Raw genomic sequence first — 45,603 nt, forward strand, 5'->3', positions numbered from 1 at the left:
TAGTGCGTCAGGCACTGCTCTCCCGCGGCACAGTCATTGTTACCACGGCAGTTGGTGGCATCCACGGACTCGTTGACTGCATCGACAATCTGCGCCACAAAAACCTCTTTGGCATCCCTTGCGAGCCGGTAACCGCCACCGGGACCACGCACGCTGGACACCAGCCCGGATTGGCGCAGGCGGGAAAACAACTGTTCCAGATAAGACAGGGAAATACCCTGGCGCTTGGAAATATCCGCCAGGCTGATAGGCCCCCGATCCATGTGCAGCGCCAGGTCCAGCATCGCCGTGACCGCGTAGCGGCCTTTGGTTGTCAAACGCATTCGCACTCCCAACTGATTGACGGCCCCTTTGAATTGGATGCGAGTATGGAATAACCCACTACCGCAGTCAAGTATATAACCGGGCAAATCAGTCAAGTATTGACTGCAGTGTTTCCGCGACTGGTGGCGGCCTATCCGTCGACAGCATCCCCCCCGGGCCTGCCCCGCCCGCCGCTGCGATGGATATGGTTCTGGATGGCCGTCAGCATCCCGCGCAGTATGCCCAGCTCCATATCGTCGGGACGCACGCGACTGAACAGTCGACGCAAGCGGGCCATTGTCTGGCGTGGATTGTCCGGATCGATAAAACCCAGTTCCGTCAAAGCCCGCTGCAAATGGTCGAAATAGAGCTCCATGTCGCTGGATTTGGCCGGCGGCCTGTCCCATTCCGCGTAGCTGGGCTGACCACCCTGCTCTTTCTCCAGCGCGGCCATGCGCACCTCGTAGGCCAGCACCTGTACCGCCGCGGCGAGATTCAGGGAGCTGTAATCCGGATTCGAAGGAATATGCACGTGGAAATTACACAGCTGCAGTTCCTCATTGGTGAGCCCCCGGTCCTCGCGGCCGAACACCACTGCCACCGGGTGCACCACCGCCTCCGCCACCGCCCGGGCGCCGCATTCCCGCGGCGTCAGCATAGGCCAGGGGATACGTCGCTCGCGCGCGCTGGTGGCCACCACCAGGCCACAGTCGGCCACCGCCTCCTCCAGTGTCTCCACAACCACCGCGGTATCCAGAAGATCCGCGGCACCGGCGGCGCGCCAGATCGCATTCGCGGCGGGAAACTCCCGCGGCGCAACCAGATACAGCTGCTTCAGGCCCATATTCTTGAGCGCGCGGGCGGCGCCACCTATGTTGCCGGGGTGAGCGCTGTTGACCAACACGAAGCGAATACTATCGGGAGCGGACTTAACCATAAGGCGTGGACGGGGTACAGAGACCAATTAATGGGGTTTGCGGGCGCGCGAGTGTAGCAAATATACACGAGAATCCCTACAATCCACGCACCCCGGCTGGCCCGGGGCCGGAGGCCACCCCTGGCAATCTCCCGCTTTTTAACCCCATCAACCACTGAGTGCGGAAGAGTTATGGAACCCATGCTGAATATCGCCCTGCGCGCGGCACGCAAAGCCGGAGAATTGATTGAACGGGCCTGGGAGCGCAGCGACCTGACCCAGTTGGAGGAGAAGGGTCGCAACGATTTCGTCACCGATGTGGACCGGGCCAGTGAGCGGGAGATTATCTACCACCTGCGTAAGGCCTACCCCAAACACAGCATACGCGCGGAGGAAAGCGGCCTGCACGAGGGCGCCGAACCCGAATACGAGTGGATCATTGATCCCCTGGACGGGACCACCAACTTTATCCACGGCGTGCCGCAATTCTGCGTATCTATCGCCTGCCGCTACCGCGGCAGAATCGAACACGCGGTCGTGCTCGACCCGATAAAGCGCGAGGAATTCACCGCCAGCCGCGGTCGGGGGGCGGCACTGAATGGCCGCCGTATCCGCGTTTCCGGCCGCCAGGGTTTGCGCGGTGGTCTGATCGGCACCGGAATTCCGTTTAGCGGCCCGGCGCTGGAAAACGTCGACCCCTATTTGACCGCCCTGAAGGAAATTGCCCGGCAGACCGCCGGCATCCGCAGGCCCGGTGCAGCGGCACTGGATCTGGCCTATGTGGCGGCCGGACGCTTCGACGGTTTTTGGGAGATGCACCTGAACACCTGGGATATCGCCGCCGGCGCGCTGCTGGTGAAAGAAGCGGGCGGACTGATCAGTGATTTCCACGGTGGTGAGAGTTACCTGGACTCGGGCCACCTGGTGTGCGGTACGCCCAGGGTATTCAAGCCGCTGCTGCAGATCGTCGGCAAACACCTGAACGGGGTTCGCTAACCGGGCGAGTTGCCGGACCAGTGAAACCCGTAAAATTGATAACCGTCCACCGCTCCGGACCTCCGCAGCCCATTGGAGACCTCGCGGTGGACCTTGCGGTGCTGGCCCAAATCAACATTCCCCGGAGGCGATACTGGTCTCCAGCACTTTGCACAGCTGCGCCAGGGGAAAGTTCTGGGGCAGCCAGGCGAAACAGTCCCCACCTGAATAGTCCCCGACGGCGACGCAACGAATATCGGTTGTGGCCGGATCATTGCTGAGAATGCGCGCTATCTCCTGCGCCGACAGTCCCGGCATCGCCATGTCCAACAGCACCACATCGGGCCGGCGGGTGCGCGCCACAAATATTGCCTCCACGGCATCCCCGGCCACCAAATGCTGGACATGGGAAAAGCCCGCCAGCATTTTTTGCAAACGCTCGGTTTCCCGCGGGCGGTTCTCCACCTGCAGGATGCGACAGGAGGGCGGCACTTCCACCGGCGTCGGGGGCATTTTGATTGTTTCCGCCGGAGCGCCGATCAGTGGGAACTCTATCCAAAAAATGGAACCCTGGTCTTCGAGGCTTTCGAAGTCGATACGCCCACCCATGGCCTCAGTAAGGCGCTTGGCAATCGCCAGTCCGACGCCAGTGCCCTCGATATGACCTTTCTCGGCCCCCAACCGGTTGAAAGGCTCAAATACCTCGCTGCGCTTATGCTTGGGGATACCGCGGCCGGTGTCCAGGATGCTCAGTCTCAACCAACCCTCCGCTTGGGGGACGAAGTTGATCACCACCCGGCCATTTTCGCGATTGTATTTCACCGCATTGCCGGCGAGATTCAGGACCACCTGCTTGAAGCGAACCGGATCGGCACAAATGTGGGCCCGCTCCCAACCGAGGGGCTCAAAAATCAGATTCACCCGGCGCGTTTCCGCCAGTGGTTCCAACAGCCGCATACAGTCGGCCACCAGGGGCACCGGCTGGATAGGCTCCATAGACGGCGCCAGGCGCTGACTGTCGATCCGCGCCAACTCCATAACGTCCCCCACCAGATGCAGCAGATGTTGGCCGGCGCGGCGGATTTCTGTCAGCCGCTGGCGCTGATCCGGGTTGAGGCTCTGGTCCTGCTCGACCACCTTGCTGTAGCCGAGAATCGCGTTGAGGGGCGTGCGCAGTTCGTGCCCCAGGCTGACCATCAGCTCAGAGGTATTTTTGCTCAATTCCCGCTGGCGCTGCAGGTCCCGTTCAGCGCGCTCCAGTGCCACACGCTTCGCCGTAACATCCTGCACTAGGCCCACCACACGCTCTGGCCCCTCATCTCCATCCCCCTGCACCCGGCCCCGGCATCGCACCCAGACAATACTTCCGTCCCGGTGCCACATGCGGAACTCCAGGTCCAGCGGCGCTTTCTCCTGCAGGTGACTGAGCAACCCCTGTTCCACCAAGGGAAGATCGTCGGGCAATATACTGCGCTTCCATAGACCGGACTGGGAACAAGCATCCGTGGCCAGGTTGGCACTGTCATAACCCACTATGGCCCAGCCGCGGGCATCCAGCAGGATCTGGTCGGCGCTCAGATCCCACTCCCAGATTCCGTCGCCAACACCGGCGAGTGTCTGCAGCGCAGATTCCTGCGCCACAGCGGGGCCACGGCACTGGGACCAAACCGCGGTGAGATCGCTGAAACCACCCACTACATAGGCGCCGTCACTCCCGAGGCTGGTCCCCCAGATACGCAGCCAATGCTCGCCATTCCGCGGGTCACCGGCGCAAAACGATAAAGCCGCGACGTTCCCCCCCGCGCCCAGACGGCGGAAAAATGTCTGCAGTTTCTGGCGGTATTCGACCCCGACCCAGCGGGGAGGCGTTTCGCTCCACATACTCTCGATACCCGCCAGTCCCCTCTCCGCCAAACTGGACCACAGATGCCCACTGGTGTTGACCTGCCCGGTTTCGGGTATCCATTCCCAAACCCCACAATTGCCATCGTCCAACAGCCGGCACAGTCGATCCAGTTGTAGGGCGGGCGAATCAGGTGCCTCATTACCTGAAGCCAGCGCAAAGAGGTCGCGAGCTTGTGTTGGGGGAGCTTGTCTGGACACAGTGGAGGGTGCGCTTTTTTTGCTTTTTGTGCCTCCAAGTGAAGCACTATTCGCATTAAAACAAAAGTCCCAGTCAGCAGTAGAAGCCGCCATCAAGGCCACCAATAGACTTTCCGGTCAGTATTTGCAGGCGCTGGCGGCTCACTTGGGATTTGGCGCCAACTTATGGGCATTGAGCCGACGACTGAATAGGGTGGATATTTTCACAACTATACGCGGGTACTTTACCTGCAAATTTCGGTGCACAAACCCGACCAAATAGTCATGCCCATTTCAGCTCTGCCCAGGCATGGGAGCAGGTGGTACTCAAGTTCAAATTTCCGCAGCGCGGGGATGTGCTGGCTTCGGGGATGGGTTAGGATTCCGCCCAGGGGTCAACTGTCTCCACAAGCGAAATATTTCCGACCCGTCGTCCACGCACAACAGTGCTTTGAAATATCAGTGGCGCAACCGGAATACGGGACGACAGGTGTTACCAGAGTATTAAAAACAAGGTTACTGCATGAACGCTTTCACTGAGGCACCCCGCATCTGGGTCACAACCATTCTTTTTGCCGGCACCGCTCTGGCGGCGCTGATCCTGGTGCCCCTGTATGGCGTAATGGTGGGCTACCACTGGTATCAGTGGCTGGCTTTTGCGGTTTACGGGGCACTGTGCGGATTTAGCATTACCGCTGGCTACCATCGCCTCTGGTCACACCGCACCTATGATGCCCACTGGTCTCTGCGCCTGCTGTACGCCCTGTTTGGAGCCGCCGCACTGCAGAACAGCGTCCTGATCTGGAGCTCCGACCACCGCCGCCATCACCGCCACGTAGATGACGATGGTCTCGACCCCTACTCCGCCAGTCGCGGCTTCTGGTTCTCTCATATCGGCTGGATGTTGCGGCAATATCCCAGCGGTAAAGTGGATTTTGACAACGTCAAGGACCTGCAACGGGATAAGATTGTTATGTGGCAACACAATCACTATATCCCCATCACCCTGGTTATGAATGTGGGTCTCACACTGCTGTTGGGCTGGGCCACCGGTGATATTGTCGGCATGATGCTGCTGGCGGGTGTATTGCGCATTGTTGTGAACCATCACACCACTTTCTTTATCAATTCCCTGGCCCATATGTGGGGACGGCGCCCTTACACCGATGAAAACAGTGCGCGGGATAACGGTGTTCTGGCTTTTTTTACCTTTGGTGAGGGCTACCACAACTACCACCATATTTTTCAAACCGATTACCGCAACGGTGTGCGCTGGTATCAGTGGGACCCCACCAAGTGGCTGATCAAGACCGCCAGCTGGCTGGGACTGGCACGCAATCTTAAGACCATACCGGCGATGCGCGTCCAGCGCGCCATGCTGTCCATGCAGTTCAAGCGGGCGGAACGAAAACTGCAGCAATCGAACCATAAAGAGAGCTGGCGCGAGCTGTTGGAAAAAGAGGCTCAGCAGTTTTCAGCCGCACTGTCCGAGTGGAAACAGCTACAGTCCCGCCGCTACGAAAACGCCCGCGAACGCCTGCTGGCCAAGTGGGAAACTGCCGCGATTCGTACCCGGGTCAAAGAACTTGAATACAGCCTGAAAATGCAGCGCAAGCGCCTCAATATCATGATTGAGCAGTTCCACCTGTGTCCCTCAGCCCTGTCCGGAAGCTGACCCTTTAATCCGTGCCAGCAGGCGGGCCCGCTCTTGGCCCCGTGCTTTCTTGTCCCTCGATCATACTCCCGTGCGGCGGCCAATGCCGCCGGGGTTACTGGAGAAAGCGACACAGGCACTGCGCACAACCGCCGCAACTTTCACAGTGCCAGGCTCAAGTCCACATAGACGCTGCGTGGCTCGCCAATAAAGTAGCGCTCCCCACCCCCCAGGCGCGAAAAGTCTGCCCTTTCCGCGTAATCCACATTCGCCAGATTGCGCACCCGCACACCGACGGTTGCGCGCTCGGACAACTGTTGGCGCAAGCGCAAAGTGAGCAGCTCGTGACCATCGTAGCGGTACCGATTCTCAATATCGGTAAAATAGGCACCCGTATGATCCCAAGCCAACTCCGCCTGTGTCGACTGTGACGGCTCCCAACCCAGGCGGACGGCAAACAGCCGCCGCGGCGCGGTATCTATGTCGTTGCCCGCAGTTTCGATCAGGTCGTTACTGCCGGGCGCCGTCACATCGGCCGTGTACCGGTGGCGGGCGAGAGTTCCGGTGAAAGCGAGCCGCCAGTTGCGCGGCAGCTGCCAGCGCAGATCGTATTCGAATCCATAGTGCCGGGTGGCGCCATCACTGAGATTCAACCGGTCCGACGACTGGAAAACCACATCTTTCTTCTCCTGGTAAAAAGTCACCAGATCGAACTGCAGTGTGCCGCCGCCCCCTCTCAGCCCAAACTCCACACTATCGATGGACTCCGCATCCAGGTCCGCGCGCCTCTGCCCATTTTGCAACCGGTACAGTTCCGTCGCCTGGGGTGCCCGGTAACCCCGCGCCATCTTGGCAACACCCAATAGCACGGGGCTGAACTCATGCACCAGACCAAACTCCACGGAGGTATTTTCAAACAGATCCCGCCGGTCTGCGGGCCGCGAGTAGCGACAACCTTCCGCACCGGTAAAACTGCTGATGCAAACGGATCCGTCTTCGCCGGTATCGCCGTCCCGCATACGGTTGTCATAGCGGTAGCGCAATATCTGGTGGCGAGCCCCGAATGTCGCGCGGGAAACATCGGACAACTCATAGTCGAAGCTGCCGAACAGGGCGGCAACCAAAGCATTGACCCGATAATCATACTGCCTGCCCGCGGGAAAGACGGAAAACCCCTCTTCCTGGGACTGCCGCAACCAGGCATCGGTAGCCTCGAGATCAAAACCGAGGGTGGCTGTCAGCGCATTTGAGAGATCGCCCACATAAGCGCTCTGCAATCCCAAGCTTCGCTGTCCGTTCTCTTCCAGTGGCGTACCGGGCAGAAAGTGCATCAGAAAAGCCATATCGGTGTAGCGGGCGTAGGGCGTCAGCACCCAAAGGTCACCGCCCTCCCCGGACAATTCGAACCGGCTTTGCAGCCGCACCGAACGACTGTCGCGAAAGGCTTCCGGGTTGGGGTTTTCCCGTTTGCGGGCCGCATCTTTATAGGCGCCCCGTCCGTAGACATAGCCAGCTGTCTCCTGGTTGAGGTTATTGACGCTCAACAAAGTGCGCACGCTGATATCCGCACCCAGATAGTCATGGCGGCCGGTCATTTTCTGCTGGTCGAAACCGGAGTCCCGCTTAAAACCACCATCACCTGTCCCATTGACTGCAATGCCAAAGGCGTGGCTACCATTAACAGCCCCCTGGTTCAGTTTGACCCTGCGATAGTCACTGGGGCCCAATTCAAAGGTCAGATTGCCAGTGTTAGCCAGTGGATCCCCACTCAGCACATTGATCACACCATGCTGGGCATCGGAACCGTAAAGAACGGGGGCCGGCCCCTTCAGTACTTCAATGCGCGCCGCCTGCTCGGTATTGACATCGAACAGTTGATTAACGTTACAGAAACCCGTCGCCCGTACCGGCACACCGTCCTTCACCACCGCGAAGGCTCCACAACTGCCCGCGCCGGTCAAAACGGGGGAACGGATGGCCGTCAGGTGTTCCTGGCCATTGCCGCGATTGATCCAAACCCCGGCCTGCCCAGCCAGTGCCTCACTGACATGCACCGCCGCGGACTGCAGCAGCTCTTCCCCGGAGACCACCGAGAGGCTGGCAGCAAGCTCACCCAGCGGGCGCGGCTCGCGGCTGGCAGTCACTGTAACCAGCTCCGGGGCCGGATAATCGGCACACACCGGTCCCGCCAGGGGCAGCAACAGCAGGGCAAGAGGACGGCGGGCCAGCAGTGAAAGTTTTAACCCCATATCAGAATCCAGAAGACGGCGTTACTTTATTTGTGTGGCTATTGGCGAGCGCGACCGCAAACCGGGTGATCAGCTCTCTCCGGCGCCCGCGAATTGGTGCATGGCATAGATGACGCGCTCGTCCACATTTTTTTCCAGCTGCTCCAGCTCCATGGCCTCGATCAGGCCCAGGCGGGTGCGCAGTCCGGCGCCATTGGCGATTTGAATGGCGAGGCCCGGTCGCGCATTCGCCTCCAGCAACAGAGGCCCGCGTTTGCGATCCAGCACAATGTCGCAACCCAGATAGCCGAGCCCTGTCATTTCGTAACAACTGGCGGCAAGGCGCACCAGATCGCGCCAGCCGGGTACCTGCAGTGCATCGAACCGCATTTCCGTATCCGGATGTTTGCTGATGCGCAAACCGCGCTGCACCGCGTGGCAGCTCCGCCCGGTGGCGAGGTCAATTCCCACCCCCACCGCACCCTGGTGGAGGTTGGCCTTGCCATCGGAATCGTGTGTGGAGCAGCGCAGCATCGCCATGACGGGAAAGCCCCGGAAGACAATCACACGGATATCCGGGACGCCTTCAACGGAATAATTGTCGAACACCGGGTCGAAATCCACCAGTGCCTCAATCATAACCCGGTCCGGCTTTCCGCCCAGGCTGTAGAGTCCGCTGTGGATATTGCTGACGTGTCGGAGAATATCCAGAGCGCTGACCTGGGCCCCGGACGGTTTGAGGTACTTGTCTCCCTCGCGGCCGACGATCACCAGAATTCCCTTGCCGCCGGAGCCCCGCGCCGGTTTGATCACAAACTGCCATAGGGGCTCTATCACCGCTATTACCCGCGAGCGGCTCGGCTGCACTTCAAATGCATCAATCAGCTCCGGTACCGGAATCCCCGCCCTTTTGGCGGCGCGCTTGGTATTGAGCTTATCGTCGACGATAGGATACTTGTCCCGGTCGTTATAGCGGGCGATATAGTCCACATTGCGCGCATTCATGCCGAGCACGCCTCTGCGCTGCAGCGCCTGGGGCGAAACCATGCCACCGCGGGCCTTGACCAGCAGGTGCCTGAGGGAGAAGCCGCGCATTTACCGCACCAGCTGGCGAAAACGCACCAACTCGCCGAGGCGGAACCCGGTGTAGTTGCCAATCACCAGAATCATCGCCAGCAGCACCAGGAGCAGCTCGGGAAAATTGAAAGTCAGGTGTTCCACCAGCCGGTTGGTCATTACCCAGTAAGCCAAAACCGCCACCAGCAGACTACCACCCGCCTGCACCACCACTTCGTAGGGACCGTCTTCCTCCCAGACGATCGACATGCGTTCGATTGTCCACGCCAGAATAATCATCGGGAAGAAGGTGACTGTCAGCGCCTGTTCTATACCCAGCTTGTAGCTCACCACACTGATAGCCCCCATCAGTATCACTACCGTAACCACCACCGCGGCGATCCTCGCCACCAGCAATAGATTGAGGCGGCTGAGATAAAAACGGACCCACAGCCCCAACATCAGGATGAGAGTAAAAATACTAAGGCCGGTCACCAGGCGGGTTTCGATGAAAGCAATTGCCAACAGCACCGGCATAAAGGTCCCGGAAGTGCGCAAGCCGACAAACACCCGCAGCAACACCACCACCAGCGCCCCCACCGGAACCAGTAGTATCAGCTTGAAAATACTCTGCTGCTCGATCGGCAGGCTGTAAATGGAGAAGTCCACCAGCGCTTCCCGCTCCCGACTGGTACCCAGCATGGCTACATCGCGGGCCGGCACGTCGTTGGCGATTACCGAGAAAGTTACGCGGGAGTTCCGGCCGCCCTCGACATCCAGCAGGCTTTTGCCACCGCGTTGCCAGATAAAGAAATTTTTTGGCAAACCCGGTGAACCGGTGATGGGTTCGAACACCACCCAGCGCTCGCCGTCGTAAACCTCCAGCAAATCCTGCGGGTCGAGACGGCGACGATCATCTTCCAGATAAAGACCGCGAATTCGGTGCGCGGGAATGTCCGCTGCGGCCAGTACCAGCAGGGCCACATCCACCAGCGAGCGGTTTTTATAGAAACCGAAGATCATATTGCGATCCTGGTTGCCGGTATCAGCCAAATCGGTGAGCAGCTGGGTGGTAAAGGTCTCAGTATCCGCGGAACGCTCCCGCGCTGTGTCCACCAACGAATAAATTGCCTGGCGCACCGCCTCCTGTTCGCGCGCGCCGAGGAAAGGCCGGTCCACCTCGGTACTCAGGTCCAGGGGCTGATCCAGTGCTACTCCCGGGGTCTGGTACACGTCCAGCTGGTAGAACAGCGACTGGCTGCCGGAGGCCTGCCGGCGGGACCACACGGCCCGGTACTCATCGTTGTCGCGGATAACGTTAAAGCCGAAGCCGGAGGAGCTGAAGGTTTCCGCCAGCACCTCCATATTGCGCTGAGCCCGCGGCAGGGTCAGCGCCGCCTTTACCGGGCCACCCTCGGCGGTGAAACGCACCTTGGCCTCTATGGTCCATACGGTGCGGTACTCTCCCGGCAGTAACGGAAAACCCAGTTGGCGATTTTTGTAGATGGTGAGGCCGGCCCCCATGAGCGCCAGCAGAGCAGCGAGAACATATACTTGTGCGCGCGGCGACATTCGCCATTCCCCAACAGTGAGAGGACCCCGTCAAATTGCGGTCCTCTAAAACTCATTCAGTGTTATTTGCTCTCCGGCAATTGTGGCGTGCCCTGCACATGGCGCCGGCTGACGTCCACCACCGCAGAATCCTTGAGAAAATTGCGCCCCACCAGCAATGGGTAGTTGGCGTCGCTGCGGTCGGTCAGGTTCACCTCCACCATATGGGTCACCTGGCCGACATTCAGGCTCAAGTCCACTATGGGGCGGCGCTGGCGATCAAAGCCGGGGCGGGCCACGCGGACATAGCGTTTGACCGGCAACTCGATGGATACAACCCGATTTTCCCCACCGCCGCCGGGCGGCAGTAAAAACCTCACCCACTCCTTGCCATCCCGCTCGAAGTGGGTCAGCTCTTGGGCGTTCAGCGAAGAGGTCGCTGCCCCTGTGTCGATCAGGGAATCGAGAATCACCCCGCCGGGTTCGATTGCGAAGCGCTCAACCGCACCCAACACCAGTTTGTCTTTGGCGACGGGCACTTCGACTATTTTTTCGTGGGTTCGTTCGATCACCCGCTCGACCACTTTCACTTCCGGCTCGGCACAGACCACCGGCTCCTGGGCCGGGCACTGCACACCCGGGGCAGGAGTCCGGCCGGGCTCACCCGCTACCGCGCTGGCAGAGGATGCGGGAGCGGGCTGCTGCCAGGGCATATGCAGCGATTCACAGCCAGCCAGCAACTGGGCAGCCAGCACCAACCACAGATGAGAAAAGTTTCGCATTCTTACCTACTACCTTAACGACCGATTATTGTGACCATCCTTGCGCTTGGATCGCAATCCGGCCTCTCCCTGTTGGTCATCTTGGGGGAATGCCCTGCTCCGATCTGGACAGGGGGCCGATGTTACCGCATCGGACCCTAAGCTGAACAGCCGCCCTCCATAGCCGGCGCTACGGACAACTGTGGATAACACTCCCACTTTGACGGGTTCTATGACGTTGATCACAAACCGCGGTTCAAACAGTCCCGGAGCCGCGCTCCAGGCGCCGGTCTATTTCCCGCAGCTGCTCGATCAGGGCGTGAAAATGACCGCTGTTTTCGAAAAACTCTTCCGCCACAGGTGCGATACCACACCGCCGCGGCAGCGGTTGTCCCGACTCCACCAGTTGGCGCATACGGGGCAGGAACACAAATTGCAGCCACTGTGGCAGCGTCAGAGTGTCCAGGCAAAAGGGTTCGGTGCTTGCGAGCGCCTCCGCCGTGGGCGTTTCCAATGACCACAGCTTCAGCCGTCGCAGCTCCGCCTCCAGCCGCAACAGCTGATCGGCCAGCTCCATATAGATTTCATCCATCAGGGTATTCCCGCAGCCTGTTCACAATCAATTCGACGATCCCTGCTAGGGTTAACGGTTCACAGCGCCCCCGGAGTGAGCCGTCCCGCTACTCGATATGACGGCTGAAAGGGGGCAGCGAATCGAGCATCGCGCGCCCGTAGCGCCGGCTGACAATGCGTCTGTCCAGCAGGGTCACCGTGCCGCTGTCCACCTCGGTGCGCAACAGGCGTCCACAGGCCTGGACCAGCTTTAACGCTGCATCCGGCACTGTAATCTGCATGAAAGGGTTGCCTCCACGGGTCTGGACCCACTCCGCCAATGCCGCCTCGATCGGATCATCAGGCACTGAAAATGGCAGCTTGGCCACCACCACATGCCGACAATAAGCGCCCGGCAGGTCCAGCCCCTCGGCGAAGCTGGCGAGCCCAAACAAGACACTGTGGCCGCCGCTGTCCACCACCTCCCGGTGCATTTCCAGCAGCTGCCGACGGGACTTTTGTCCCTGCATCAGTATTCGCTGACGCCAGTCATCGGGCAGAGCCTCGCACACCGTTTCCATCTGTCGCCGTGACGAAAACAGCACCAGTGCTCCCGCCGACGCCTCCAGAATTTGCGGCAGGGCCCGCACCACCGCATCCGTGTGGCGGTCACTGTCACCCGCATCCACGGCACTGGCCGGCACCTGTAAAGTCGCGCGGGAGAAATCGAATGGGCTGGGCACCACCAGATAGGTGGCGCTGTCGGGGGTGCCCGCACGCATTTTCAGGCGGTCGAAACGCCCCAGGGCAGTCAGTGTCGCGGAGGTGAGCACGGCGCCATAGCAGCGGCGCCAGAGGCTGTGGTTCAGTGTATCGCCCGCGAGAATCGGCGAGCAACACACCTCAAAGTCTATGCCGCCACCCCGTTCCACCAGCGTTACCCAGCGCGCCCGGGGCACGGACCCGGCTTCATCCGCCCGCGCGTAGCTGGCCCACAGTAGCAGGTTGGCCTCGGCCCGACCGTGCCAGCTGCCAAGCACTGGATACCATCGCTGTAAATCCACCTCCGGCACCGGGCTGTAGGGATCCTCCAGCAGTCGCTGGACAGTCTGCAGCATCTTGCCCAGCAGGTCGTGCAGCTGGTCAAACTCCTCGCGCAACTTCTCCGCCAGCTGCATCAACGGCTCCGGCACCAACCCGCCGTCAAAGCGATACCTCGCACTGGCAGCGGGACCCCGCCTGTCCTCGAATTCACAAATCTGCTCGATCAGCGGCCACATCTGCTCCAGGCCCTGCTTCGCGGACGCCATTGCCGCTGGCAGCTGCTCCCCGCACCGATCCAGATCGCCGCCATCGCCAATCTCAGCCAGCACTTGCGCGAGATTCTTGTTGGCCTGGTCCAGCCAGCCGCTGGAGGCGCCGATGCGACTGTGGTGGGAAAAGTGGCTCAGGGCCTTTTCTGGCAGGTGGTGCGCCTCGTCCAGCACATAGATGCTCTCTTCCGGGGGTGGCAGGATCGCTCCCCCCCCAAGGGCCAGATCCGCCATCAACAGATCGTGATTCGCCACTATCACCCGGGCCTTACCCAGGCTCTCCCGGGCGCGAAAGAAGCTGCACTTGCTCACATGCTGGCAGCGCCGGCCGCTGCACTGGCGATGGTCGGTAGTAATGTGGCTCCAGTCGGCAGCCGCAATGGTGTCGGGCCAGTTGTCCCTATCCCCGTCCCAGGCGCCGGAGGCCAGCTGGTCGGCCATGCTGCGATAGAGCTTGACGCCGGCCTCGTCCGGCTGCTGGGGCTGCTCGTCCGGGTAGAGGCCCATATTGAACGTCTGTGTATCCGGCGAGAAACTCGACAGCAACTGGTCCAGTTTGCTCAGGCAGAGATAGCGCCCCCGCCCCTTGGCGAGGCTGATATCGAACTGCAGGCCGCTGTACTGGGCCACCTCCGGCAGATCCTTGTGTACCAGTTGCTCCTGGAGCGCCACCGTCGCGGTGGACACCACCAGGGTTTTGTCACTGGCCTCCGCCAGCGGGATGGCGGCCAGCAAATAGGCTACCGTCTTGCCGGTGCCGGTGCCGCCCTCCACCACACAGATATGCTCGCCATCGGTTTTTTCTGCGTCCCGCGCTCCGCTGCTGTCCTGGGCGATACCGCCGAGCGTGCGGGCGATGGCCGCTACCATCAGCTTCTGGCCGTAGCGGGCTTTCAGCTCACGGCCGCTTAAAAACTGGCTGTAGGCGGCCTGAATGGCCTTCTTTTGCGGATCTTTCAGCACTTGGGAATAGTGGGCAAGAGGTTTGTCTGGATACTGGGCGGCATTATCCACGAACCACCCGGCACCCTCCAGTCATTACCGGTAAGCCAGTTTGGACACCACCGGGTTGGCGTAGGCCTGCAGGGCCTTGGGGCGCCAGCGCTGGTCGATATGCTGCATACGCTGCTCGAACTGCCTCCGGATATCCCCGTCTGCATCGGCACTCCAGGGCCTCTGTGGCCAGGACACCGGCAGGTCCGGGGTCTCCCCGTAGAGCATCTCGTAGGCGATCAGGTTGGTGGGGTGCAGCACATAGTTGCCGATAATCTGCCGGTCTATCTCCTCCGCCAGGCTGCTGACATCGACGCAATCCCCCTCAATGGGGGTGCCGAAAGCCGCGTGAACATGGCCCTTGTGGCCCACCACGCCCTTGGCGATAGCGCCCAAGTCCTCGTGTTCGGCCTTGCGATAGGCCTCCCGGTGTTCTTTGACATACAGCTCTTTGGCTTTCCGCCGGTCACAGGGATCCCACTCATAGGAGATCGCCAGGGGCACTATGTGCAGCTGGCGCCAAAAATCGGCGAAGGAGGTCTCCCGGTCCTTGGTCATCGCGAACATAGCCGCCAGCGCCGGATTGGTACGGTCCATTCCATCCTTGGCGCGCCCGGACATCTGGGCGATCCACACATGCTCATTGTCGTGCACGATTGAATGGTAAATATAATTTGACAGCTCAGTGGCCGCTTGCAGCTTCTCGCGGCGGTTGCTGGACTCGCGCCTCACGGTAAAACACTTGTTCAGCTTCATGATATCGGTGGCAAACTGCTTCGAAAGCAGATTGTCGCCAATGGCGATACGGGCTGTTTCGTGCCCCTCCTTGTACATGGCCAGAATCGACAGCGCCGGATCCATGGCGATGTCCCGGTGGTTGCTCACGAACAGACAGGCCCGGTCCCGCGGCAATGTGTCGAGCCCGGAGATGGTCAGGCCGCTGCTGGTGCGGTTCACCACCATGTCCAGGTACCGGGACACCACCCTCTGCACACCGCGCACATCCTTCACGCCGCGGAACTCAAAGCGCACAAACTGCCGTACCAACCAGGCAACAGGCCCCTCCAGCCTGGCCAGTTTCGGCACCAACAAGTGTGCTGCCGCGTGGGACATCTCCGGATCGGCGATCAGGCGATCCAGCACATCGCGCACCTCCTCGTCGCGATAGGGGCGGATTTCGTCAAACCGGGAGCTATCCCAATCACCTGCTCTCATGCAATCATCACCTAAACCTGCCTGTGGACGCCATGCCACCTTCCGTCACGCCCCAGACCCGAGACCGTGAACCCGGCGCACCATATTGCCGGGAAACCGCGGCACTATAAAGGTGCCGCCGGCCGTTCGCTGGGGCCGGGTGGCCCGGCCGTGCCGGCGCAGAACATACCGGAAGCACCGGCGAACTGCCAGCGCAAAAGCGACCGGCCCCTATGGACAGTTGGAGGTGCAGTCGCCAGAATAGCCCGCTGATCAAGGCTTGCGATGATCCACAACAACGATAAAACGACACCCAGTGGCTTCCCAAGAGCCTCGCAGCAAACCAGGAGTCCAGCTTGAACCAGCCAGATACCAGTTCCACCCCCCGCACCCCCAGCCTCGGGGACTCCCTGCTCCCGCTGGGTATCCTGATCGCCCTGCTGTCACTGTCGGTGTCCCTATACGGCTCCGACTCTTCCTTAGGCCCCAACCAAATAGCGCTGCTGTTGTGCGCCGGCGTCGCGGCGCTGATGGGCATGAAGAACGGTCGCAGCTGGCGCGATATGGAAGACGGCATGCTGAAAGGCATAGGGCTGGTGTTCGGCGCCATACTGATACTGCTGGCGGTGGGTGCCCTGATCGGCAGCTGGATTCTGGCGGGTACGGTCCCGTCGATGATTTACTACGGGGTACAGATACTGTCGCCGCAGTGGTTCTACGCCGCCAGCTGTGTCATCTGCGCCATAGTGGGCCTCAGCATCGGTTCCAGCTGGACCACCGCCGGCACCCTGGGTGTGGCACTGATGGGGATTGCCGCCGCCCTGGGCCTGTCCCCGGCAATAACCGCCGGGGCGGTAATTTCCGGCGCCTATTTCGGCGACAAGATGTCCCCCCTGTCCGACACCACCAATGTCGCCGCGGCGGTGACCTCCAACGACCTTTTCCTGCACATCCGCCACATGCTCTGGACCACCATGCCGGCGTTTGTCATCGCCCTGGTGATCTTCGCCGTGATCGGCCTGTCAGCGGAAACCGCCAGCACCTCCTCGGCGGATATCCAATTGCTGCTGGGTGCGCTGCAGGAGGAATTCAATATCTCCAGCGTCAGCCTGCTGCCACTGGCGCTGCTGCTGTTTATGGCCTGGCGCAAGATCCCCGCCTACCCCACCCTCATCATCGGCGCCCTGGTGGGCTGCGTCATCGCACTCATCTTCGAACCGGAGACGGCGCGCCGGCTGGGGGGTGGCGAGGGCTCCCTGGCGGGCCTCAAGGGCGCCTGGCACAGCCTTTTCGACGGCTACAAATCCTCCTCCAGCAATGAGAATGTTGCCGAGCTGCTGTCCAAGGGCGGCATGAGCAGCATGCTCAACACCATCTGGCTGATTATTTCCGCCATGGCATTTGGCGGCGCCATGGAGCGGGCCGGATTCCTCGAGCGGATAGTCCACTGGGCCCTGTCCCGGGTGCGCACCGTGGGCGGCCTTATCACCTCAACGGTGCTCACCTGCTTCGGCATGAACGCCGCCGCCGGCGACCAGTATATGGCCATCATCATCCCCGGCCGTATGTTTCGCGACGCCTTTGCGGAAAAGGGCCTGCACGGCCTAAACCTGTCGCGCACACTGGAAGACTCGGGCACCATCACCTCCGTGCTGATTCCCTGGAACACCTGCGGCGCCTATATGAGCGCCACCCTTGGCATCGCCACCTTTGCCTACGCGCCCTTTGCGCTGTTCAACATCCTCTGCCCGCTGATGGCAATCACCTACGGCTGGCTTCACTTCAAGCAAATGCCACTGCCATCGGAAGCTTCAGAGCCGGCACTGGAACCCGATAGCCAGATGGCATCGAAATCGTCTTAATGGTTTGTTGAAAAGCCTTCCCTGGCTTTTTTCAAAAGCCAGCGATGTTGATCCCTGGCTGATGCGCGCCCACTGCACACTTCTCACAGTTTGTGTAAAGGCGCCCGATGGAGCCACCCCTGCGGCGGCGCTTGTGAACCGGCCAGGTAACAGCACGGCGAAAGGCGCTGCGTTTTGGAAAAAAACAGTGGCGCGGCATTTCATCCCCGCAAAAAATATTTTCCCGGACCAGGGACCGTCGGCAGGGGCGGGTGACAGAAAAACCTTTAAATTAAGGTGTTTCCGTGCGCCAAACTGGCACCATAAACACCCCAACTTCATCGGTGGCAGCTATTTAAACAGTACGCCTATTACACTCCATTGGGCGGTTCCTTTGTAGAAAATATTTTTGCAAAGCCGGCCGAACGGATGACGTTTTATTGGCTATGCTAATGGCTAACATCAACGGAAAGGAGTTAGGGGATGAATTTCACTCCAGCCAAGTACTTACTGGGAATTATCGGTGCACTGATTCTAGCCGGCTGTTGCGCAGCGCCTCCCGCGCCCGTTGCTTGCCCTCCAGGCGCTGAACAGATTCCTATGTCCATGGCCTGTCCTGCGGACGCGGATTGTTGGATGGCTTCGGATCAGGTTCGGTGCATGAAAGTGGTCAAGTGAGATCACCGTCGAACAGGCCCAGTATGGTGATACATACCGGGTCCTGTTCACACCATTAACCCGGCAATCGAGTAGATGGCTTTTCATCTATCGGATTGTCGCCGTTGAAATCCTGCGCAAACACGCGTAACCGTCGCTATTTCAAATGGCCCCCAGCGGCGCTTCCCTGTGCCTCATCGAGCCGACAACCTTTGCGGTTGCCGCGTGAACGCAATGGATGGCCACTGCGGAGGCATTTTTTCAGCCAACGGTTTGCCCGAATTTCCACCGATGCCCTTCCGCGGCGAAGCCCGCTGCAGTTATTTTCAACTCCTTAGTCCTGGCTAGATTCGCGGTTTGCGGATAGCATTGTGCGTCCATTCGGCCAACCCGGGCGGTCCGCGATCCCGCCCCGGGTCCGGGGACAAAAATCCCGCACGGCCTCCCGTGAATCAAGAGCAACAACATAAATCGACATGACCAGCGAAAACTCGGCCAACAGTCGCTTTGCCGCTATCGCCCGACTCAAATCCCACCGACAGCAAAACCAATGGTCCCTGCGCGACCTGTTTGCCAGTGATGGGGGGCGGGCACAGCGTTATAGCGCAACGGCGAACGGACTCTACCTGGACTACAGCAAGAACCATCTGCGGGAAGAGACCCTGCAGCTTCTCCTCGACTATGCACAGCAAATCTCGCTGCGCAGCCAGATAGACGAACTGCTGTCCGGCGGCAACATCAATAACACCGAACACCGCCCGGCACTGCATACGGCGCTGCGGTTTCAGGGCGAGCCCCGCAACGAACACGAGCTTGCGGTGGCGGACTGCCGCGCGCAGATGCGCGACTTCGCAGAGCGGGTACACGAGGGCCAATGGCGGGGATTTTCCGGCAAACATATCCGCCATATCGTGAATATCGGCATCGGCGGTTCCGACCTGGGGCCACGCATGGTGGTCGAGGCGCTGCGGCCCTGGCACCGCACCGGTATTGCAGTGCACTTTGTCGCCAATATCGATGGTGCCGACTTGAGTGACACCCTGGAGACACTGTGCCCCGAGGAAACCCTGTTTATCATCGCCTCCAAATCTTTTTCCACGCTGGAAACCCGGCACAATGGGCTGTCCGCCCGCGCCTGGATGCTAGGGGCCGGCTGCGCCGAGACACAGCTGGCGCAACACTTCGTGGCAGTGAGCAGCAATATCGTCGCGGCGCAGGATTTCGGTATCTCCGCCGACAATATTTTCCCCATGTGGAGCTGGGTGGGGGGGCGCTACTCCCTCTGGTCCGCCATAGGACTTCCCATTGCCCTGGCCTGTGGTTTTGACGTCTATCAGCAGCTGCTCGCCGGTGCCCATGCAATGGACCGGCACTTCGCCGATACTCCAGCGAGTGAAAACCTGCCTATCCTGATGGCGCTGATCCACTTCTGGTACCGCCAGTGCTGGGGCGCCACCAGCCAGGTGGTACTGCCCTATGCACAGCGGCTGGCGAAATTCCCCGCTTGGTTACAACAACTGGATATGGAGAGTCTCGGCAAGAGTGTGGACCGGCAGGGGCAGCCGCTACACTACCCCAGTGGCAGTGTTATCTGGGGGACCGAGGGCAGCAACGGCCAGCACTCCTTCCACCAGCTGCTGCATCAGGGTACCGACCTGATTCCGGCGGATTTTATCGCCATCCGGGAATCCACCTCAGAGCTGCATGAACAACACAGGTGGCTGCTGTCATGCTGTCTCAGCCAGAGCCAGGCGCTGCTGCAGGGCAAAAGCCTGCGCGAGGCGCACCGGGAACTGGAGGATCAGGGCTATACCCACCGCGAGGCCCACGCCCTGGCGCCGCACAAGATGGTACCCGGCAACCGGCCCAGCAACACGCTGATCGTCGAGAAACTCGACCCTTTCAATCTCGGCGCACTGCTGGCCCTGTATGAGCACAAGGTATTTGTGGGCGGCTGCCTGCTGGGCATCAATCCCTTCGACCAGTGGGGAGTGGAATTGGGCAAAGAGCTGGGAGCCAAGGTCTATGCAGCCGCGGGTGCGGAGGCGCCGGAGGACTGGGATGGATCGACCCGCGAACTGCTCAAGCGCCTCTTCTGACCGGTACACCGGCACCCGCGGGATTAATCCCTAACCGGACTCCTGTCCCCGTTGAACTGCTTCAGCATCGGCTGGATCAAGTCCAGTGGCAGTGGGAATACGATGGTGGAATTCTTCTCACCGGCGATGTCGATCAGCGTCTGCATATAGCGCAGCGTCATGGCGTTGGTATTTTTCGACAGCTGGTCCGCCGCCTCGGTCAGTTTCAGCGCGGCCTGGGCCTCGCCCTCCGCGTGAATCACCTTGGCCCGGCGGGAACGCTCTGCCTCGGCCTGCCGGGCAATGGCGCGAATCATGCTTTCGTCCAGGTCGATGTGCTTGATTTCCACATTGGTGACCTTGACGCCCCAGGCATCCGTTTGCTCGTCGAGAATCTGCTGGATGTCAATATTGAGCTTGTCCCTTTCCGACAGCATCTCATCCAGTTCGTGCTTGCCGAGCACCGAACGCAGTGTCGTTTGCGACAGCTGACTCACCGCCTCGTGGTAATTTTCCACATTGATAATGGCCGATTGCGGATTCACAACCCGGTAATAGACCACCGCATTCACCTTGACCGATACGTTGTCGCGGCTGATAACGTCCTGGGTTGGCACATCCATCACCACCGTGCGCAAATCCACCCGCTCCATGGTCTGGATGATGGGGATGATGATGATCAGCCCCGGACCCTTCACCGCCTGGAAGCGGCCGAGAAAAAACACCACCGCCCGCTCGTACTCGCGCAGGATGCGGATGGCGTACATGACGATCAGCACGATCGCCGCGACTAGAAGCCCCAAAAAATAGCTGACCATATCGGTCCTCCTGTTTCAGTTCCTTCTCTCAGTGCTTTATTCGGGTTTTACGCTCAGGGTCAATCCGTGTTGCTTCACAATGGTCACCTGCTGCCCGGGCACCAGTGGCTGCTCGCAGCTGGCACTCCAGATTTCCCCCCCCACATGGACCAGAATGTCGCCGCCCTGTATTTCCATCACCACCGCCTGGCGCCCCACCAGAGCCTGCTCCACCACCGGGCGGGGCTTGCGCAGACTGCGCCCCGCCGCCGTCAACAACGCCAGCAGCAAGAGCCCACTGACGCCGGCAATAGCGCCGATCAGTTTTCGCGACACCTGCATACCCGGCACATCGCTGTCGATCAGCATCACCGACCCTATCACCAGCGCTATCACGCCGCCTATGCCGAGCGCGCCAAAACTCGGCATAAACACTTCCGCCACAATCAGCAGTGCACCGAGAATAATCAGCGCCAGCCCAGCGTAGTTGATCGGCAGCACCTGCAGTGCGTAAAAGGCCAGCAGCAGGCAGATAATACCGACGATGCCGGGCACCAGTGCGCCCGGGTTGTAGCCTTCGAAGATCAAGCCGTAGATACCGATCAGCAGCAGAATATAAGCCACCTGGGGATTGGTGATCAGCGCCAGCAGTTCATTGCGCCAGTCCGGCTCGTAGCGCTGCACCGGGAGTTCGGCGACATCCTCGGCGATCGTCACCTCTCCCGACTCCAGCGCCACTTTGCGACCGGCAATCTGCTGTAACAGGTCCGTGGGGTCCTTCGCCACTATGTCGATGACATTGTCCCGCAGCGCCTCTTTGGCGGTCAGTGTTGCCGCATCGCGCACAGCCTTTTCGGCCCACTCGGCGTTGCGGCCGTGGCGGTTGGCGAGCCCGCGGATAAACGCCACAGCATCGTTGGTAACCTTGCGCTCCATCGCCGTGCTGCCACCCGCTTTTGCGGTGGCCTCATCTCCGTTTTTTTTCTCCGCATCGGCATCTTCCTTACCGCCGGAGTCGCCCGAATCGTCACTGCCCGGTTGCGACCCGGGTTGCGGCTGCCCCGGCATACCCCCCATCTGCACGGGCGTGGCGGCTCCCAGCGTGGTGGCGGGCGCCATCGCTGCTATATGGCTGGCATAGAGAATATAAGTGCCCGCGCTGGCAGCGCGGGCGCCGGAAGGATAAACGTAAGTTACGACGGGAATCCGGGCCGCAAGGATATGCTTGATAATGTCCCGGGTGGCGGCGTCCAGACCGCCGGGAGTGTCCATTTCGATAACAAACAGCTGACCGCCATTGTCCTCGGACTCTTCCATAGCCCGGAGCAGGTAATCAGTGGTCGCCGGTCCTATGGCGCCCTTGATTGTGAACAGCGCCACATGAGCGCGCGCCTCCGTCTGCTCTGTTGCCTGCCCTGCGGCAAGCATCGCCACCCCGGAAAACAGCAGTGCGGCGCACAGAAACAACCCCCTTGAAACCCCTGCAAATCGGTTCAGCATGGCACCAATCCTGGATGCGAGTGTGGCGGTGAACCCAGAGTAACAGAAATCTCCAGTGATGGTAGCGCTTAGGGCCTGTAACTGATGTCAGTCGAAAAATATTACCCGTGAATCGCCGCGGCCACTGGATTGGGACGCGGCCTCAAGTTTTCCGCCCCGCTCCAGTATCACCTGCAGGTCCCCGAAGCCGCGGGGGTCCAGCTGATAACCCATGCCGCTGAGATCCCCCAGGACAGAGGCATCCATATGCCGGTGATGGCGAATCGTATCCCGCGGCCACAGTTGGTGGTGAAACCGCGGTGAATCGACCACCTGCTGGGCGCTCATGTCAAACGCCAGCGCATTCAGGATCGACTGGTAAACACTGGTGATAATGGTAGTACCGCCGGGTGACCCGGTTACCATCTCCACCTCCCCTTCCCTGAGCACAATGGTCGGACTCATCGAGGACAGCATACGCTTGTGGGGTTGTATTTCATTGGCCTTGCCGCCCAGGGCGCCGAACACATTCGCCACCCCCGGCTTGACGCTGAAATCATCCATTTCATCGTTGAGCAGAAACCCTGCCCCCCGGACCACCACACCGCTGCCAAAACTGAGATTGATGGTGGTGGTGTTGGACACCGCATTGCCCCATCGATCCAGGATGGAAAAGTGGGTCGTGTCCTCACTCTCCTTCAGGCCGGGTTGCACCGTCGGTGTTGGGGAGATTTCCGCCAGATTGAGTTCGGCGCTGCGTTTGCGGATATACCCTTCCGCCAGTAGGGCATTGACCGGCACAGCGTAGAAATCCGGATCCCCCAAGTATTCCGCCCGGTCGGCGAATACGCGTTTGCCGATCTCAGCCAGCAGGTGCGCGTATTCAGGGCTGTTATGTGCCGGAGACTCCCCGTCGCGGGTGGCCCGGTCATACATTTTCAGCCACTGTAACACCGCGATACCGCCGGAGCTGGGTGGCGGTGCCGCCACAATCTCCCGGCCCCACCATTGGGCAATAATCGGCTGGCGCCACTTGGCCTTGTAGGCGGCGAGATCCGCTTCGGTAATCAGGCCACCCTCCTCGCGCATAAAACGGGCGATCAGTGCCGCCGTCTCACCGCGGTAAAACCCGTCCATTCCCTCTTCGCGGATACGGCGCAGGGTCGCCGCAAGCTCCGGCTGGCGAAACACCTCGCCGGCCCTCATACGGCCAAAATACTGGGGGAAATTGACCGAAGGGTGGGTTTTGCCCACTGCCTGCGCGTAATCCGCCACCTCCCGCGCAAGCTGGTCCGGCACCACAAAGCCCTTTTCCGCGAGTTCCACTGCCGGCTGCACCAGGTCCGCCCAGCGCATGCTGCCGTGACGCCGGTGGGCCTGCCACATACCCGCCACAGTACCCGGCACACCGGAGGCCAGGACGCCGTAGAGGGACAGGTCTGGAACCACCGCACCATCCCGGTCCAGGAACATATCCCGGCTGGCGGCGCCCGGGGCCGTTTCCCGGTAGTCGAGAAAATACTGGCCGCCATCCTTGTGGATCAGCATAAATCCACCACCGCCGATATTGCCGGCTTCCGGCAAAGTTACCGCCAGCACAAACTGCGCGGCAATGGCGGCGTCGACGGCATTGCCGCCGCTAGCCAATACGTCGCTGGCCACTTGCGCACTGAAACTATCCGGCATGGCCACCGCCGCCCGGTCGCCCCGCTCCCCCGCAAGCGTGGCAGCGGCGAACCAAAACGACATAAAAAACAAGCAGATAAAGCGCACAGACTTCCCCTTCTTTATTGCTTTAATTTCGATCCAGGTTGCAAACCCCGGCGAAGAAGACAGCCGCCGTCACACCGGCGAGCGGCGACTGTGCCAGCGCACCGGACAGGCGTAGTCGTCCACCAGTTCTTCAACACCCAGCAGCATGGCGAACAGCGCCATGCGCACCAACAAGCCATTGTCGGTTTGCCTGAATATCGCCAGGCCGGGGTGCTCGTTGAGATCCGTATCCAGCTCATTGGCCTCGGCACGGGAGTCCCGCGGCAGCGGGTGCATGATAACGGTGTTGGGTTCACAGTGACGGGTGAAGATTTCCCGGTTGAGGCGAAAGCGCCCGCGGTACTGGTTGGCCTCCTCCGGAGAGGCAAAGCGCTCCTCCTGAATGCGTGTGGAGTAGACGATATCCACATGGGAAATCGATGCCTCCAACTGATCGGTGATGACCACCTTGTGCCCCGCTGCGCGGAGTTTTTCCACCACCGCTTCCGGCATCGCCAGCTCCGGTGGGGAGACGAAGGTCAGCTGCACCTTGTCGAACAGACACAGAAGCTTGCACAGGGAGTGCACGGTGCGCCCGTATTTGAGATCGCCGATTACAGCGATACGGAAATCATCCAAGGTGCGGCCATTGGCCAGGAGTTCCTTGCGGATGGTATAGAGATCCAGCAGCGCCTGTGTGGGATGCTCATTGGCGCCGTCACCGCCGTTGACCACCGGCACCCGGCTGGCGGCCGCGAACTCCGCCACCGAGCCCTCTTGCGGGTGGCGCATGCAGATAACGTCGCTGTAACCGGACAGCACCCGCGCCGTATCGTAGAGGGATTCCCCCTTGGCCATGGCGCTGGCGGTGATACCGACGGTTTCGCGCACCGTCCCCCCCAACAGGTTGAAGGCGACACCAAAACTCAGGCGGGTTCTGGTACTCGGCTCCAGAAACATATTGCTGAGAATGGCCCCCTCCAGCACCCGGGTAACCTTGCGCCGCTGCGCATAGGGCGCCATGGCATCCGCCACCCCGAACACGCGATCGATATCCGCGCGCTCAAACTGGCACACAGAGAGAATATTGGCTCCGACAAAATCCATCACTACTCCATCTGTAGACGCCACAGCGGCGCCCTTTCTCACTGATGCGCTATTCTACGCCTGCCCCGGCCGGGAGAATAGCGGCCGTGAACACTCTGTTCGGGGGTCAACAGGCCCTAGCAAACTATCACCCCAGGCCTCGAGTTGGTCCAGCAGCGCCGACCGGTCGGGAAACTGCTGGCGCAGCTGCGTCAGCAGCTCGAAATAGGGCTCCAGGGTGATACTGGCACCGGCGGCCGGGTCGGTCAGGCGCCGGTAGCGCCAGGCCTCCCAGCGCTCCCGCTCTGCGGCAGACAGAGTGGTGGGGAAATTGCGTGCCCTTAAACGAAACAACAGCTCTGGCAATCGCTGATCCGCGAAGGGCACCGCCCCCGCCAGGGCCTCGCCGCCGCGCTGTTCCAGCTCCCGGTGCAGGTGACGGCACAGGTCCCGGTCCGCATCATTGAGAAAACCCTCGTAAAGGCTGGCCTCCACATCCCGGGGCGGAAACTCCCGGTCGAGAAAGACCCGCTCCAGTTTGTCCGCCAGATCCAGGCTTCTGAGGCGTTGCCAGTTCGCCTCGCAGGCGGCCCTGTCGATACCCAGTTCAGCGGCGCGCCGCTGATCCAGCATTTTGGCGGGCACCAGTACCGGGCATTTGTTCAAATGTACCAGTTTCAGCCCCACCGGCAGCTCCCCTTCCCGCAACTGGTCGCGGGGCTTATACAGCCTTTCCCGCAATTCGTCCGCGTCCAGGTCCAGCAACGGCTGGGGATCCATCGCCAGGTTGGCGACAATAACAGCGTTGCGATTCACCGGGTGCGCCGCCAGCGGCAGCACATAGGTGAGGTGCCCCTGACTGGCGGCGACCTTGCCGGACACATGCAGCAGCGGCTTGCGGCTGGGTAGATCGATCCGTCTGGCCGCCTCCCGCTTGTCCCGCATTCGGTATACGTAGTCGTAGAGCTGCGGCTGTCGGCTGCGAATCAACTGTGCCAGCCCGATGGTGGCCCGCACATCGGAAAGCGCGTCGTGTGCGCCCTCGTGGGCAATACCGTTGGCTTGGGTCAGGGCCTCCAGGCGAAAGGACGGCTGCCCATCTTCCCGTTGCGGCCAGTGGATACCCTCCGGCCGCAGGGCGTAAGTCAGGCGCACCATATCGATGATGTCCCAGCGCCCGTTGCCACCGCGCCACTCGCGTTCGTAGGGGTCCAGCAGATTTCGGTAGAGGGTGTAGCGCGTGACCTCGTCATCGAAGCGCAGGCTGTTGTAACCTACACCACAGGTACCCGGGGCCCCCAGTTCGTCCAGAATACGGTGGATAAAGTCAATTTCCGCCACCCCTTCCGCAAGCGCCCGCTGTGGGCTGATCCCTGTCACCAGGCTGGCCATGGGCTGTGGCAGGCAGTCGCTGGCAGGGCGGCAGTATAAGGTCAGCGGTTCACCGACAATATTCAGGTCCTCATCGGTGCGAATACCCGCGAACTGGGCCGGCTTGTCCACGGCGGGATCGGTGCCCCAGGTTTCGTAGTCGTGCCAAAACAATGTCGTCAAAATCGATTCCCTATTTTTAGTCCAGACTGGAACTGCAAGCCCCTGTGATCGCTTTATATTCGTGCCCGACAATCACAAAGTACCGGTCAGTGGGACCGTTTAAAACTCTGTTTCAGCCTGCCGGGACTGAGAAAACCATGCACAGTTTTTTCCGTAAACGGTTGGCTCCCCAGGCCGGTATATTTCTTATGGCGATCCGGGAACTGGTTAGCTGCCAGCGCCAGACTTTCATGCGGTATCAGGTGCGCCCACGCTCACAGGCCTTCAGTATACCGGCCTGGTGCAACTTGAGTAAGCCGCCCCTGTCCCCGACCCGCTTGCAAAACCGCCGGGCAGCTCCACGAGCGCAGAAGGCCCGCAGGCCCAACCAGCCATAGCCCGCTTGTGCGGGGGCTTCGCGGGCAAGCGCCACAAGCCCGGGCTGACTTGTTACAGAAAGCCGTAACTAACAAAGCCCTCTATTTATTTGCCAAGACAATAACACCCAAAAGGAGGCGCTCCGCAGGACGAGCCCGGCAGAGGCGTAGGGCTCCGGATCGACTTTGATTTTTAGGTGGTGACTGCGAAATTTCCAAGGGCGGAACCCTCGAATCTGAAATACTGCTTTTCCATAATTTGCTCGGCGCCAATTGCAGCATAGAATTCGCCTGCCACAGGGTTTGAAGTTTCCGCCGTCCAATCAAGTCGGTTGCAACCGTTATCAAGAGCATATTTTGCTATAAATTTCATAAGCATCCTGCCAACTCCAAGGCCTCTCGAAGATGCTGAAACAAACAGGTCTTTCAGGTAAACCTGTCCGGCTAGTTTTGGCGCAGGATATAACACGGAGATAGTTGCAAAACCGACCACTTGATCTAACTCAGTTTTGGCCAGGAGAACCTGGACCCCGGATATTCTGGAAAATACACGATCCTGGAAATACTCCCTGATATCTGCAGTCGCAGAAGCTTTTTCCCCAAAGTAATACTCCTCCAGCTCCCTGAATATAGGCAGTATTTGTTCAATATCGGATTGTTCAGCAAACAGGATTTTCATAGTTATGTCTTGGATAAAGAAATTCTTCAGTCAAACAATTTTTAACTTAGGAAACCTCTGATTAATTCTATAACTGGCAATATCAGGCGGAGAGCTAAGAATCAAGTTAGCTTGGTACATTTTTCGCCTACAATTTAACTCTATAAATATTCAGGTCCTGAAGCTTACCATTAACCTCCATATATTTTGGAACTGAATCTATGTGGTTGGCTCCAGCCCTTTCAGCAACCGCAATACTTGCCTTATTTTCATCGAGGCACATGATTTTTATACTGGAAAGGCCCTGGTCCTTAAGTATTTTACCTACAGCGATTATAGCCTTAGAAATAATTCCATTCCCCCGCGCGGCTTCTGTAAGCCAATATCCTATTTCGGCTTCCAACAACTGGTAGCATATAGACTTGACCCCAAAGATCCCCACAATTGCATGCTTTTGTTTAATTTTAAACCAACTTGCTCCCGGCTCACTACTATTTATACGTTTCATAATGTAGTATTTAGCTGTTTCCTTATCTTTTACTTTTCCCACCCAATATAAGGATTGCTCAAGAAAGGTTCTATTTTCATCAATCACCGAATAAAGAACCCCTGCATCTCTTATGGATAGCGGCTCAAGCATGATCTCGTCAGATATCTTGATATTCATACTGACATTTATCCGAAAATCAGAAGCATGCATAAAATCTACTCTATTTTTCTATCCAAACTTCTGCCCTCATTGTCAGCAGCTAGACGCCTATCATTAAAAACAAATGAAACACTTAAAATTGCAATCAGGTTCAGTGTTATTTGTGTCTTGTGAAACATAAACCAGAATACGAAGATCGCAATTTAAGCGCACAAAGTAAACCTTCGGCTCGTTAGCTTTATTGGCAATCGCTTGATAGCACTCTTTGAATAAACGGCCATTTCTTTTCGGTATATGCTTCCCTATCATCTGCCAGATCCTTTGCAAGCTGTCGCTTTAGGGCACTATACTCATCCGCAATAGTTTTATTGCGCCTAAGTATATTTCTAAATCTAATACGCTCTATCCATAGATCACTCTTATACGGAACAAGATGCAAATGGTGTGTCCTGTAATCCGGAGCAGGCTTGCAGAACCAGTGCATAATTTCGGGCTTATAAGGATAGTAGCAGTAGCCATTATTTGAAAGTACTGGGATGGCTTCTTTTGAGCTAACGAGATCTTCTACCCCAAACATAATATCTATAACTGGTTTTGCCAACATGCCTGGAACAGCCGTGCTCCCCACATGCTCTATTTTACCAATCAGCCATCGGCCAATTTTTTCTTCGAGAAAATATTTTTCCTTTTCGAAGGCAATAATCCACTTATGACTGTATTCTTCTAACTGAATTTTCATACCAAATAAATTGAGCCAATAACGTCGCAATGAAAAACAAGATCTTAAAGCCTGACCCTTATTTATTAATTATTGATCTAAATCTGAAACACAATTTTGAACGGAACCCCGCACTGCAAGTTAGTGCAACAATAACCCAAAACCCATAAGCTACAGCATCGCCGACCTTTACACAGCTTCTCGTGGGCGCCCAAGTGCCGCAGCCGATAATGCACACCCTGCAAACACAATAATGTGTAGAATATAAATAGTGTCTGCGGCCGTATACGCTGGGTATAAAGCGAACTCACAGGTAATAAATGCGACTACAGAGGTTACCCATGGATTAACATTTAACAACTTGGCTGCGGCCAGTATAAGCACAAAAACAGATAGGCCATACCCTAAGAGCTGCGTGACAAAAATCTCCCAAAGTAAAAAACTACGACCAGAAATAAAATTTGCAATCGCCTCGGGTATAGCAATTGCTGCGGAGTATCCAGTTAGTATAACCCCAAGATACGCAGTAATTAGCCCGATCAACACGCCGGCAACTGTACTCTTCACTCTTCCCCCTGAATTCCCAACCTTTGAATAGTAGTTACACCAATCACTATTATGCTGATTACTATCTCGAAGGCAATTGTGCGCATACCTATCAAAATGCCGCCGCGGATCAATCAAATATATAAAGCTAGCACTAATGCGCCATATAGGAGAATAATCATGCCGACCTGTATCCCAATAGCTGGCATAGGGTTTAGCTCTATACGTTTATAGTTTTTTGGTGATATAAACCCCTGCGCTTAACCAGCAGTCATATTCATTAAAACTCCTCGTCCCACTTGACCATTTCATTTGTAAAGCTGTGCCCATAACCCAGCGCCGCTCCTTTATGGCCGACACCTCTATATGGTTGCACTCTCTCTATATGGTAGGTGCTCTTGCAGCTGCTATTTTTGACGAGCATCCGGCAGCTCCAACGTATACTGGGTAAAGCAGTTCCCCGCGAGGGGTATTAAGCCGCACGCCCGGATCGTCGCATCCGGGACTTTCGGCTGCGTGAGCAGAGCCCTTTGGTGGGTTTCGCTGCGGCTCTGGTCATAGGGGTTAAATACCTCCAGCGGAGCCCTACCCGGAGTCAGGTGGCTGCCCTGGGTGTGCCTCCCTGCCCGATTCCTTTCAGGAGAGCCTGCCCGCGTGGGGTTGCGAAACTATGCCGTCAACCCGGGCCGGGAAAGGTCCTGGAAGGCTTATCAGCAGGCGGTAACAGTACCCTGCCCACTTCAATGCCACCCCTTTTTTAGCCTATGATACCGCTGCACTCGAGCGGTCACGGGGGGCGCCGGCTTGCAAAGCCATGCCCCTCCCTTAAAATCGCGCCTTCCCAAACACCAAAGCAACGCTGTTTCCCATGAATATTCGCCAGCTCCTATCTGACAAATTCCACGCCGCCATGTTGGCCGCCGGCGCTCCATCCGAGTGCGACCCGACGGTGGCACCGTCCAAGCGCCCCGAGTTCGGCGACTACCAGGCCAACGGCGCCATGGCGGCCGCCAAGCGGATGGGTTGTGCCCCCCGCGAACTGGCGGCCCGAATCGTGGAGAAGCTGGACAAGGGGGAAATGATCGACCGGGTGGAAATCGCCGGCCCTGGGTTTATCAATATCCACCTGAGTGATTCCTGGCTGGCGGACAGCCTGGGTGCAGCGGCGGCGGACAAGCGCCTGAACATCCCCCCGGAGGACAAGCCGCAGACCATCGTCATCGACTACTCCCACCCCAACCTGGCCAAGGAAATGCACGTCGGCCACCTGCGCACCACCATTATTGGTGACGCCCTGGCGCGATTGCTGGAATTCCAGGGCCACAGGGTTATCCGCCAGAACCATATGGGTGACTGGGGCACCCAATTCGGTATGCTGCTGGCCCACCTGGCGGACAAGCTGGAAAGCAGCGATGCCGAGGTCGCCCTGGCCGACCTGGAAACTTTCTACCGCGAGGCCAAGGTCCGCTTTGATGAAGAGGAGGGCTTTGCCGACCGGGCGCGGGAGTATGTGGTCAAGCTGCAGGGCGGCGACCCCGAGTGCCGGAAACTGTGGCAACAGTTTATCGACATCTCCATCAGCCACAGCGAGGAGATCTACCGCAAGCTCAATGTCACCCTGAAACGCGGCGACATCTACAGTGAAAGCCGCTACAACGACGACCTGCCGGTTCTGGTGAAACAACTGCTGGACGCGGGTATCGCAGTGGAGGACCAGGGCGCAATCGTGGTGTTCCTGGAGGAGATGGCGGACAAGGAGGGCAACCCCAGCGCAATGATTATTCAGAAGCGCGGTGGCGGCTACCTCTATTCCACCACCGACCTGGCGGCCATCCGCTACCGCGCCGGCAAACTCAAGGCGGACCGGATCCTCTATGTGGTGGATGCCCGGCAGTCACTGCACCTGCAACAGGCGTTCACCGCTGCGCGCAAAGCGCATTTTCTGCCCCCCTCGGTAACACTGGAGCACTGCGCCTTCGGCACCATGATGGGCGCGGACGGCAAGCCGTTCAAAACCCGCACCGGCGGTACCGTTAAGCTGGCGGAGCTGCTGGACGAAGCCGTCGAGCGCGCGGAAAAACTGGTGGCGGAGAAAAATCCCGACCTGGACAGTGAGGCCCGGAGGGCAATCGGCCGCGCGGTCGGTATAGGTGCGGTCAAGTACGCGGACCTGAGCAAGACCCGCACCAACGACTATGTGTTCAACTGGGAGGCGATGCTGAGTTTCGACGGCAACACGGCCCCCTACCTCCAGTACGCCTATACCCGGGTGCGTAGTATCTTCCGCCGCGCCGCTGTGGAGCCGGGTCAGCTGAGCGGCCGGATAATCCTGGGCACAGCGGAAGAGAGAGCGCTGGCCCTCAGGCTCTGCCAGTTTGGGGAAATCCTGCAGCAGGTGGCCCGGGACACTTTCCCGCATGTGCTCTGCACTTACCTCTATGAACTGGCCAGCGTCTATATGGCTTTTTACGAGGCCTGCCCGGTCCTCAAGGAAGGTGTCCCCGCGGAATTGCGCCAGAGCCGGCTGCGGCTGTGCGACCTGGTCGCCCGCACCCTGGCCACAGGTCTCGACTTGCTGGGTATAGAAGTACTGGAGCAGATGTAGCAGAACGACCGGGGCCTAAGCCCGGTCCGCAGAAGAGCATTTTCAGGCGATATCGGCGGAGGGGGGGAAACCGGAGGTCTCGGGCATATTGGTGGTGCTGAGGTCCGGTGTCATTGTCACCAGCCCGGCCACCAATTCCGAAGAAGTCAGATCCCGGGGCTCCTCACGCAGTATTTCCTGCAGCAGCCGCCAAGCCGTATCGAACTGGCGATCGTCCAATACCCAGAGTTCCGTGCACCAGTCCGGCTCCCCCTGGCCGTGGGCCGATTTTTTTTGCGTGATCGCCGAGATCCCCGCTTTTTCAAGCAGGTTGTGGAGGTGGCTGACCATCAGCTGGTCACTGGCGATAAAAACCCTCTGCGCCATGACGAAACTTTCCCTTAGCCTCTGTTGCCCCCCGATAATCTTCGCCGTTTCCAGGGGGTACCTTTCAGACTAGATCAGCGACGCCAATTGCGCGACTTCGCCGCCGATAAAGATTGACAGAAATCCCCAAACCGGGCTGAGAAAAACCAGGGAGGCTTTTTTACAACCTGCAAAACCCGCGATTGCGCCTGAACACGGAAGATTCAGCAGCGGCATTCCAGCTGGCGAGGGTTCATCGAAGGGGCTCTAAAAAAAGCTATGGAACCGGGGGCCAGGCTTCAGCGTTTCGATGGGGTATCTGCCGGCGGCGGCAGCACCGGAAGAAACAACCCCGACCGACACCTAACAGGTTGTTGAAAAAGGCATCCTGCCTGTTTCAAAACACGAAAAGCGAAAAATGTGAAATTCACTTTTCTCCCAAAATCAACGACTTAGACGTCGTCGATTTTGCCGGAACATCCATATTCCGGTACCAGGCGTCGAAATTCTGCGAATTTCAGCAGCCTGCTAGGGCCTGTTGGCCCTAACCCGTCTCACTGCCCGCGGCCAATTCCAGCCGGCCGGCCGTGGTGCTTCCATCCGGCGGGGTTTCGTCTTCCGCCAGTTCCGGTGAAAATAACCGATAGCTGTTTTTACCGCCACGCTTGGCGTGGTACATGGCAATATCGGCATTGTCCATCGCCTGCTCCAGGGTCGCCCCGTGGACGGGAATAGCCACCACTCCGATGCTCAGGGTAACCTGCACCAGACTCTCGCCGATGCGAATGGGCTCGGCGACGATGCTTAACATCTTTTCCGCCAGCGCCACGTAGATGCCGTCATTGCCCAGGTCGCGAACGAAGACACAGAATTCATCTCCCCCGAGCCGGGCAACCACACTGTCCGCCCGCATCACACCAGACAGGCGCCTGGCCACGATGCGCAGCAGCTCGTCGCCCCCCTGGTGCCCCAGGGAATCGTTGACCTTTTTAAAGTCGTCCAGGTCGATAAAGAAGAGGTAGCCACCCCCCCGCTGGTAGGTGCAATCCTGCAAAAACTGATTTAACTCTTCGATAATGCAGTGGCGGTTGGCGAGCCCGGTGAGCGCATCGCGCATGGCCATGCGCTCCAGCTCGGCCGTGTTCTGCGACACAATTTGCTGCATCACCTCCAGCTGGTCGCACACCGAAAGCACCATATAATCGAGCACCTCTATTTCATCCAGGCGATTGTGGTATTTGTTCACCGGCTCCACCAGATTGCGCACCGCCTCGAATTTGCCGTCGCTGAGCAACGGAAGCGCTCCCGCAAGCCGTCGCAAACGCAGGATCGGCAGCCACAACATCATCATTACGGCGCCAATAAACACCAGAGTACCGATCACCGAAAGCAGCACCAGTTTGCGCAGCGATGCATCGATATGGTCCATCTGCGCCGTCACATCGTCGACAATCACAAACCGGGCGCCGCCGCTGTCCCCATCGATAACCGGGAAGGTCTGCACATCGTAACTGCGGCCATCATCCAATGGATAACTGCCGGAAAGGCGCGGCCCCGGCATAGCGGCTTGTTCGGCCGCAAACCGGCGCAGGAGCGGCAACACCGTCTCCTGTGAGGTGAGCGCAAGCACCTGGCGATGCCACTGCTGCAGGTACAGATCCCCCTCGACCTTTTCCCGCGGCTGCCTGGCGGACAGAATGCCGATATCGGATCCGGTGGTTTCCCGAAAGGCGGACAACTCGCTGGACAGGGAGCGGTCCACCTGGAGGGTCAGATCCGTGCCGTCACCGGCCACAACCGGCACCACCAGGCTCTGCACACAGGTGTCCGCACAGTGAATACTGCTGAGGGGCCGGCCACCGATCACCACTTCCTGCACCTGCGCCGCGCTCAGGCGGCGGCTGGGCCTTCCCCAGGACACCAATTGCCCGCCCGAGCCGGAGTAGAGACTCAGGGATGCCAGGTTCCAGGTATGGCGCAGATAGTCCCACTGTCGATCAAAAATCCCGCGCAGACTGTCCGCATCCGCAGCCTTATCCCCGTGCCAGAGAACAAACAACTGAGTGAGCCGGGTGAGGTCCTCGCGGGCCCTGTGCCGCAGGCCCGCGACCTGGTGCTGGTAAGCCAGGTGGCGGTCAGTGCGGTTCTTTTCCACCAGCGATTTCAGGCTGTCTACCCCCATCAGGGTCAGGAAAAGACAAATCGCCAGCACCAGCAGTAGCAGACAGATAGTCGCCTTCACCCGCAAACTATATAAACGCATCGTCCTGAATACTCCGGCCCCGTTGTTGCAGGCCCCGCTAAACTTTCGACGGTCCGGTTCCATCCGCATCCGTCACCTCCAATTTTTACCGGCGAAACTGCTAAAGCAGCCGCCAAAAGTACATTCGCAGGCCCCCGCCATCCCCGGGACGGCGGGCCCCGTGTCGCGCATTCCAGTGCCGCCGCCGGCCACCGGGATACAGGCGCTGCGCGAAAAACCTGTGTGTATAACGTCGGACCGGCATTCTTCCAGAATAAAATTACGTCACGCCGAAAACAACAGCATAAGTGTCACAAATTCAGACACTTAAAAGCACATTGTTTCGCAATCGACGACAGATTGCCCCTCTTGTAACCGGTTGTTAAGATGCGCCCGGCCCGAGCCGGCCCACAATAGGTCCCAGTGCCGCTATTGCGCCGCACCCGGCCTCGAAGGACTGAGTCCGCCCGCCGATCACCGGGGCCAGCCAGCGTCATCCCCGAGCGGGAAGCGCTGGCGGGGCGAGCCACGCCGCTACCTTTTCTATCGGTTTTACCGGCGTTCAACAGCGGCGGCTGGCTCTATTCCAGCGACTTATCCCTGCGACTACAGGAACCGAAGTTTATGACCCAGCGATCTCTTCAGCAGTTGGAACAGCACGACGCCTTCATCCACCGTCATATCGGCCCCGACGAGCACCAGGTCAAAGAGATGCTGGAGACCCTCGGCGTGGGCAGCCTCGACCAGCTGCTTGAGAAAACCGTTCCCGCCTCTATCCGCGACGACGACCTGGATCTCGCCGATCCGGTCAGCGAGGAGGAGGCCCTGGCAGAGCTTCATTCCCTGGCACAGCGCAACAAAATTTACCGCACCTTTATCGGCATGGGCTACCACGACACCATTACACCCAATGTCATACTGCGCAATCTGCTGGAAAATCCGGGCTGGTACACCGCCTATACCCCCTACCAGCCGGAGATAGCCCAGGGCCGCCTGGAGGGGCTGCTGAACTTCCAGCAGATGGTCATGGATCTCACCGGTATGGAACTGGCCAACGCTTCCATGCTGGATGAAGGCACCGCCGCCGCGGAAGCCATGGCCATGTGCAAGCGCCAGGTAAAGCGCAACAAGAGCAATGTGTTCTTTGTCGACGCCGACTGCCATCCGCAGACCATCGCAATAGTCCAGACCCGCGCCGAACACTTTGGCTTTGAAGTCGTCGTGGGTTCGGTGGACACAGACCTGCCGGCAGAGCTGTTCGGCGCCTTGCTGCAGTATCCCGGCTCCACTGGTGAGGTGCGCGACCTGACCGACATCATCGCCAAAGTGCACCAAGCCAACGGCCTGGTCACCGTGGCCACAGACCTTATGGGCCTGGTTGCGCTCAAGCCTCCCGGTGAAATGGGCGCAGACGTAGTGGTCGGCTGCAATCAGCGCTTCGGCATTCCCATGGGCTACGGCGGTCCCCACGCCGGCTTCTTCGCCTTCCGCGAAGCCTTCAAGCGTTCGGCGCCGGGTCGGATCATCAGTGTGTCAGTGGACAGCAAGGGCCGGCGCGCTCTGCGCATGGCCATGCAGACCCGCGAGCAGCACATCCGGCGCGAAAAGGCCAACTCCAACATTTGCACCTCCCAGGTACTGCTGGCCGTAATGAGCGCCTGTTACGCCATCTACCACGGGCCGGAGGGGCTCAAGACCATCGCCGCGCGCATCCAGCGCTTGACCGACATCCTCGCCACCGGCCTCACCAGAGAGGGCTTCAACCTGGCCCAGGATACCTGGTTTGACACCTTGAACATCACCGTGGGCGACAAGCAGGCGGAAATCTACCAGCGCGCCCTGAAGGCCCGGATCAACCTGCGCAAAGTGGGCGACGACGCACTAGGGGTCAGCCTGCATGAAACCGCCTCGCTGCAGGATGTCTCCGACCTTCTCGACGCCTTTACCGGCACCGCACACGGGCTAGACCTGCAGGCGCTGGACAGTGAAATCGCCACCAAGGGCCCCCTGGGCGTGCCCGCCGCCCTGGTGCGCAGCAGCGACTTCCTCACCCACCCGGTGTTCAACAGCTACCACTCAGAAACCGAAATGCTGCGCTACCTGAAAACCCTGGAAAGCCGGGATATAGCGCTCAACCACTCCATGATTCCGCTGGGCTCCTGCACCATGAAGCTCAATGCCACCGCGGAAATGATCCCGGTAACCTGGCCCGAGTTCGGCAAGCTGCACCCCTTCGCGCCCGCCGACCAGGCACAGGGTTACGCCGAAATGTTCTCCCAGCTGCAGCGGATGCTGGCCGCCTGCACCGGCTACGACGCCGTCAGCCTGCAACCCAACGCCGGCTCCCAGGGCGAGTACGCCGGCCTGATCGCGATCAAGAAGTACTTTGCAGCCAGGGGCGAGACCCAGCGCGATATCTGCCTGATCCCCGCCTCGGCCCACGGCACCAACCCCGCCTCCGCCATGATGGTGAGCATGAAAGTGGTGGTGGTCGCCTGCGATGACAAAGGCAACGTGGACATGGCCGACCTCAAGGCCAAGGTGGACGAACACCGGGACCGGATCGCCGCACTGATGGTCACCTACCCCTCCACCCACGGCGTATTCGAGGAAGGAATTCGCGACATCTGCGACCTGATCCACAGTGTTGGTGGCCAGGTATACATAGACGGCGCCAACATGAACGCCCTGATCGGTGTGGCCGCACCCGGCAGGTTCGGCGGCGATGTCTCCCATCTCAACCTGCACAAAACCTTCTGTATTCCCCATGGCGGCGGCGGCCCCGGCATGGGCCCCATCGCCGTCGGCGAACACCTAAAACCCTACCTCGCCAGCCACCCGATCATCGGCATAGCGGGCACCGACCCCAGCAATGGCACCATTTCGGCGGCGCCCTGGGGCTCCGCCAGTATTCTTCCCATCAGTTGGATGTACATCAGGATGATGGGACGGAGCGGCATGAGGCGCGCCACCGAGATAGCGATTCTCAATGCCAACTATGTGGCCAGGCGCCTGTCCGAACACTATTCCCTGCTCTATACCGGCGCCAACGGCTTTGTCGCCCACGAGTGCCTGGTGGACCTGCGGCCCCTCAAAGACATCAGCGGCATCACCGAGGAAGACATTGCCAAGCGCCTAATGGATTTTGGATTTCATGCCCCCACCATGTCTTTCCCCGTTGCCGGTACCCTGATGATCGAGCCCACCGAGAGCGAGTCCAAGGAGGAGCTGGACCGCTTTATCCTCGCCATGACCACCATCCGCCAGGAAGTGGAGGACGTGGTCAGCGGCAGCTACAGCGCCGAGGACAACCCGCTGCACAATGCCCCCCACACCCTCGAGGACGTGATGGCAGACCAGTGGCCCCACAGCTACTCCCGCGACGTCGCCGCCCGCCCGGCGCCCTGGCTGAAAGAGCACAAGGTGTGGCCCGCATCAAACCGTATCGACAATGTCTACGGCGACCGCAACCTTATCTGTTCCTGCCCGCCCCTGGAGAGCTACCTGGACTGAGCCCGGCCCTATAAGAAAAAATAAAAAAAGAAAAGGCGGCACTGGCAGGCTATTGAAATTCGAAGAATTTCGACGCCTGCTACCGGAATATGGATGTTCCGGCAAAATCGCCGATGCCTAAGTCGTTGATTTAGCGAAAAAAGTGAAAATCACATTTTTCGTTTTTCGCGTTTTGAAACAGGCAGGATGCCTTTTTCAACAACCTGCTAGCACCCTCAATAGAGGTAGGTTTTAGTGGCGCGAGCGAAGCTCACAGCGGACTGAGTCAAGAAATGGAGATCGGGACACGAGTTCATCTCGCTGAATACTATATATACATTCACTCATAAGGTAAATTAACGCCATATCCCAGTAGCCGGCCTCATAAGTACCGACATGCCCGAGGCTCGAAAAGTCCGATTTATATTGGCCATCTGACTGATTTTATAGGATATTTGCAGAGATAGCGGATGCTATAGAAGAGCCCCCCCCCCGGAGGTCTCATGAGTAGCGAGTCTTGTTTTCCGCGGCAGGGAGCGGCCACTACCAAGGTGTAACCTTATGATTTTCATCGGTTTTTCATTCTATCAATACCGACGAAATGCGTGCTGTAGACGGTATTCCGCCCAATAAGCCGTTATGTGCCATAGAGATATGGATAAACCAAGAGTTCTAGTCGAGTTTAACGAGATAGTACAAGATGAAGTCGTCTTGTTGTCACGATCCGATGAAGTTACGGATTCAGCGGGCAATTCCTTTCTTCTCAAGGAAGGCTTAGAGGTTTCTGTATATGAGTTCAATCATTACGACGGTGGCATCAAAGAATTTTTGTTTGCAGATGGCGTAGCAGAGTTAAACGAATTAAGTATAATTAGTGAGTGGAGCAAGGCAGTAAAATGGTGTTGCCGAATAAATGAAAATGGCATCACGGTTAAAAACACATAACAAGTCAGTTAACTTCGCGCCTACGGCGCCAGATGCAGCTAAGCTGCACCGGTTATTGAGGTGTTATGCTTATAGGTGTTCGAGATGGAACTAAATTTTCAGTATGCTCACAATGATCATGACGAATCTGAAACTAAGCCAATTTCCGATTTACAGGAAGCACTAAAGGCATTTGATGACTTTGATTGGGAGGGCGAGGTCAAGAAAGCGAACGAGATCCAAAAATGTTCACCTACATTATCATTAATACTTGAGAGAAATAAAAATATGATTTGGGTTTCTTCCTGGGGTGAAATCCATGTGGAAGGTTTTGTATCTGAATGTTATTTTCTTGGGGTGGCCCCAATATTCCTAGGGTTTGGGAAAAAGAAAGGTACAGTTAACTTACATACTAATGACTTTTCTATGAATCAAGCTAGAGAGGCACTTTCATTATTTATTGATGGTTCTTACGAAAAGTTGAGAACATTGTACGAGAAGGCATAACAAGGTTAGCAACAGGACGCAGCAAGCTGCGCCTATTCTAACCGCGTTAAATTTGGCAAGCCCCAAGATGCCGTATGGGAAATTTGGTAAAAAAGTAATGCGAAAAATTGCCACAAGTATTTTGTTTGTTTTTACGATCTTGCCGAGCATTGTTTTTTCTCATTCGAAAGAGGATATAGCTCGGGAAATATTTATTAATGATAATGCCAAGAAGGAAATTTCGACTCTAAACGAAACCTTTGAAAATCAAAGAAAAATTTTCTTAGAGTCATATGAGCCATCATATGGAATAAATGAAGCTCATCCAGAAATTCTTGTCATGCAAGAGCAACTGTACATAGATGCAGTCGCGTCAAATGTTTTTAAGTTTGATTCAGATACGTTTGAAGAATCGTTAATTGCTGATGTGGTTTCATTGCTAACTCTCGAAGAGCTGTTGGAGTTAAGGAGAATTTATCAGCGCCCTGTATTCAAAAAATTAGAAAGTATAAATGAAACAATGTTGAAAAACACAGAAGAATACATCGAAAAATGGAAGAAAACAAATCAGCGTTCAGTTGAAGAATTCAAGGCAAGAAACGATGAAATTTCAATCAAACTTAAAGAGCTATTGGAGCTCCGTAATAAGGATAAAATATAACAAGGCGTTGCAGACTGACATCTAACCAGATGTAGCCTAAGCAAGTGTCGGAACAGTTACGCACTAGCAGGATGTTGATTTTGTCGTCCGGGGACCTTGGCTTAGATACAATACGGAAAACTAGAACCCATAAAGGATTTCGGTTCAGTGCCTGGTTTGGATGTTATTCAGAAATCTCTTTTCACAACAGTGCAGTTGGAATCGCTTGTTCCAGCAGATCAACCCCTGAGGCCGATCAAAGCGCTCCTGAATGAGGCGATGAAGGACCTCAATGGCACCTACAGCTTCATGTTTGAGCCAAATAGGATCTATATGGCGGAGATTCTCAGTCCGCTGACCGGTGAAGCCGGAAAAAATAAAAAGTAAGATACCCCTGAAAGCCTTGCCAAGTCCTGGGTTTCGGGCCGAAGTGTTATTTGCGGCGGGGATGTCCCTAGTACCCCCAAGTAGAAGTAGGTTTTTTCGGTTCGCAGACTGTAGTGACGCGAGCAAAGCTCACAGCGGACTTACTCAAGAAATGGAGATCAGGACGCGAATTCATCTCATTGAGCACTGTATATACATCCATTTACAACGTAAGTTAACGCCATATCCCAGTAGCGCGCCTCTTGAGTACCGATATACCAGAGGCTCGAAAAGCCCGATTTATATTGGCTATCTGACTGATTTTATAGGATATTTGCAGAGATAATGGATGCTATAGAAGAGCCCCCGGAGGTCTCATGAGCACCGAGGCTTGTTTTCCACGGCAGGGAGCGGTCACTACCAAGGTGTAACCTTATGATTTTTATCGATTTTTCATTCGACCAATACCGAAGAACTGGGCCGTATAGGCGGAATTCCGCCCAATAAACTGTTACGTGCTAAGGAATCATCGTGTCATCTGACGATTGGTACAGGAATAAAGATTGGAATGAATCTATCGAGGACCATTTCTATTCGAAGTTGAAACGAGCGAGAACGCAACGAGATCAGTATTTGGTAATCCAAGCTCTCACGTTAGCTGATAAGCATCCAAAGGTTACGCTTCGTCTGGTTAATGAATACTTTGAATCAAGAATAGACCAATTTGATGACGTTCGCGCATTATTGGCCAAAGCAAATGCATATTTCGCTCTAAGCGATCTCGAAAGATGTATTGCCGCTTTCAAAGAGGTACTTGGCAGAGAAAGAGAATTTCCAAAACACCAAACAGGTGTGTACCTTGATTATCCGTATTTGGTTGCAACTCGAAAAATAGAACACGAGTACGTTAACGTGATTGATGTACTAGATGAGCATATTGGTAGGCTCACCTTTCCGCTGGACTATTACAAGTGGCATGCTTCTAAAGCATTAATCAATAATGATGGTTCAGAAGCGCAAAAGGCGCTTGATGCGGCCAAAGTTAAGAGATCTGGATTCCGTTTTCATCAAGATCTAGGCTTGGTGGGTAAAAAACATGAAAAAACAATCAAGCATCTGTGCAAGACCAGCACGTAACAAGGCCAGTCAGAGGGACAGTCAAACCGCTGCGCGCTTCGTCTGCCCCTGCTGGCAACGTTATGTTTAAGGAGGAGTGATGGCCGTTGAATACATTCTAGTGAATGAGTCAAAAAAGGAAATGATTTCCTTTGCCCATCTTAATGGAAGCAAAATGAGGGAGCTGGTTGGCAACGCAGCTACGTCGTCAATTGTTACTTGGTATCTACTAAATAATCAGGGGGATCAGATTCAATTTGTATCTGATACCTACGAAGAATGGCCTTTCAACTCCGGTAGCAGAGAATTAGCTTGGTCCTATCCCGATAAAACCAATGAAATAATCGATACGCTCATTGAAAGTGGCATCCTCCAAGATAATGCTATATTGCACGTAGATGAGGATGAGCCAAATACGGTATATACAAGAGATGTTGTTAATGTGTGGTGTAAATAAACATAACAAGGCAATACACACACATTCCGCCCCGTTGGGGCTTCATTCGGATACACAAAGCTGCGCATCGCCTGTTCGGTGGTTGCGGCGTTATAAGGATTTTGAAAATGAGTAAGCTGGTGCCATTCTTTCTGGCATTAACTATCGGTGGGGCGGTAATCGGTGGGGCATATGGCTTTGGTGTGTTCTCAGCCTCGTTCAATACCAATTTGTGCTATTCCGAGGTTATTTTGTTGATTGAAGAAGAATTGGATTACGCTATTAAAACTAGAAATCAAGAAGATGTCCTGGCTGTAAAGGATATGCTTAGGTCATTGCCGCGCCATGGTTATGAATCCGATTGCTCTGCAATCCTAGCAGTAGCGAAATCTTATAACAAGCAAAGGCTACGGACGCGTTCCGCGCCGCAGCTTTGAGCGCTATGAGAAATTGAGATTATGAAGAAATTTTCAGTCATCGCAATCATGATTCTGTTGTCGGCAAACGCATATCCTTGTAGTTGTCGTAAAGTTGATCTTGCTGAAATTTATGACGACTATAGCTTTGTTTTTGAAGGCACTGTTACCTCCATTGGAACAAAATGGTTGTGGGAAAAAGGGGAGTGGATTCCTAATACTGTAAGGAAGGTCGGCTTTCAGGTAAGCGAAAATTTTAAAGGTGTTAGGGGCAGCAAGTCTGTAATTTATACGCAGCTCCACAGTGCTTCTTGTGGGCATGCTTTTCAAAAAGGGAAGACCTATTTAGTATTTGCTTTTAAAGGCACAAAAGAAGGCGAAGAATTGGGTAGGCATGTTAAAGGAGCGCCAATAGTCACCGCCTGCGGGCATACCATTGATGTTGAAGAAGCAAATATTCATTACAAAGAATATCTAGACAAAACCTATAAGTTCATCAAGCCAGGTAGAAGCTCATAATAAACTGTTAGTTGCCTAAGGAAGTACAGATGCGAAACTTCGTCGCGTTAATGGTGTTTTCCATTTCAATCCATGTAATAGCTGATGAACTGAATATCGGCGGAAAAGTATTTGAAACTACGAAGAACATTGACGAAGTAAGCTGCAAGGAATTTAAGTTGCAAGCCATTACTACGTCTATTGACTCAAACGTTCGAGAAAGCGATTTACCTTTTGAAGCTCTGCTTGGCCACAAAACAAAGTTCCACGTAATTTCTCAACAGGTAATATATGTGAGTGGTGAACAATCAATTATGGTGTCGCCTAATGAGAGTCTCGTTTCGAACTATCCACGTATAGACCCCGAAAGGCCTTATCTTGCATCTCCAGAATTATGTCACGGCAATAAGGTGTATTTTTCGTTGTGGGGCGGTGGCACTTGCAACACTGTATGTGAATCCTAGGTCGAGGTAGAATTTGATAGGCACGGTAAGGTAACTAACGCAGTAGGATTAACTTTCGAGCAATTTCGTTATGCTAAGAATAACTAACAAAGCACTGCACCCGACTCCGGCGCTATTGCGCTTCCGCGGGTGAGCTTGGCTTTAAGGCACAAGAATTGGGAATTCTCCCCGTATTATCGCGGCTGCTGAACCCGATAATTGATAGAGAATAAAACAATGGATGAACTAAGAGGCCGAGCTTGGAGAAGATCCAAGACTAAAACTAAATCCCGAAAGAACAGTGCGAAAACTGAAAAGCCGTGGATTTCTGAGAAAAACTGGAAAATGATGTATACGCGCTCAGCAAAGCTACGTCGAGCGAAGCAGCTCGGTGCTGAGTACCCTAGGCGAACTGTGCGTCAAACACTGGATATTGCGCAACCGCAGGATGAGTAAAGTATGAAGAACCTCCTGTTCATATGCAGTCGAAACCAGTGGCGTAGTCCTACGGCAGAAGCTATATGGCGAAAACACCCTGATTTCAATGCTAAGTCTGCCGGTACTAGCCCTAGGGCTAAGAAGACTGTCAGCCCAGCGGAAATCCGTTGGGCTGACATGATATTCGTTATGGAACAAAAGCATAAAAACAGGCTTAAAGCGGAGTTCACTCGGATGCTAGATCACAAGCCAATTTATGTTTTAGACATCCCTGACGAATACAAATACATGGACCCGGAGTTAGTCCGAGATCTTGAAACTGCGATTGGGTCGTACCTGGAAAATTAGTTCCAAGGTCGGTCCTTAACAAGTTGGTGTTGGTCGCCACTACGTGGCTAGGACAGTTTATAGCTGTGCCCTTTTGCGCATGGCTACGCCATAATTGCACAATGCCCACAACTACAAACTGCCTCAAATCAAGGCGTTATGTGTAAGGCGAGATATGGACTCTGAAATATACGAGAGAGCAAGAGATCTAGCGTGCTCTTTGGTCGACGCGTCCACCGCGGGAAATGCCAAAGAATATTGGAGTCTGTATCACGAGCTAGAAACCCTTTGCAAAGACAACGAAATCGGAGAGAGAAATCATCCGTTTCAGTGGGAAGCGCTGGCTGATTTCACGACTGACGACGGAGCTTCAATCGAAATATATGAGAAGGCATTTGATTTGGCCGAGAATTTAAGGCTACGTGACTACATGGCTTCAATTAAGTTTGCACTTGCTGAGCGATATTGTTGTCTTAATCTTTCTGATCTGGCATATTCATGTGCAGAGGCAGCTAATGAGTATGCTAAAAAATCCAGTGATTTAGACCTACGTAAGGAAATTAGTGAGTTCTTATTAAACCAACTGAGAAACGCATAACAAGTAACGGCTAACGACGCAAAAATACACGCGCCAGTTTTAGGCGTTATGAGTCAAGGAGTCATCGAATGATAAAATTACCGACTTTCATTACTCTGATTTTTTTGATGGTAGCTAGTTATGCTGAATCTAAACCTATTTTCTTAGTAGCTGATGACGGCACAAAGTACGAAATTCTGGGTAAGCAAGATTTACTCTTCGAAGGCGATAAGATGCTTGTTATTACCTATCTTTCTGCTGATCCGCGTGACGAACAAGTACGAAATAAAGAGTTTCAAGATTTGTATCAAATTACAGCTGACAATATTAACCCGAATAGTGAATACGATTACATTGCTCTAGTGGGCCATGCGGTTAATTAGGTAACACGTTTTTGGCTCGCTGCACTGAAGCCAGTACCGTGTCGGCGCTCTTTGTCCATTTAAATGGTTTGGCAAGATCGCGGTTGTGAACACGAATAAATCGCTGCAGCTCGGCCTTCA

Annotated in this window: 39 protein-coding genes (1 of these 39 running past the window's edge); 18 read left to right on the forward strand and 21 right to left on the reverse strand. The window is 56.7% G+C overall.

Annotation, left to right across the window (positions count from 1 at the left end; genetic code table 11):
* A protein-coding gene (gene iscR / locus AB1S50_RS01170) for a Fe-S cluster assembly transcriptional regulator IscR (RefSeq protein WP_367148532.1) crosses the window boundary here: on the reverse strand, positions 1–323 show its 5' portion. It extends 160 nt beyond the left edge of the window; the window shows 323 of its 483 coding nt (coding positions 1–323); it begins with the start codon at positions 321–323; the stop codon falls past the left edge of the window.
* Between the two features lie 131 nt (positions 324–454).
* On the reverse strand, positions 455–1,240 hold the full coding sequence (gene trmJ, locus AB1S50_RS01175) for a tRNA (cytosine(32)/uridine(32)-2'-O)-methyltransferase TrmJ (protein ID WP_367148533.1): 786 nt from the start codon (positions 1,238–1,240) through the stop codon (positions 455–457).
* Positions 1,241–1,411: 171 nt separating this feature from the next.
* Here trmJ and AB1S50_RS01180 point away from each other — a divergent pair, with 171 nt between their 5' ends.
* Positions 1,412–2,215, forward strand: coding sequence for an inositol monophosphatase family protein (locus tag AB1S50_RS01180; RefSeq protein WP_367148534.1), 804 nt, complete (start codon positions 1,412–1,414; stop codon positions 2,213–2,215).
* 111 nt (positions 2,216–2,326) lie between these two features.
* Here the strand turns inward: AB1S50_RS01180 and AB1S50_RS01185 are convergent, their stop codons facing one another.
* A complete protein-coding gene (locus AB1S50_RS01185) occupies positions 2,327–4,297 on the reverse strand; it encodes a hybrid sensor histidine kinase/response regulator (RefSeq protein ID WP_367148535.1) in 1,971 nt (656 codons plus the stop codon).
* A 502-nt stretch (positions 4,298–4,799) separates the two neighbouring features.
* Between AB1S50_RS01185 and AB1S50_RS01190 the strand changes: the two genes are divergently transcribed.
* Entirely contained in the window at positions 4,800–5,951 is a 1,152-nt protein-coding gene (locus AB1S50_RS01190) for an acyl-CoA desaturase (protein ID WP_367148536.1), read from the forward strand.
* A gap of 140 nt (positions 5,952–6,091) precedes the next feature.
* Here the strand turns inward: AB1S50_RS01190 and AB1S50_RS01195 are convergent, their stop codons facing one another.
* From AB1S50_RS01195 to AB1S50_RS01225, 7 genes are all read right to left on the reverse strand, one after another.
* On the reverse strand, positions 6,092–8,179 hold the full coding sequence (locus AB1S50_RS01195; protein ID WP_367148537.1) for a TonB-dependent receptor: 2,088 nt from the start codon (positions 8,177–8,179) through the stop codon (positions 6,092–6,094).
* A gap of 69 nt (positions 8,180–8,248) precedes the next feature.
* On the reverse strand, positions 8,249–9,253 hold the full coding sequence (locus tag AB1S50_RS01200; RefSeq protein WP_367148538.1) for an alpha-L-glutamate ligase-like protein: 1,005 nt from the start codon (positions 9,251–9,253) through the stop codon (positions 8,249–8,251).
* Positions 9,254–10,786: an inactive transglutaminase family protein gene (locus tag AB1S50_RS01205; RefSeq protein WP_367148539.1), complete on the reverse strand. Its 1,533-nt coding sequence runs from the start codon at positions 10,784–10,786 to the stop codon at positions 9,254–9,256.
* Between the two features lie 62 nt (positions 10,787–10,848).
* Positions 10,849–11,547 carry an ATP-dependent zinc protease family protein gene (locus tag AB1S50_RS01210; RefSeq protein WP_367148540.1) on the reverse strand — a complete coding sequence of 233 codons (699 nt, stop codon included), beginning with the start codon at positions 11,545–11,547 and terminating at the stop codon, positions 10,849–10,851.
* 235 nt (positions 11,548–11,782) lie between these two features.
* Entirely contained in the window at positions 11,783–12,118 is a 336-nt protein-coding gene (locus AB1S50_RS01215) for a YqcC family protein (RefSeq protein ID WP_367148541.1), read from the reverse strand.
* An 88-nt stretch (positions 12,119–12,206) separates the two neighbouring features.
* Positions 12,207–14,354, reverse strand: a complete 2,148-nt coding sequence (dinG, locus tag AB1S50_RS01220) for an ATP-dependent DNA helicase DinG (protein ID WP_367148573.1) — start codon at positions 14,352–14,354, stop codon at positions 12,207–12,209.
* Between the two features lie 75 nt (positions 14,355–14,429).
* Entirely contained in the window at positions 14,430–15,599 is a 1,170-nt protein-coding gene (locus tag AB1S50_RS01225; protein ID WP_367148542.1) for a 1-acyl-sn-glycerol-3-phosphate acyltransferase, read from the reverse strand.
* Between the two features lie 335 nt (positions 15,600–15,934).
* Here AB1S50_RS01225 and nhaC point away from each other — a divergent pair, with 335 nt between their 5' ends.
* From nhaC to pgi, 3 genes are all read left to right on the forward strand, one after another.
* Complete coding sequence (gene nhaC, locus AB1S50_RS01230; protein WP_367148543.1) at positions 15,935–17,440, forward strand: Na+/H+ antiporter NhaC; 1,506 nt, start codon at positions 15,935–15,937, stop codon at positions 17,438–17,440.
* A 4-nt stretch (positions 17,441–17,444) separates the two neighbouring features.
* A complete protein-coding gene (locus AB1S50_RS01235) occupies positions 17,445–17,819 on the forward strand; it encodes a hypothetical protein (protein ID WP_367148544.1) in 375 nt (124 codons plus the stop codon).
* A 733-nt stretch (positions 17,820–18,552) separates the two neighbouring features.
* Entirely contained in the window at positions 18,553–20,175 is a 1,623-nt protein-coding gene (pgi, locus tag AB1S50_RS01240) for a glucose-6-phosphate isomerase (protein WP_367148545.1), read from the forward strand.
* A 23-nt stretch (positions 20,176–20,198) separates the two neighbouring features.
* On the opposite strand, the gene AB1S50_RS01245 is transcribed toward pgi, so the two are convergent.
* The 9 genes from AB1S50_RS01245 to AB1S50_RS01285 form a co-directional block, all read right to left on the reverse strand.
* Entirely contained in the window at positions 20,199–20,972 is a 774-nt protein-coding gene (locus AB1S50_RS01245) for a slipin family protein (RefSeq protein WP_367148546.1), read from the reverse strand.
* 36 nt (positions 20,973–21,008) lie between these two features.
* Positions 21,009–22,451 carry an NfeD family protein gene (locus tag AB1S50_RS01250; RefSeq protein WP_367148547.1) on the reverse strand — a complete coding sequence of 481 codons (1,443 nt, stop codon included), beginning with the start codon at positions 22,449–22,451 and terminating at the stop codon, positions 21,009–21,011.
* Positions 22,452–22,538: 87 nt separating this feature from the next.
* Positions 22,539–24,203: a gamma-glutamyltransferase gene (ggt, locus tag AB1S50_RS01255; protein WP_367148548.1), complete on the reverse strand. Its 1,665-nt coding sequence runs from the start codon at positions 24,201–24,203 to the stop codon at positions 22,539–22,541.
* A 69-nt stretch (positions 24,204–24,272) separates the two neighbouring features.
* Positions 24,273–25,289, reverse strand: coding sequence for an aspartate carbamoyltransferase (locus tag AB1S50_RS01260; RefSeq protein ID WP_367148549.1), 1,017 nt, complete (start codon positions 25,287–25,289; stop codon positions 24,273–24,275).
* 54 nt (positions 25,290–25,343) lie between these two features.
* Positions 25,344–26,822, reverse strand: a complete 1,479-nt coding sequence (gene sbcB, locus AB1S50_RS01265) for an exodeoxyribonuclease I (RefSeq protein WP_367148550.1) — start codon at positions 26,820–26,822, stop codon at positions 25,344–25,346.
* Between the two features lie 549 nt (positions 26,823–27,371).
* The gene (locus AB1S50_RS01270) at positions 27,372–27,857 is read right to left on the reverse strand and encodes a GNAT family N-acetyltransferase (protein WP_367148551.1); all 486 of its coding nucleotides are present in this window, start codon (positions 27,855–27,857) and stop codon (positions 27,372–27,374) included.
* Between the two features lie 127 nt (positions 27,858–27,984).
* On the reverse strand, positions 27,985–28,503 hold the full coding sequence (locus AB1S50_RS01275) for a GNAT family N-acetyltransferase (protein ID WP_367148552.1): 519 nt from the start codon (positions 28,501–28,503) through the stop codon (positions 27,985–27,987).
* A 220-nt stretch (positions 28,504–28,723) separates the two neighbouring features.
* Positions 28,724–29,224, reverse strand: coding sequence for a GrpB family protein (locus tag AB1S50_RS01280; protein ID WP_367148553.1), 501 nt, complete (start codon positions 29,222–29,224; stop codon positions 28,724–28,726).
* 168 nt (positions 29,225–29,392) lie between these two features.
* Positions 29,393–29,770 carry a hypothetical protein gene (locus AB1S50_RS01285; protein WP_367148554.1) on the reverse strand — a complete coding sequence of 126 codons (378 nt, stop codon included), beginning with the start codon at positions 29,768–29,770 and terminating at the stop codon, positions 29,393–29,395.
* 847 nt (positions 29,771–30,617) lie between these two features.
* On the opposite strand from AB1S50_RS01285, the gene argS reads away from it, so the two are divergent.
* Positions 30,618–32,354, forward strand: a complete 1,737-nt coding sequence (gene argS / locus AB1S50_RS01290) for an arginine--tRNA ligase (RefSeq protein WP_367148555.1) — start codon at positions 30,618–30,620, stop codon at positions 32,352–32,354.
* A 42-nt stretch (positions 32,355–32,396) separates the two neighbouring features.
* Here argS and AB1S50_RS01295 read toward each other — a convergent pair whose 3' ends face one another.
* Positions 32,397–32,720, reverse strand: coding sequence for a putative signal transducing protein (locus AB1S50_RS01295; protein WP_367148556.1), 324 nt, complete (start codon positions 32,718–32,720; stop codon positions 32,397–32,399).
* 523 nt (positions 32,721–33,243) lie between these two features.
* Positions 33,244–34,962: a diguanylate cyclase domain-containing protein gene (locus tag AB1S50_RS01300; protein ID WP_367148557.1), complete on the reverse strand. Its 1,719-nt coding sequence runs from the start codon at positions 34,960–34,962 to the stop codon at positions 33,244–33,246.
* A gap of 603 nt (positions 34,963–35,565) precedes the next feature.
* Between AB1S50_RS01300 and gcvP the strand changes: the two genes are divergently transcribed.
* The 12 genes from gcvP (at position 35,566) to AB1S50_RS01360 (ending at position 45,483) form a co-directional block, all read left to right on the forward strand.
* Entirely contained in the window at positions 35,566–38,454 is a 2,889-nt protein-coding gene (gene gcvP / locus AB1S50_RS01305; protein ID WP_367148558.1) for an aminomethyl-transferring glycine dehydrogenase, read from the forward strand.
* 633 nt (positions 38,455–39,087) lie between these two features.
* On the forward strand, positions 39,088–39,378 hold the full coding sequence (locus AB1S50_RS01310) for a hypothetical protein (RefSeq protein WP_367148559.1): 291 nt from the start codon (positions 39,088–39,090) through the stop codon (positions 39,376–39,378).
* A gap of 84 nt (positions 39,379–39,462) precedes the next feature.
* Positions 39,463–39,864, forward strand: coding sequence for a hypothetical protein (locus tag AB1S50_RS01315; RefSeq protein WP_367148560.1), 402 nt, complete (start codon positions 39,463–39,465; stop codon positions 39,862–39,864).
* A 67-nt stretch (positions 39,865–39,931) separates the two neighbouring features.
* A complete protein-coding gene (locus tag AB1S50_RS01320) occupies positions 39,932–40,504 on the forward strand; it encodes a hypothetical protein (RefSeq protein ID WP_367148561.1) in 573 nt (190 codons plus the stop codon).
* A gap of 147 nt (positions 40,505–40,651) precedes the next feature.
* Positions 40,652–40,870 carry a hypothetical protein gene (locus AB1S50_RS01325; protein WP_367148562.1) on the forward strand — a complete coding sequence of 73 codons (219 nt, stop codon included), beginning with the start codon at positions 40,652–40,654 and terminating at the stop codon, positions 40,868–40,870.
* Positions 40,871–41,380: 510 nt separating this feature from the next.
* A complete protein-coding gene (locus tag AB1S50_RS01330) occupies positions 41,381–41,986 on the forward strand; it encodes a hypothetical protein (RefSeq protein ID WP_367148563.1) in 606 nt (201 codons plus the stop codon).
* Positions 41,987–42,065: 79 nt separating this feature from the next.
* A complete protein-coding gene (locus AB1S50_RS01335) occupies positions 42,066–42,422 on the forward strand; it encodes a hypothetical protein (RefSeq protein ID WP_367148564.1) in 357 nt (118 codons plus the stop codon).
* Positions 42,423–42,529: 107 nt separating this feature from the next.
* Complete coding sequence (locus tag AB1S50_RS01340; protein WP_367148565.1) at positions 42,530–42,838, forward strand: hypothetical protein; 309 nt, start codon at positions 42,530–42,532, stop codon at positions 42,836–42,838.
* Positions 42,839–42,859: 21 nt separating this feature from the next.
* Positions 42,860–43,336 carry a hypothetical protein gene (locus AB1S50_RS01345; RefSeq protein WP_367148566.1) on the forward strand — a complete coding sequence of 159 codons (477 nt, stop codon included), beginning with the start codon at positions 42,860–42,862 and terminating at the stop codon, positions 43,334–43,336.
* 29 nt (positions 43,337–43,365) lie between these two features.
* Complete coding sequence (locus AB1S50_RS01350) at positions 43,366–43,779, forward strand: hypothetical protein (protein ID WP_367148567.1); 414 nt, start codon at positions 43,366–43,368, stop codon at positions 43,777–43,779.
* 964 nt (positions 43,780–44,743) lie between these two features.
* Positions 44,744–45,121, forward strand: coding sequence for a hypothetical protein (locus tag AB1S50_RS01355; RefSeq protein ID WP_367148568.1), 378 nt, complete (start codon positions 44,744–44,746; stop codon positions 45,119–45,121).
* 68 nt (positions 45,122–45,189) lie between these two features.
* Positions 45,190–45,483 (forward strand): hypothetical protein, encoded by a 294-nt coding sequence (locus AB1S50_RS01360; protein ID WP_367148569.1) that lies wholly within the window; start codon positions 45,190–45,192, stop codon positions 45,481–45,483.
* The last annotated feature ends 120 nt before the right edge of the window (positions 45,484–45,603 follow it).

It is taken from the genome of Microbulbifer discodermiae, from assembly GCF_040742695.1.
Taxonomy (GTDB): Bacteria; Pseudomonadota; Gammaproteobacteria; order Pseudomonadales; family Cellvibrionaceae; genus Microbulbifer.

Excerpts from the sequence above, each read along its gene's own strand:
- argS (WP_367148555.1), top strand. The coding sequence starts at position 30,618 with ATGAATATTCGCCAGCTCCTATCTGACAAATTCCACGCCGCCATGTTG.
- AB1S50_RS01280 (WP_367148553.1), bottom strand. The coding sequence starts at position 29,224 with ATGAAAATTCAGTTAGAAGAATACAGTCATAAGTGGATTATTGCCTTC.
- AB1S50_RS01345 (WP_367148566.1), top strand. The coding sequence starts at position 42,860 with ATGAAGAAATTTTCAGTCATCGCAATCATGATTCTGTTGTCGGCAAAC.
- AB1S50_RS01350 (WP_367148567.1), top strand. The coding sequence starts at position 43,366 with ATGCGAAACTTCGTCGCGTTAATGGTGTTTTCCATTTCAATCCATGTA.
- AB1S50_RS01270 (WP_367148551.1), bottom strand. The coding sequence starts at position 27,857 with ATGAAAATCCTGTTTGCTGAACAATCCGATATTGAACAAATACTGCCT.
- AB1S50_RS01200 (WP_367148538.1), bottom strand. The coding sequence starts at position 9,253 with ATGCGCGGCTTCTCCCTCAGGCACCTGCTGGTCAAGGCCCGCGGTGGC.
- AB1S50_RS01245 (WP_367148546.1), bottom strand. The coding sequence starts at position 20,972 with ATGGTCAGCTATTTTTTGGGGCTTCTAGTCGCGGCGATCGTGCTGATC.
- AB1S50_RS01195 (WP_367148537.1), bottom strand. The coding sequence starts at position 8,179 with ATGGGGTTAAAACTTTCACTGCTGGCCCGCCGTCCTCTTGCCCTGCTG.
- AB1S50_RS01210 (WP_367148540.1), bottom strand. The coding sequence starts at position 11,547 with ATGCGAAACTTTTCTCATCTGTGGTTGGTGCTGGCTGCCCAGTTGCTG.
- AB1S50_RS01215 (WP_367148541.1), bottom strand. The coding sequence starts at position 12,118 with ATGGATGAAATCTATATGGAGCTGGCCGATCAGCTGTTGCGGCTGGAG.
- AB1S50_RS01260 (WP_367148549.1), bottom strand. The coding sequence starts at position 25,289 with ATGGATTTTGTCGGAGCCAATATTCTCTCTGTGTGCCAGTTTGAGCGC.
- AB1S50_RS01335 (WP_367148564.1), top strand. The coding sequence starts at position 42,066 with ATGGCCGTTGAATACATTCTAGTGAATGAGTCAAAAAAGGAAATGATT.
- AB1S50_RS01300 (WP_367148557.1), bottom strand. The coding sequence starts at position 34,962 with ATGCGTTTATATAGTTTGCGGGTGAAGGCGACTATCTGTCTGCTACTG.
- AB1S50_RS01225 (WP_367148542.1), bottom strand. The coding sequence starts at position 15,599 with ATGAGAGCAGGTGATTGGGATAGCTCCCGGTTTGACGAAATCCGCCCC.
- gcvP (WP_367148558.1), top strand. The coding sequence starts at position 35,566 with ATGACCCAGCGATCTCTTCAGCAGTTGGAACAGCACGACGCCTTCATC.
- AB1S50_RS01250 (WP_367148547.1), bottom strand. The coding sequence starts at position 22,451 with ATGCTGAACCGATTTGCAGGGGTTTCAAGGGGGTTGTTTCTGTGCGCC.
- AB1S50_RS01295 (WP_367148556.1), bottom strand. The coding sequence starts at position 32,720 with ATGGCGCAGAGGGTTTTTATCGCCAGTGACCAGCTGATGGTCAGCCAC.
- AB1S50_RS01180 (WP_367148534.1), top strand. The coding sequence starts at position 1,412 with ATGGAACCCATGCTGAATATCGCCCTGCGCGCGGCACGCAAAGCCGGA.
- AB1S50_RS01360 (WP_367148569.1), top strand. The coding sequence starts at position 45,190 with ATGATAAAATTACCGACTTTCATTACTCTGATTTTTTTGATGGTAGCT.
- AB1S50_RS01275 (WP_367148552.1), bottom strand. The coding sequence starts at position 28,503 with ATGAATATCAAGATATCTGACGAGATCATGCTTGAGCCGCTATCCATA.
- AB1S50_RS01205 (WP_367148539.1), bottom strand. The coding sequence starts at position 10,786 with ATGTCGCCGCGCGCACAAGTATATGTTCTCGCTGCTCTGCTGGCGCTC.
- pgi (WP_367148545.1), top strand. The coding sequence starts at position 18,553 with ATGACCAGCGAAAACTCGGCCAACAGTCGCTTTGCCGCTATCGCCCGA.
- AB1S50_RS01310 (WP_367148559.1), top strand. The coding sequence starts at position 39,088 with ATGGATAAACCAAGAGTTCTAGTCGAGTTTAACGAGATAGTACAAGAT.
- AB1S50_RS01320 (WP_367148561.1), top strand. The coding sequence starts at position 39,932 with ATGCCGTATGGGAAATTTGGTAAAAAAGTAATGCGAAAAATTGCCACA.
- AB1S50_RS01340 (WP_367148565.1), top strand. The coding sequence starts at position 42,530 with ATGAGTAAGCTGGTGCCATTCTTTCTGGCATTAACTATCGGTGGGGCG.
- AB1S50_RS01315 (WP_367148560.1), top strand. The coding sequence starts at position 39,463 with ATGGAACTAAATTTTCAGTATGCTCACAATGATCATGACGAATCTGAA.
- AB1S50_RS01190 (WP_367148536.1), top strand. The coding sequence starts at position 4,800 with ATGAACGCTTTCACTGAGGCACCCCGCATCTGGGTCACAACCATTCTT.
- trmJ (WP_367148533.1), bottom strand. The coding sequence starts at position 1,240 with ATGGTTAAGTCCGCTCCCGATAGTATTCGCTTCGTGTTGGTCAACAGC.